Raw genomic sequence first — 55,854 nt, forward strand, 5'->3', positions numbered from 1 at the left:
ATTGCCGCCGGTCTTTCTCGAACTGGCGCGGGAGGCCGCGAGCCAGGCCGGCTTCGCCGACTTCACCGCGGATGCCTGCCTGGTCAATAGCTACCTGCCCGGCAATCGCCTGACCCTGCACCAGGACCGCAACGAACGCGACTTCAGCCAGCCGATCGTGTCGGTGTCACTGGGCTTGCCGGCGACCTTTCTGTTCGGCGGGCACGCGCGCGCCGACCGCACCCAAAAGATCGGGCTGCAGCATGGGGATGTGATGGTCTGGGGTGGCGAGGATCGGTTGCGCTTTCACGGGATTCTGCCGCTCAAGGACGGCGTGCATCCGCTGCTGGGGGCGCGGCGGATCAATTTTACGTTGCGCAAGGCGGGGTGAATTGGGGGCGGCTCATCGCTGGCAAGCCAGCGCCCACAAGGTCTGTGTGCACCGGGGACCCTGTGGGCGCTGGCTTGCCAGCGATGCGCCGCGCTAGCGGCGCTCGATTGCGAACGCGCTAAAAACTCAGCGCCCAGTCATCAGATGCGGCACGTCCACCCGCCCATGGCTGTGCAGTTCGCGCTGCTGACGCACTTTCATCACCAGATCGGCCAGCGCCCGGCAATCGGGCAGGCTATTGAGCTGGATATCGCCAACCACCATCGCCTGGCGTTTGGCATCGGCAGGGAAATACAGGGTCAGCGACATCCCGTCACCACAACGCACCTCGCAGCGGTCCGGAAGGAACGCACCCTCTATCAATTGCCGCAATTCGAGATCGCACACTCCATGCATTGGCATCATTCAACCCTCTGGTCATCAAGGCTGTCGCCCACGTTAGGCCTGCCCGGCAGCAGGTTCAAATTGCAAAAAGCCATTGGTCAGCGCTTCCCTCATTGAACCCGCGCATGGCCGTCACCAGCCAAACCCGTAGGCCCTGATTTAGGGAGCGGCGCGCTCGCTAGCGGGTTCAGGCAAAGTGATGGCCCATCGGACGAAAGGTTGTCGGATCACCCCTCCGCGCCCATCTGGCCAAAACGGCCGGCGTGAAAATCATCGAACGCCTCGGCGATTTCTGCCTGGCTGTTCATCACGAACGGCCCGTAGCCGACGATGGGCTCGTCCAGCGGTTCGCCGCTGAGCCAGAGCAATTTGCTGTCGCTGCTGGCGTCCAACTGCACCGCTGCACCGTCGCGCTCGAACAACACCAGTTGCGCCTTGCCCACGTCCTTCTGGCCATTGACCGTGACACTGCCGGCCAGGACCACCAGCGCCGCGTTGTGCCCGTCCTGGGTGGACAAACTGACGGACTTGCCCGCCTGCAATTGCAGGTCCCAGACGTCCATGGGCGTGAAGGTCCGCGCCGGCCCTTTGTGGCCGAGGTAATCACCGGCGATCACGCGCAGGCTGCCGGCCTCGGAAGGCAACGGGACCCGCGGAATGTCGGCGGCGAGCAGGGTCTGGTAGCCGGCAGGCGCGGATTTGTCCCGTGCCGGCAGGTTGACCCACAACTGCACCATTTCCATCATGCCGCCGGAGCGGGCGAACGACGGCGCGTGGAATTCCTCATGGATGATCCCGCCCGCGGCGGTCATCCACTGCACGTCGCCCGGCCCGATCAGGCCACCGGCACCGGTGGAGTCACGGTGCTCCAGTTCGCCCTGGTAGACGATGGTCACGGTTTCGAAGCCGCGGTGCGGATGCTGGCCGACGCCACGGCGCGCGTTGGTCGGGCTGAAATGATGGGGCCCCGCGTAATCCAGCAACAGGAACGGGCTGATATGCCGGGCCAAGTTGTCGTAGGTGAACAGGCTGCGCACCGGAAAACCGTCACCGACCCAATGGGCCGCCGGGCTTTGGTAAACGCCTTGAATCTTTTTCATTGAGAACCTCCTCGTTGCATGGGACCAACAATACCCATGCAACGAAAAAGGCGGTAGAGGGCTAAAAACGCCCGCACTGTTCCATTAGCGGAACAATCAGGCAGATTTCACTTGCGCGGTGGTCAGCGCTTCCAGCACCCAGGCCTCGATCTGCGCGGCGCTTTCTTGCGGATCTTCCTGCATGAAGCAATGCCCGCCCGCCACCTTGCGCGGTTCGACCTTGCGGTTCAGGCGTGCCCAGCGCGCCAATGACAAGGGCACGAAGGGATAGGTCTGCTCGCCGTAGAGCACCAGGGTCGGGACCTCGATGCTGGTCAGCGAGGCCCACATCCGTTGCGGGAAGGAGCTGAAGATTTCCACCTCGCGGCTGGGCCGGCACTTGAGCACCACGCCTTCGCCGCAGTCGCCGATGGCGTGATCGACATAGGCCTGCAGTGCCGCTTCGTTCCAGCCCTTGAAGATGCCGCGGCCTTGCAGCGAGTCATGGGCGGTCTGGCGGTCCGGCCAGAAATTGCGGCGGGTCGCGGCCTTGCGGGCCAGACCGTGACGGCGGTGCATGCCGAACAGGCTGGCCACGCCCATCACGCCGATCATCGAGCGGCTGAACACCACCGGGTCGAGCAGCACCGCGCGGCGGAACAGCTGCGGCTCGCGGGCCAGCATCAACCCGGTAAGCACGCCGCCGAAACTGTGGCCCACCGCGAACATCGGCACATCGCCGTAGACACCGCGCCCGGCGTGAAAGGCTTCCAGCGCCAGTTCGGCGCTGCGGTTCCAGCCGACGAAGGTGCCACCGTGATCGCTGTCGCCGTGGCCCTGAACATCGCTGAGCCAGAGGTCGAAGTGCACCGCGAGGCGTTCCAGCAGCGGCTGGTACGCCAGGGTGCAGAAGCCGTTGCCATGAATGAAGTGCAGCAGCGGCCTGCCGCTGGCGGGTGAACGCCAGCCGCGCAGGGTGAAGTGTTCGGCGCAATCATGCGACCAGGGGATCAGTTCCATCGGGGCTCGCAGCAGGAATCAGGAAAAGCCCGATTCTACAAACAGCAGCGGATACAGAGATAGCACCAACAGCGCTGCCATTAGCAGGTTAAACAGCCGAAGCCAACGCGGATCCTGCAAGAAGCGCCGCAATGCGCTGCCAAACATGACCCAGACACACACCGCCGGCAGGTTGACCAGACAGAACACCGCGGCGATGACCACGACGTTGAACAGGTAGCCCTGGGCCGGCGTGTAGGTGGTGATTGCGCCGACCGCCATCACCCAGGCCTTGGGGTTGACCCACTGGAACGCCGCCGCGCCCCAGAAGCCCAGCGGCTTGCGGTTTTGCGGATCGCTCGCCGACATCGGCCCGGACGTGGCGATCTTCCACGCCAGGTACAACAGGTACGCAGCTCCGGCGTAACGCAGCACGGTATACGCCATCGGGTAGAGCTTGAACACCTCACCCAGGCCGAACCCGACGCCAAGCACCATCACCATGAAACCAATGCTCACCCCCAGCGCATGGGGAATGGTCCGACGCACGCCGAAGTTCACCCCCGACGCCAACAGCATGGTGTTGTTCGGGCCGGGTGTGATCGAAGAAACGAATGCAAACAGCACGAAGGCTGAAAGCAGATTGAGGGACGTGAGCAGCATGGCGGTGTACCTGATTATCGGGGCGTCGCGCCCCTTGGCGTTGTAGGTAAAACCCTACCGGGAAACCGTGCGCCCACAGCGGTACAGTTTTGCGTTATTGCGCAGATACACTTCACTGTTCCACCCGCCACCCTCTGACGGCCGTCGGTAAAGTGGACTACGATGTCGGCACCTTTTTCATCGGAATGCCTTTCATGTCGTTGCACATCCGTCCCGCCCGGCCCGAAGACGCCGCACAAATCCTCACCTTCATCACTGAACTGGCCGAGTACGAGCGCGCCCGCCATGAAGTGATCGCCAGCGTCGAGGACATCCAGCGCAGCCTGTTCAGCCCTGACAGCACCGCCAAGGGACTGATCTGCGAGCGTGACGGCCAGGCCATCGGTTTTGCCGTGTACTTCTTCAGCTACTCCACCTGGCTGGGCCGCAACGGCATCTATCTCGAAGACCTCTATGTCACGCCGCAATCCCGCGGCACCGGCGCCGGCAAAGCGCTCCTGCGCCACCTGGCCCAGGTGGCCTGCGCCAACGACTGCGGTCGCCTGGAGTGGAGCGTGCTGGACTGGAACCAGCCGGCCATCGATTTCTACCTTTCCATCGGCGCGCAACCCCAGGACGAATGGGTGCGCTACCGCATGGAGGGCGACACCCTGCGCAACTTCGCCCAGGGCTGATACCCGCAGCACACCCACTTCGACGGATTGAACAGGGGAGACAGCAAGCATGGCGGCGAAAGCGAATACCCAGCTCTTCACCATCCTCGCCCAGGACCCGGCGGTGGCCAGCCCGGACGGCACGCCGCTGTTCGCCAAGGTCAGCGTACCGCTGGAGTCGCTGGCGGACGGGCCCACCGGCTACCGGGTCAAGGTGATCGACTTCGACGCCTCGGCCAACCGCCTGTACACCCCGCACCGCTACCAGCAGGTGCAAGGCGACAAGGCGGTCGACCCGTTCGATCCGCCGCATGCCGGCCTGCTGGCAGACCCGCGCTTTCACTGCCAGCAGGTCTACGCGGTGGTCATGCGTACCCTGTCGCGCTTCGAACTGGCGCTGGGCCGGCGCATCGCCTGGGGCTTCGACGGGCACCAGTTGCACATCGTCCCCCACGCCTTCGTCGAGGCGAATGCCTTTTACTCGCGGGATGACCGCGCGCTGATGTTCGGTTACTTCCAGGACGGCGAGGACTGGGTATTCACCGCCCTCTCCCACGACATCGTTGCCCACGAGGCGACCCACGCCATCCTTGACGGCCTGCGCGCCGGCTTCATGAACGCCTCGGGCCCGGACCAGGCGGCTTTTCATGAAGGCTTCGCCGATGTGGTGGCGCTGCTCTCGGTGTTTTCCCTGCGCGAGGTGATCGAGTTCGCCCTGACCCGCTATCGCGGCGTGGACATCCAGCAACAGGACGGCGTACGCCTGATCGACGGCGACGCCCTGGAAATCGACGCCCTGGCCGACACGCTGCTGTTCGGCCTCGGCGAGCAGTTCGGCCAGGCCATGACCGGCCTGCGCGCCAACCCGCTGCGCCGTTCGGTGCAACTGCGCCCGTCCACCGACTATCTCGACAGCCCCGACTACGCCGAGCCCCACAGCCGCGGTGAAATCTTCGCCGCAGCCATGCTGCGCAGCATGCTGGAGCTGTGGGTGGCGCGGCGCAAATCCCTCGGCACCTTCGGCAACAACCGCTACAACCTCGACGCGGTCATCGACGAAGGCGTCAAGGCCGCCGACCAGTTGCTGACCATCGCCATCCGCGCCCTCGATTACTCGCCGCCGCTGGACCTGGAATTCGGCCACTACCTGGCTGCGCTGCTCACCGTGGACGCCGAAGTGGCGCCGGACGATTCGCGCTACAGCTACCGGCAGATCATCCGCGACACCTTCGCCGCCTACGGCATCCAGGTGCCCGCCGGGCGCACCGATGCCGATGGCTGCTGGCTGACCTTCGCCGACAACGAAAAGATCCAGTACCGCAGCAGCCACTTCGACTCGATGCTGCGCGACTCCGAAGAGGTGTTCCGTTTCATCTGGGAAAACCGCGAGACGCTGCACATCGACACCGACGCTTACACCGAGGTGACCTCGGTGCGCCCCAGCCTACGCTTCGGCCCGGACGGCTTCATCCTGCGCGAGACGGTCTGCGAGTACACCAGCCGGGTCAATCTGTTCGGCGCCGAGTTCAAGGCGGTGTTCAAGGAACCGCGCCCGGCGTGGATGGCGACCACCGACGCGATGACCGTGTATGGCGCCGGCACGCTGATTTTCGATCAATACGGGCGCATCAAGTACCACATCGATCGTCCGCTGACCGATGCCCGCTGGCAGGTGCGGCGCCTGGAATGGCTGTACGGTCCCGAGAGCAACGGCGCGGCGCCCGGCTCCGCCGCCGACCTGGTGCGCATCCACCGGGCCCGGGCCATGCAGCCGCCCGCCGGGGAGGTGCAGCCATGAGCCCGGTCCGCCTGCACCTGTTCGCCTACCAGGTCGGTTTCGGCGATTGCTTCCTGCTGCGCTTCGTCTACCCGGACGACAGCCAGCGCCATGTGCTGATCGACTTCGGCACCGTGGGCATGCCCAAAGGCATGAGCAAGTCCGCGCAGATCCTCAAGATTGCCAACGACATCAAGGCGCGTTGCGGCGGCAAGCTGCAGGCGCTGGTCGCCACCCACCGCCACGCCGACCACATCAGCGGCTTTACCCCCGGCAAGGACGGCCAGGGACCGGGCGATATCATTCGCGCCCTGGAGCCGGACGTGGTCCTGCAACCCTGGACCGAGCAACCGGACCTCCCGGAAAAAGCCACCGCGCCGCTGGCCCGTGCCCATGCCCAGGCCCTGGACGGCATGAACCAGCTCGCCGAAAACCTTACCGAACGCCTGAAAACCCAACCCAAGGGCCTCAGCCCGGAACAGACCCGGCGCCTGGGCTTCCTCGGCGAGAACAACATCAAGAACAAGGCTGCGGTGAACAACCTCATCGACATGGGCAGCCGCCCCGGCGCCCGCGCCGCCTACGCCCACTACGGCACCGACGACCCGCTGGCCGGCGTGCTGCCGGGGGTTACCACCCTGGTCCTCGGCCCGCCGACGGTGGAACAGAGCGCGGAAGTCCGCCGCCAGGCCAAGGACGACCCGCAATACTGGCTGCGCCAGCCCGAACTGCTGTTCGGCCAGCGGGTCAGCCGTGGCGCCAGCACCTCGCCGTTTCCAGAGGCGCCCTACAGCCCCGGCGGCAAGCTGCCACGGCGGGCGCGCTGGATCGCCCAGCGCGTGCGCGAGAGTCGCGGCACGCAATGGATGTCGATCGTCACCGCGCTGGACAAGGCGATGAACAACACCAGCCTGATCCTGCTGTTCGAGATCGGCGAGAAGAAACTGCTGTTCCCTGGTGATGCGCAAATTGAAAACTGGCGCTATGCCCTCAGCCAGCCCGGCGTCGCCGAACGGCTGGGCTCGGTGGACCTGTACAAGGTTGGTCACCATGGCAGCCGCAACGCGACGCCGAAAAACCTGTGGGACGACTTCCACAAGAAAGGCAACGCCGACAAGCCCGGGCGCCTGACCAGCGTGCTGTCCACCCTGCCCGAGCAGTACGGCAGCAAGGACGAGGCCGGCAACACCGAAGTGCCAAGGCGCACCCTGCTCGAAGCACTGGCCAAGGACTCGCACCTGCACGACACCGAGCGTTTGGCGCCAGACCAGCTTTACGACGAAGTCATCATTGATTTGTAAGGAATGCTTATGGCGGCGTTTTTTCAGCGTTGCCAAGATCGAGCGCCGCGCGGGCGGCGCTCGATCTTGAGAGCGCTAGAAAACTTCCGGCATGCGCCTGGTGGCCATTCCTCGGTCTGTTGACAAGCGCCATCCAACCACCACATGACCGAAAAATGTGTAGATACCGATGCGCATCGCTCGATCCAAGCCTCAGACATCACTCCCCCGCCCCGCATACCGCTGCGCCAGCACCGCACACACCATCAACTGAATCTGGTGAAACAGCATCAGCGGCAAGATCAGCGCCCCCACCGCACTGCCGGCAAACAGCAACTGGGCCATGGGCACGCCAGTCGCCATGCTCTTCTTCGATCCGGCGAACAGAATGGTGATGCGGTCCTCGACATTGAACCCCAGCCAGCGCCCAAGGCTCTGGGTGCAGACCAGCACCAGCGCCAGCAACACACAGCACACCAGCGTCAGCCCGAGCAAATGCGATACCGGTACCGAATTCCACAGCCCGCTGACCACCGCACCGCTGAACGCGGTGTAGACCACCAGCAGGATCGAACCCTGGTCCACAGACTTCAGCCAACCGGCATTGCGCGCCACCCAGCTGCCAATCCAGCGCCGCGCCAGTTGCCCCGCGACAAACGGCACCAGCAGTTGCAGGACGATCGCCCATACCGCTTCGAGGCTTGAACCGCTGTCGCCTTCAACACCCATCAGCAGCATCACCAGCAACGGCGTCAGGACGATCCCCAACAAACTGGACGCCGCCGCGCTGCAAATTGCCGCCGGCACGTTGCCGCGGGCCAGGGAGGTGAAGGCGATGGCCGATTGCACCGTGGCCGGCAAGGCGCACAGGTAGAGCACGCCCAGGTACAGCGCATCGCCCACCAGCGGCAGGATCAGAGGTTTGAGCAGCAGCCCGAGCAGCGGGAACATCACGAAGGTGCAGGCGAACACCAGCAGGTGCAGGCGCCAGTGCCCTGCCCCGGCGATCACCGCCTCGCGGGACAGCTTGGCGCCATGCAGGAAGAACAACAGGCCGATGGCCAGGTGCGTCAGCCCTTCGAAGAACGTCGCGACCGCGCCGGACGCCGGCAGCCAGGTGGCAAGGGCGACTACCGCGAGCAGGGCCAGGGTGAAGTTGTCGAACAGTAACCGCAGGTGTTTCATCGTGCGTTCCCGACGTGTTGTGGTGGAGGTGGCGGAGACGATAAGGTGTCCGGCAATTTCCGACTAACGCCAGAACGCCACTAATGTCGTCGAATGGACAAAACCACCTGCAACTAAGCGACCTCACCGCCCTGCCGCGACCGCTGTACGGGCAGCGCAGCAGTTTGCCGAACATCGCCCTCGACTATCGCCACCGGCATCCGTGGGGCCAGTTGTCCCACGCGCTGCACGGCGTGCTGCAAGTGCACACCGACAACGCCCGGCTGGTGGTGCCGCCACACCGTGCGGTGTGGGTGCCGGCGCAGGTCGCGCACCGGGTCACCTGCACCGCCGACGCCTGCATCCGCAGCCTCTACCTAGACCCCGCGCTGGATCTCTGGCCCGGCGAACAGTGCCGGGTGATCGCCGTCGATCCGCTGTTGCGCGAGCTGATCCGCTCCTTTGGCGAGGTGCCGGTGGACTACGACCTGACCGGCGCCGACGGCCGTCTGGCCGAGGTGCTGGTGGATCGCCTGCGTCTGGCCGAAGAGCTCGATCTGGTCTTGCCGCAACCCCGCGACCCGCGCCTGCGCGCGCTGTGCCGCAAAGCCCAGGCCCGCCCGCATGCGAGCATCAGCCTGATGGATGCGAGCGAAAAAGCCGGGGTCAGCGAAAAGACCCTCAGCCGGCTGTTTCTCAAAGAGACCGGCATGACCTTCCGCACCTGGCGCCAGCGCATGCGCCTGGTCAGCGCGCTGCCGGCGCTGGAGCGCGGCGAGCGGGTCACTGATGTCGCGCTGGCCTGTGGCTACGACTCGCTATCGGCCTTCAGCGCAGCGTTTGGCAGGCTGTTCGGTTTGTCGCCGGGTGAACTGGGACGAGGTCATGCGTAAGCGGCAGCATGCCGCAGGTCGACGTCACCAGAGCTTGCTATGCTGCGCCCCTGCTGCAATTCCCTACCAATCTGCTCAAGGATTCGACTCGTGAAAGCTGCTTGCGTACTGCTGCTGGGCCTGCTGCCGTTCATGGCCAACGCCGCCGAAGTCGGCGACACCCTCAAGCCCTTCACCCTCAACGACCAGCATGACCAGGCCTTCAGCCTCGACGCCGGCACCCGGGTCCTGCTTGCCGCTGGCGACATGGACGGCGCCAAGCTGGTCAAGGCCGCCGTGGCGGAACAGCCCAAGGGTTACCTGGAAGCGCGCCATGCGGTGTTCGTCGCCGATATCCAGCGCATGCCGGCGCTGATCAGCAAGCTGTTCGCCGTCCCTGCAATGCGCGATTACAACTACCGCGTGGTGCTCGACCGCGACGGCCAGGTGGTGCCGCAGTACGAAGTCGGTGAAGCGCAGGTGCTGGTGCTGCAACTGGAGAACGGCACGCTGGTGTCGAAGCAGACCTTCAGCGACGCCGACGCCCTGCGCAAAGCCCTCGACGCCTTGCCAGAAGGCTGAGTGTCAGCGCTGCAGGCCGCGGTCCACATACCAGGTCAGCGGCAGCGTCAACAGCAGGGTCGCCGCCAGCACCATCAGCGCGAACGGCACCCCGCTGGCATCCCCCAGGCGTCCGAAGACAATCGGCGCCAGCGCCCCGCCACCGATGGTGCCGGTGTAGAACAGGGCAAACGCCTGTTCCCGCCGGCCCGCCGCCGCCAGTTCCGGCACCACACCATAGAGCACCGACGAGGTGCCATTGAGCACCAGCCCGAGCAGCGGCAGCATGATCATCAGCGCGTTGAGCGGCAGGAACACCGCCGCCACCACCAGCGCCGCCGTCAGCGACTCACTCAGCCACACCGTTTTCAGCAGGCCGAAGCGCGCGCCCAGGTAGCCGCAGATCAGCTTGCCGAAGGCGCCGCCGATAAACAGCAGGGTCAACGCCAGGCCGATACCGGCCGTACCCGCGCCTTTGTCGGTGAGCAGGAACGGCAGGAAGGTGAGAAAACCCATGCGCACGGCGCTGTCGAGAAAGCCGGTCGCCAGCAACGCCCGCAGGCCAGCCACCGAGCCGGTGCCGGCATGATCACCGACCTTTTTCGCGGCGGCCGCATGTTCGCTGTTGCCGCGCGGGATCAGCAAGTACATCGCCAGCGCCGCCAGCAAGCCGAGCACCCCGGCCAGGGTCACGCTCAAGCGCCAGCTCATTACCGTCAGGGACACGCCCACCAGCGCCGGAATCAGGGTTTTGCCGATATCCCCGGCGAAGTTGTAATGCGACAGCGCCTGTTTGACCGGCGCCCCCGGCTCATGGGTATCGCTGACCAGCGACGAGGCCAGCGGGTGTTGCGTGCTGGCGCCAAGGCCGCCAATCACCAGCGCGGCGAACAAGGCGATCAGGCCACCGGCCTGCCCCGCCAGCAGGTAGGCCACGCCAATCAGCACGGTGCCGCCAATCAGCAACTGCTCGCGACCAAAGCGCCGTGCCGCACGGCTGGCCAGCAACTGGAACGCCGCCATGGTGGCTGACCACGCGCCGCGCAGCAGGCCGATCTGCGCATAGCTCAGGCCGAACTGGACCTGCCAGATCGGCAGCAGCACATAGATCAGGTCAGTCAGGCCATCGTGTACGGCGTGGGCGCCGCAGGCCGCCAGCAAGGCGCGGCGGCGCGGCGAGGTTTCAGCGCGGGATGGGAGAACGACGTCGTGAGCTTCGGGCATGATTCAGGCGGTCCGTGCAACTGGACTCGCCATTAAAACAGTAACAAAACATGAATACGATGCCCTTTCTCGCGGAAAGCGCCTCAGCCGGGGATTTCCGGCTCCACCAGCGCCGCCAATTGATTCAACGACTCCTGCCAGCCCAGGTAGCAGCCTTCCAGCGGAATCACGCTGGGCAGACCCTCCTGGACAATATGCACCTCGGTCCCGCACGACACGGCCTTGAAGGTGATGGTCGCGATGATTTCGCCGGGCAGGTTGGGGTCGTCGAAACGGTCGGTGTAGCGGATGCGCTCGTTGGGCAGCAATTCCGTGTACTCACCGCCGAAGCCGTGGCGCTGGCCGCTGGAAAAATTGCTGAAGGACATCTTGTAGGTGCCACCCACCCGCGGGTCGAAGTGATCGACCTTGCAGGTGAAGCCGTGGGGCGGTAGCCATTTGGCCATCGCCTCGGCGTCGAGAAACGCCCGGTAGACGCGCTCGGCGGGCGCCTTGAACACACGGTGCAGGCGAACGGTGTTGCTGCTCATGGTCATCTCCTGTTCAGGTCACGGGGTGTAACCAGTCAAGTCGAAGACCCGCGCGGCGTCCAGCCGTCCGCCTGGTGCCGTTTTCAGCGCTCATCACCGAAGTGATCGCTCACCAGAATCGCCCGCGCCAGTTCTTCGTCACTGGCCTGGATACCGGGGTTTTCCTGGCGCACGCGTTGCAGCACCGACTCCAGGTACGCGCCGCGGATCGCGCCACCGCTGGCGACAAAGCTGGACGCCTCGTCCCGCGCCGGGATGATCCGTTTGTCGTCCTTGAAGGTGGAATACAGCGAAGCGGAGACACCGGCCGAAGTGGCGACATCACCAGCATCAACCCGGGCCAGCGCCGTGCCGAAAGGCAGGCAGAGCAACAACGAAGAAACGAGCAATGTACGCCGCATGACGGAATCCTCCGGAAATGACAGGTATTACTCAGTCTAGGATGCGCACGCCGAGGACGGAGTTCCATCGGATGAACAGAAAGGCCAGTAAGCAACAGGGTAAAACCTGACCAACAGATCAAAACAATTAACTCGCAACGTGTATACGAAGTACTTGCCAAATATTTATGTACACGGTCTGATGAAGCAAAAAATAGCAAGTTGCCATTACCGCAAACAACACTGCCATCTGCCTACCGCCTGCATGGATGTACCTCACGATGAAAATAAAGAACAAACTCATACTTGCCTTCGTACTGGTGGCATTTATTCCGGTAAGCCTTGTCGGCGCCCTGTCGGTGCTGAGTATCCGCAGTGATGCGGTCGATCAGTTCGTCGAAAGCAGCACCCGTGAAATACGCCAGATCGACGGTAATATGCGGCAGTTCTTCGACGGCACTTCGCAGAACGTCGATCAAATGTCCAAAGATCCTGTATACAACTCTGTAGAACAATTAAAACAGTACATCAGTACCGACGCCCCCAGCCAACCACTGCCGCCAGCGGCGAAACAAGTGATTGAAGCTTTTTCCCGTTATGGCGCCACTCATCCGGCCGCGGCGATTCTGTCCATCGGCCTGGAAGACGGCAGCTACGCCAAGTGGCCGGATGACCCGCAACTGGCCAACTACGACCCGCGCACCCGCCCCTGGTACAAGGCCGCGATGGCCAGCCCGCAGAAGACCGTGCGCACGGCGGCGTACTACTACGAAAAGGATGACGTGGCCCTGGTCGGCACCGCGCGGGCGCTGCTCGACGAGGCCGGCAAGGCCAAGGGCGTGTTCGTCGTCAGTGTCTCGCTGAAAAACCTCACCGAGCTGATCAAGAGCATCAAGCTGGGTGACAGCGGCTACGTAATGCTGGTCGAGGACGGCACCGTGCTGGTCGATCCGCGCGACGCCAGCCACAGCTTCAAGAAGCTCGCCGACCTCGGCGCGCCGTACGCACACCTGGCAGCCACCGGCCAGGGCGTCACCGAAGTCGAACTCAATGGCGTGCGCTACATGGCCAACACCTGGACCTCCCCGGGCCTGGGCTGGCACTTCATCGGCCTGATCGAGCACAAGGAAGTGATGGGCACCGCCACCCGCATGACCTGGCTCACGGCGATCATCGTCATCGTCCTGGCGCTGGTCTTCGCGCTCGTCGCGGCGGCGTTCTCGCGGGTGATCGTCAAGCCGATCGGCCAGGTCAGCACCGGTCTGCAGTCGATCGCCGAAGGCGAAGGCGACCTGCGCCGCGACCTGCAGGTGCAAGGCAAGGATGAAACGGCCGAGCTGGCCGGCTGGTTCAACAAGTTCCTCGCGGCGATCCGCCAGTTGATCCAGCACATCGGCGCCGCCTCGGGCAATCTGCAACGCGCCTCGCAGACCAACAGCGAAATGGCCGGCAACATGAACGACGCCGCCGGCCGCCAGCGCGAAGCGGTCGAACTGGTGTCCACCGCCTTCAACGAGATGGTCGCCACCGCCAACGAAGTCGCCCGCTCCTGCAGCAGCGCCGCCGACGCGGCGGAAAATGGCCACCGCCGGGTTGCCGAAGGCAAGCAGCAGATCGAGCAGACCACCAATAACGTCAACCGCCTGAGCAATCGCCTGACTGAATCGTCCCAGGCCATGGTCGAGCTGGAACAGGGCAGCCGCGACATCAACCAGATCCTCGGCACCATCCGCGCCATCGCCGAACAGACCAACCTGCTGGCGCTGAACGCGGCCATCGAAGCGGCCCGGGCCGGCGATCAGGGCCGCGGCTTCGCGGTGGTCGCCGATGAAGTGCGGGCACTGGCCAAGCGCACCTCCGATTCCACCGGCGAGATCGATCAGTTGCTCGGCACCCTCGGCAGCAAGACCCAGGAGGTCTCGCAGAAAATGGAAAGCTGCCTGGACCTGTCCCGCGCCAGCGTGTCGTCCATCGCCAGCGCGCAGGACAGCTTCGAAGGCATCCAGTTGTCGGTCAACGAGATCCGCGACCAGAACCTGCAGATCTCGGCAGCAGCGGAAGAGCAGCACAGCGTTGCCGAAGAGATCAACCGGCATATCCAGCAGATCTACGACGAAGCACGGCGGGTCGAGGACCTGGCCCGTTCGGCGCAGCAGGACTCCGGACGGCTGTCGGAGTTGTCGCAGGAACTGAGTGGCCTGGTGGGCCGCTTCAAGTCCTGAGGTGACACGGCGGAAGTATCGGCCTTGATACTTCCGCTCATCTCAAGCAGGGTGCGTGTTTTTCGACACGGAAGCTTCCATGCGCCTTCTTGCCCTTGTTGCGCTCTGCGCCACGCCACTGATCGCCTGGGCCGATACCGACTTCGACCGACAGGTTCGCGACGCCGCCGAAGCGCTGATGCGGGACAACGCCATTCCTGGCCTGGCCATCGCCATCACGGATAACGGCCGCCAGCACTTCTATGAATTCGGCGTGGCCGACAAGGCCAGCGGCCAGCCGGTGACCCGCGACACCCTGTTCGAGCTGGGCTCCATCAGCAAGACCTTCACCGCCACCCTCGCCGGCTACGCCCAGGCCAAGGGCACGCTGTCACTGACCGCCAGCGCTGGCGACTACCTGCCGGAACTGGCCGGCACGCCGTTCGGCAAACTGTCGCTGATCAACCTCGCCACCCACACCACCGGCGGCATGCCGCTGCAATTCCCCGATGCCGTGAGCAACGACGCGCAACTGCTGGCCTGGCTCAAGGCCTGGACGCCGCAACAGTCACCCGGCACCTGGCGCACCTACGCCAACCCGAGCATTGGCATGCTCGGCGTGATTGCCGCCAAGCAACTGCAAACCCCTTTTGTCACGGCCATGCAGGAACAGCTTCTGCCCGAACTTGGGCTCAAGCACACCTATCTCGCCGTGCCGAAAGACCAACAGGCGTTGTATGCCTGGGGTTACGACAAGGGCGGCGCCCCGGTACGGGTCAATCCCGGCGTGCTGGCCAACGAAGCCTACGGGCTGAAAAGCAGCAGCAGCGACCTGCTGCGTTTCGTCGAGATCAACCTCGGCCGGGTGAAACTCGCAGCGCCCTATGAACAGGCCGTGCAGGCAACCCATCGCGGTTACTTCCAGCGCGGCGCCATGACCCAGGACCTGATCTGGGAGCAATACGCCTATCCTCTGACCTTGCAGACCCTGCTCGACGGCAACGACAACCTCACCGCGCTGCAGGGCGCGCCGGTCAAGGCCCTCGACCCGCCGCTGGCGCCGCAGCAACGGGCCTGGGTGAACAAGACCGGCGCCACCAACGGCTTCGGCGCGTATATCGCGTTCGTGCCGGAGCAACAGCGTGGCGTGGTGATCCTGGCCAACCGCAACTACCCCAATAGCGAGCGGGTGAAGCTGGCCTGGAACCTGCTGGAGCAGTTGGACAAGTAGCTAGCGCGCGCGGACGGCCACTGGGGCGCTTCGACCGGTCTGGCGCCCCTGCAGCAACACCGCCAGCGCCGCCAGCCCGGCCGGAATCAGCAATGACGCGAACACCTGGGCGAAGCTCCAGCCCGCCGCCAGCATCTGCGCCCCGGCGAAGGCGCTGAGAATCGCCCCGAGACGACCGATGCCGCTCATCCAGCTGGCGCCGGTGGCCCGCACCTCGACCGGGTAGAACGCCGCCGCCAGCGCATTCATGCCGACGCTGGCGCCGTTCAGGCCAAAGCCCACGGCCCAGGCGATCACGCACAACCAGGCAAACGCACCGGCCACCTGGCCGATGGCGAAAATCACCGCGCCACTGAACACGAAGGCCAGCATCAGTACCCGTTGCGGGTTCCAGCGGTCCATGGCCCAGCCCACCGAAATCGCGCCCACCGGCCCGCCAATCTGGAAGCAGGCGGTCACGATCGCGGCCTCGGCCACCGAGTAACCACCGCCCTCCTTCACCAGCGTCGGCAACCAGCCGCTGAACAGATAGACCAGAAACAACGCGAGGATGTAACCGCCCCAGAGCATCAGGGTGCCGAAGCGATAGCCCGGCGACAGGATGGTGCCAACCGCCCCGCCGCCTGCCGTCACGGCTGCCGGCAAGGTGAAGACCGTGCCCGGCCCGACCCGCTCCGGTGCCAGGCGGCGGACGATGGCGCGAATGCACTCGGGGTCGGCGCCCTGGCGCACCAGAAAGGTCACCGACTCCGGCAGCCGCCAGTACAGCAGCGGCGCCACCAGCAACGGCAGCACGCCACCCAGCACCAGCACACTGCGCCAGCCCAGGTTGGGAATCATCCAGGCGCTGGCGAAGCCGCCCAGCGCCGCGCCGAGGGAAAACCCGCAGAACGCCAGGGTAATCAGCAACGAACGGCTGCGCGTCGGCGCGTATTCGCTGACCAGGGTACTGGCGTTGGGCATCGCCGCACCGAGGCCGAGCCCGGTGAGAAAACGCAGCGCCACCAGGGTTTCCAGATTCGGTGCGAAGGCCGAAGCGAGGGTCCAGCCGCCGAACAGCAACACGCTGCCCAACAGCACCAGCTTGCGCCCGTAGCGGTCCGCCAGAGGCCCGGCCACCAGCGCGCCCAAGGCCAGGCCAATCAGCGCGGCGCTGAGCACCGGGCCGAGGTCCTGCGGCCCCAGCCCCCATTCGCTTTTCAGTTGCGGCGCGATGAAGCCGATGATTGCCACATCCAGACCATCCAGGGCGATGATCAGGAAACCGAGGAAGACCACCCATTTCTGGTAGCCGCTGACCGGCTGATCATCGATCAGCCGGCGGATGTTGATGCTGTTGGAAGTGTCCACTGCCCTTGCCTCTTGTTGTTTTTGTGTGTGGTTGCAGCACGCGGAAATCCGCCGCACGCGTGTGGGCGTGCGGCGGTCGGCAACTCAACGGCGGTCGAGACTGCGCAGGTGCACGGGCTTGATGATGCGGGTCTCCTGGGCCAGCACCAGATCGCGGGTAGCGTGCAGGTAGGCGGCGAAATCCGGGTCGGCGTCGCGCGCGGCACTGCGTTTTTCGAAATCGTCGAGGCTGTCGTAGCCCCATAGATGAACCACCTGGTTCAGCGGACCGATGCTGCTGGTGTAGAACGCCAGCGGCGCGCCGAGGTGGCGCAGCAGGATCGGCATCGCCAGTTGGTCGAAGGCGTCGAGAAAGGCCGCCATGCACCGTGGCCTGATGGTGTAGATGCGGTGATCGACGATGGCCTTGTCCATCACGCCACCTCCTGCGCAGCACCGGCATCGTCAAGGCCCTGGTCGACGCCGGCCAGATGGCGGCCGGTGATGTAGCCAAAGGTCATGATCGGGCCGAGGGTGATGCCGGCGCCGGGGTAGTTGCCGCCCATGATGCTCGCGCGGTCGTTGCCCACCGCGTAGAGGCCGGCAATCGCCCGCTGGTCGGCGCCAAGCACTTCGCCAACGACGCTGGTGCGGATGCCGTCGAAGGTGCCGAGATCGCCCATGATCACTTTCACTGCGTAATACGGGCCTTCGCCAATCGGCGCCACGCACGGGTTCGGTTGGTGCGCGGGATCGGCCAGGTAGCGGTTGAAGGTGGTGGTGCCGCGCCCGAACTGGCGGTCCTCGCCCTTTACCGCACCGAGGTTGTACTGGCGGACGGTCTGCTCCAGCCCCTGGGCATCGATGCCGGTGCGCGCCGCCAGTTCGGCGAGGGTGCGGCCCTTGAACAGGTAGCCGTTGCGCAGCAGCGAGCCTTGAGGCATTGGCGCCGGTTTGGCGTAGCCGAGGCCGTATTTGCCGAGGGTGCGCCGGTCGCAGACCAGCCACATGGCAGTTTCCGTCTCTCCGGTGCAGGCGTCGATCAGCGCCGCGCCGACATCGTGATAGGAGTCCGATTCATTGGTGAAACGCCGGCCGCTGCGCAGCACGCCGATCACCCCCGGTTTGTAGCGGTCGAGCAAGTGCGGAAACGCGGTATAGCGCCCGCCGCCCATGGGCACCTTGGACACCGGCATCCACGCAGCGGGCGCCTGCAGACGGATTTCCACCCGCGCGCCGAGGCTTTCGGCCATGCGCGCGCCGTCGCCGCTATTACCCGCCGGCACCGGCGAGAAATGCTCGCCACCGCGACGCACATGGGGATAGGCCTGTTTCAGCCGTTGCAGGTCGTGGGAGAAACCACCGCAGGCCAGCACCACGCCGCGCCGGGCATTGATGCGCAATTCACGCCCGCCTTCGCTGGCCAGCGCGCCCGTGACCCGCCCGCCTTCGCTGAGCAACTGGCGAGCCGGCGTCCCGGTGAGGATCGGGATGCCCAGGTCCAGCGCCGAGCGCACCAGCCGCGCCGCCAGGGCATTGCCGCTGGTGACCTGGGTTCCACGGCGGTACAGCGCCAGCTCCTTGAGGTGGGTCAACAGGCGCCGGGTGACGTAGGCGAACGAAGTCAGGGAACGGGTGACGTTGAAGAAGTGCTTGAGGTCGGCATTGGACGAATTGAACATCATGCCGATGAAGGTGATGGTCTTGAGCGGCGGGCGCAGGCGCGCCATGTCCGCGCCCAGGCCACGGATATCGTAGGGCGCGGCGAGAATCGAGCGACCGATGTCGAGGCCGCCGCCCACTTCGGGGTGGTAGTCCGGGTACAGGGTGGGGACGAATTTGACCGCCGTTTCCCGCTCGAAGTACTCCACCATCTCCGGGCCGTAGCGCAGGAACGCCTCGACCCCGGCCTCATCGAAGCAGGCGCCGGTTTCATTGCGCAGATAGGTCAGGGCCTTTTCCCGGCTGTCACCAGCGCCCTGGGCCTTGCCGTGAATATTGCCCGGCACCCACAGCACGCCACCGGAAAACGCCGTGGTGCCGCCGAAGCAGTCGTCCTTCTCGATGACCAGCACGTCCAGCCCGTGTTTCTTCGCGGTGATCGCGGTGGCCAGGCCACCGGCACCGGCGCCAATCACCAGCACATCGCAGCATCTCTCGTTCATGACCGCGCGCCCTCGAAACCGGGACGCGGAATCAGCGCCATGGGCATGCTTTCCAGGCCGCCATCCACCGTCAGTTCGGCACCGTTGATGTAGTCGGCCCGCGGGCTGGCAAGAAACAGCGCCGCCTGGGCAATATCCACCGGCTCGCCGATACGGCGATTGGCAGTCATGGCGCTGCGCTGGCGCTCGATTTCCGGGTCGGCGTAGAACGCCGCCGACAACGGCGTGCGGATCAAGCCCGGGCACACCGCGTTGCTGCGCACCCCGCGCGGCCCCCACTCCACCGCGAGCTGGCGCGACAGCATGCTGACCCCGGCCTTGGCCGCGCTATAAGCGCCGCTGTTGGGCTGCGGGAAATGGGCGGCAATCGAAGCGATATGGACGATGCGGCCACTACCGCGCTCCAGCATCGAGCGGCCGAACGCCTGGGCGCACAGCAGATAGCCGCTGAGGTTGACCGCCAGCACCTGATTCCAGTGATCGAGGTCCAGGCCTTCGAGCGCCCCCGGACGCAGCACGCTGGCGTTGTTGACCAGCACATCGCAACGGCCGTGCAGCGCCTGTACCTTGGCCGCCGCCTCGGCCACGCTGCGCGGGTCGGCGATATCGCAGGCCAAGGCGCTGACCTCGCCGACGCTGTGTTCGCCAAGGGTGGCCGCCAGTTCGCGGCATTTATCGGCGTCGCGGTCCAGCAGGACCACATGGGCCTGCTGCTCCACCAATGCCGCCGCGAGCGCCGCGCCAATCCCGCCGGCACCGCCGGTGACCACGCAAACGGCGGCGTCCAGGCCCAGCCAATGGGAGGAAGTGTTGTTATTCATGCTGCTCTCCAGAGTGTCGCTTGTTCTGGCGAACAGACTAGGACCGCGGCCCTGCGGCAAGAATGGACAAAACCTGCAACCGTCCAGACATTTTCGACAAAATTGCCGGCCACGCCTGATGCCCGGCCAGGGCTGTGGCACAGTGGCCGGGTCGCGATCACACAATTACAAGAACATGAACAAGATCCCCAATTACGCCCTCTACGGCGAGACGGCCCAGCCGGTGTGGCATGAGTCGCTGCATGTGGAGTCGATCTCGAAACGCTCCGGCGCCCACAACTGGGAAATCACCGCCCACCGCCATGACGGCCTGTTGCAGTTGCTCTACGTGCAGAGCGGCGGCGGTGAAGTGCTGTTCGACAGCGACCGGGTGCCGGTGCAGGCGCCGTGCGTGGTGTTCGTGCCCGCCCAGGTGGTGCATGGTTTCCACTGGGCCGGCCAGGTCGAGGGCCAGGTCATCACGGCGGCGCAGCATCCGCTGGAAAGCATCGCCCAGGCGCTGGCACCTAGCCTGTCGAGCCAGATTCGCAAACCCCCATGTGATCGCCCTGCCGCACTGGCGCGAGGACGAAGACCCGCTGCTGCCGCTGTGCCGCGCCTTGAGCGAGGAGTACCACAACCGGGCCCGCGAGCATGTGGCGTGCAGCATGTCGCTGCTGCTGGCGCTGTTTGTCCAGGCCCTGCGCCACGAGCACCTGGGCGGCGATGACGCGCAACACCGCGTGCCGTCCCGTCGCAGCCAGCAGCTCACTGCATTCCGCGAACTGGTGGACATGCATTTTCGCGAGCATCGCCCGCTAAACGCCTACGCCAGCGATCTGGGCATGACGGTCGCAACCCTCGGCCGCCTGTGCCAGGAACACTTGGGCATGACCCCGATGAACGTGATCAACGCCCGCATGGTGCTGGAGGCCAAGCGCGGCCTGGGGCATTCCGATCTGAGCGTTAAAGGCATCGCGCATGAGCTGGGCTTTGTCGATGTCGGTTACTTCAGCCGGTTCTTCCGCAAGCACGCCGGGATGAGCCCGAGCGACTTTCGCGGCGGCGGCAAACCCCGGCCGGCGCTGGCGCGGTGTTCGTGAAGGACACCGCCCAGCGCGCGACGGCCGATCAGCCCAGGGCGTCCACCACAAAGTCCAGGCGGTCCTGACCAAAGAACATCTGCTCGCCGACAAAGAACGTCGGCGCACCAAACACCCCGCGGGCCACCGCTTCTTCGGTCACAGTCTTCAGCGCCGCCTTGACCTCGGCATCGCCCACCAGGGCGACGAAGCCGTCCGCTTCGAACCCCGCCTCTGTCAGCACCTCGGCCACCACGGCCGGCTCACCCAGGTTGCGCCCGGTCACCCACAACGCCGTGAACATCGCCGCCAGGTAATCTTCGAAACGCTCCGGCTGGCGCAATTGCACGCCGATCGCGCCGCGCATCAGGGTCAGGGTGTTGATCGGGAAATGCGGGCTGAAACGCAGGGTCACGCCATAACGGGCGGCATAGCGCTGGAAGTCGGCGTAGGTGTAGCGGGCCTTGGCCGGGACGGTCGCCGGCGAACTGTTGCCGGTGGCCTGGAATACGCCGCCCAGCAGCATCGGGCGCAGTACCACGTTGGCGCCGTGCTCGGCACGCAGCCGCGGCAGTTGGGTCCAGGCCAGGTAGCTGGCCGGGCTTCCGAGATCGAAGAAGAATTCGACGGTCTTGCTCATGAGATTCAGGTCCTTGTGCGCAGATGGGGTCATTCCAGGGCGAGCGACGGGGCTTACCAACGCTCCATCCACGGGCGCAGGTCCAGTTCGAAGGTCCAGGCATCCCGCGGCTGAGCGTGCAGGTGCCAGTAGTTGTCGGCGATATGCGCGGGGTCGAGGATGCCGTCCTGGTCCTTGAGCGCGTAGCGCTCGGGGAAGCTGTCGCGGATAAACGCGGTGTCGATGGCGCCATCCACCACCACATGGCCAACGTGGATGCCACGCGGGCCCAACTCCCGCGCCATGCTCTGGGCCAGGGCGCGGATGCCGTGCTTGGCCCCGGCGAAGGCGGCGAACCCGGCGGCGCCGCGCAAACCGGCGGTGGCGCCGGTAAAGAGAATGGTGCCGCGCTCACGGGTGACCATGCGCCGGGCCACCGCCTGCGCGGTGAGGAAGCCGGCGAAGCAGGCCATTTCCCAAATCTTGAAGTACTTACGCGGGGTTTCTTCGAGGATGCTGCAAGGCACGTTGGCGCCGATATTGAAGACGAAGGCGTCAATCGGGCCGATGCTGCTTTCGATCTCCTCCACCAGAGCCGCGACCTCCTCCTCCTTGCGCGCATCGGAGCCAAAACCGTGGGCCTGGCCGCCCTCGGCGCGGATTTCATCCAGCAGCGGTTGCAGCTTGTCGGCACTGCGCCGGGTAACGCAGGCGATATAGCCTTCACGGGCAAACCGCTTGGCTATGGCGCCGCCCGTGGCATCGCCAGCGCCGATCACCAGTACGACTTTCTTGTTGTTATCGGTCATGGGTGTCGCCTCATTGATGAATGATCGTTTAGTGAACGAACGCTATGCTACGATCCGCACATTCGTCAAGCGTGTAACAGAGGATTTCCCAGGTGCGCTATTCCAACGACCACAAGGAACAGACCCGGCAGCGGCTGGTGCAAAGCAGCGGCGCCCTGGCCAAGCAGGGCGGGTTCTCGTCCACCGGCGTGGCCGGCTTGATGAAGGCCATCGGCCTGACGGGCGGCGCCTTCTACAACCACTTCCCGTCCAAGGACGACCTGTTCAGCGAGATCGTCCGCGAGGAGCTGTCCCACAGTTTCATCAACCTGCAGACCCAGGCCGGCGAGTTGAACCGGGACAAGCTGCAGCGCTGCCTCGACCAGTACCTGAGCCTGGCCCACCTGCACAACCCGGAAAACGGCTGCGCGATTCCGGCCCTGGGCGCGGAAATCGCCCGGGCGGATATCAAGGTGCGGGAAGAAGCCGAGCACTGGCTGAAAACGTTGCACCAGGCGTGGGCTGTCACGCTGAAGGACGAAGCCCTGGCCTGGGTGCTGCTGAGTCAGTGTGTCGGGGCGCTGCTGGTGGCGCGGATGCTCGCCGGGGAAGACACCCGGGAGGCCGTGCTGGCGGCCAGCCGGGGATTTACGCGCAAGGCGCTGGAGCAAGTGCCGTGAGGGGAATCAGTGCAGGTCGTTGCGGCGGTACAGGCTGACACCCACCGCCAGCACCGCGAGCATGCCGGCGCAGCCGCGGTTGATCCATTGCATCACCCGCGCCGAGAAGGCACGTACCGCGTGTCGCCCGCCGAGGGCATAGACAATCATCACCAGGCAGTCGAGCGACGCGGTGACAACCGCGAGCACCAGGTACTGCTGCAACACCGGTTGGTCCGGGCGAATGAACTGCGGCAGGAATGCCGAGAAGAACAGCAAGCCCTTGGGATTGGACAGGCCGACGAACAGCGCCCGCAGAAAGCTCGAACGACCGCTCACAGCGACCGCCGTGCCGCTGGTACTCAACGCCTGCACCGGCGCACGCCAGAGCATCACCGCGAGATACAGCAGGTAGGCCGCGCCCACCCATTTGACCAGGCTGAACAAGTGTTCGGACGCCTGCAGCAAGGCGCCGAGGCCGCAGCCGACGGCGCCAATGAGGATCAGGTCGGAGAGCATCGCCCCGGCCATGCCGAAGCCGGCCACGCGCATGCCGTGGCTGGCGCCGTTGTTGAGGGCCAGCAGCATCGCCGGGCCGGGCGTGACCATCACCGCGCTGGCGGCGATGACGTACAGCAGAAGGGTCGAGGCGTCCATGACGGCTCCAGGCAGATCAAAGCGCGAAGGATGCCTGCGCCGCCCTTCCCACTCAAGCCCCCGGACAATTTGTCGGACGGCAGTAACTAAAGTTTGCGCGACCGGTCAAACTGCACATCCCCGACATTCGCCGCTGATCCCCGGCAGGAGCTACATGTCCCTCCGCGTTCCCTTCAGGCTGTGCCCCTCGCTGCTGCTGTGCCTGGCGCTCGGCGCCGCGCCTGGCGCATCCGCCGCCACACCGGCGACGGGCCAGGCCGATGACCTGTTCACCCTGCTCGACAATGTCACGCGCATGGCCTCTTCGGGGCTGGCCAACTGGCTCGCGCTGTCACGCGACAGCGCCGTGGCCAGCGGGGTCGAACCGATTCCGCTGCACATCCGCGCGCAACTGGAGCGCTGGTACGACTTCCAGGTGCTCGATGCCGCCCGCTATCAGGTCGGCAACACCCAGCAACTCGACGCGGCCAGCGCCTTCCTGCAGAACCCCGATGTCAATGCCGTGACCCTGGTCGACGTGATCGTCTTCCGCACTGCCGAGGACGCCCGCGACAACGTCGCCCTGTGGGCCCACGAACTCAAGCATGTGCAGCAATACCAGCAATGGGGCGTGGAAGGGTTCGCCGCGCGCTACACGCGCAATTTCGATGCGGTGGAAGCGCCGGCCTATGCGATCCAGGCCGAGGTCGGCAAAGCGCTCAAACTGGCGCCGGGCGCCACCCTCGCCGCGCATCCGGCGCATTGAGCCGACCCTTCAAGCGACTCAAGGGGAAACGGCGTGTCAGCACAATTCCCCCTGCCCCGTCAGCAACACACCCGGCGCCCAACGCCCTTGGCGCCGTGTACCACTGACAGACTATTCACAGTTCCTGTAGGACTTTTCATCTATCCAGCCGGAATTGTTCCACGCCTCTATACTCCTCGTACTCATCGAACCTGATTCGACGTATCGTGAGCGGCCCGTCAGAACCGGCGGTTTCCTCTCCTGAGTGACTCGGGAAAAATCCATTCCTGATGCAGGGCCTGCGATGCACAAGATTCTGATCGTCGATGATCACCCCACCATTCGTTTTGCCACTCGCCTGCTGCTTGAGCGCGAAGGCTACGAGGTCGTCGGCGAGGCCCACGACGGCGTCACCGCCGTCAGCCTGAGCCAGGAACACAGCCCCGATGTGGTGATTCTCGACCTCGGCCTGCCGCGGCTCGACGGCCTCAGCGTGCTGGAACGCCTGCGTGCCCTGGACCCGCCACCACGGATTCTGGTGTTCACCGGGCTGCCGCCCAGGCTGTTCGCCAAGCGCTGCATCGAAGCCGGCGCGTCGGCCTTCGTGCGCAAGGACGAAGACCTGCAGATTTTCAGCGGCGCGCTCAAGGCCGTGCTCAACGGTTACTCCTACCTGCCCGACGCCCTGCGCATGGCGCCCCGCTCCAACTCCGAGGCCGAGCGCCTGGAGCGCTTGTCCAATCGCGAGTTCGAGGTGATGCGGCAACTGGCCAAAGGCGCAAGCAACAACGAAATCGCCGACGCCATGATCCTCAGCGCGAAGACCATCAGCACCTACAAGACCCGCATCATGGACAAGCTCCAGGTCCGCTCGCTGGCGGAACTGCTCGACCTGGCCAACCGCCACGAAATGCTCTGAAGCGCTCATGAACGCCCATCTGTTCTGCGCCTGGGGCTTCGGCGGTTTGCTCCTGCTGCTGCCCGCGCCGCTGCAGGCCAGCGAGCCGGTGACCCAGCGCGAATTGCTCGATCGTTCGGTCAGCAGCAGCGCGGCGCCAATCCTCAGCAGCGCCGACCGGCAATGGCTGGAACGCAAGAAAGTCCTGCGCCTGGGCACCTCGGCGCCGGACTACCCGCCCTTCGACATCAACGTCAGCCAGCACGACTACGAAGGCCTCACCGCCGACTACGCCGGGCTGCTGGCGGAGCAGCTCCAGGTCGGCGTCCAGGTGCTGCATTACCCCGACCGCAGCCAGGCGATCCAGGCCCTGCACCGTGGCGAAATCGACCTGCTGGGCAGCGCCAACGGTTTCGAGGGCGCCGACAGCGAGTTGCTGTCGAGCCTGCCCTACGCCGAGGATCAGGCGGTCATCGCCACGCCACTGGGCAAACCACGCAACCCCGACGATAACCTCGCCGAGCTGCGCCTGGCGATGGTCGATCACTACCTGCCGGCCGAACGCATCCGCGAGGTCTATCCCCGCGCGAACCTGCAGCTTTATGCGTCGAGCATGGCCGCGTTGTCGGCCCTGACCCAGGGCGATGCCGACGCCTTCATCGGCGATGCCATCAGCGCCGACTACCTGATCGGCAACCACTACCGCGACAGCGTGCAGATCAGCTACTACGTCAAACCGCTGCGCTCGTCCTTCAACTTCGCCCTCGAACACGACAACAGCACCTTGCTGCGGGTGCTCAACCAGGCCCTCGACAGCCTGTCGGAAAGCGACCGGATGAATGTCGCCCGGCGCTGGAGCAGCGGCCTCAACAGCGTCCTGCTCAACCGCGGCGCGCTGGTCCTGACGCCGAACGAACTGGCGTGGATCCGCGCTAATCCCAAGGTCAGAGTGGCGATCAACAAGTACTTTGCGCCGCTGACGTTCATTGATGACAAACAGCAGTTTCGCGGCATCACCGCCGACCTGCTGGAACAGATCGGCCTGCGCACCGGCCTCGACTTCCAGGTCGTCGAAGCGGCCTCGGTGCCGGAGATGATCCAGTTGGTCGAAGACGGTCAGGCCGATCTGGTCGGCACCCTGCCCTACGGCGCCGAGCGCGCCCGTACCCTTGATTTCACCCGGCCTTACCTGACCACGCCACGGGTGCTGGTCACCGCCGCCCACGCCAATGCCCCCGACACCGCCGAAGCGCTGGCCGGCAAACGCCTGGCGCTGATCCGTGGCACGCCGTACGCGCAGACCTTGCGCCGCGAGCACCCGGCTATCGAACTGGTGGAAGTCGATGACCCGCTGGCGTTGATGGAGTACGTCGCTCAGGGCCGCGCCGATGCCGCCATCAGCTCACAGATCAACGCCGCCTATTTCATCAGCCGGCTGTTCAAGGACCGCCTGCGCATCGCCGCGCTGCTCGACGACACCCCGGCGACCGCCGCGTTCGCCACCGCCCACGGCAACACCTTGCTGCATTCGATCCTGGAAAAGACCCTGCTCAGCATTGAGCCGGATGAGATGACCCAGCTTGCCAACCGTTGGCGGACCAATGCCTTGATCAGCGACAACCCGTGGCGCAACTACCGCGGGCTGGTGCTGCAGATTCTGGTGGTCGCCGGCCTGCTGATCGCCGCCGTGGTGTTCTGGAACCGCTACCTGCGCCGCCTGATCGGCCAGCGCACCGAGGCCGAACAGGCGCTGCAACGGCAACTGAAAATCAGCGAAGGACTGCTGCTCGAACTGCGCCAGGCCAAGGAACAGGCCGACAACGCCAACCAAGCCAAGAGTGCGTTTCTCGCCACCATGAGCCATGAAATCCGCACGCCGATGAACGCGGTGATCGGCCTGCTGGAACTGGCCCTGAAAGATGCCGCCCAGGGCCGCATCGACCAACCGTCGTTGCAGGTCGCGTTCGACTCCGCCAGCGGGCTGCTGGAACTGATCGGTGACGTGCTCGACATCGCCCGCATCGAGTCCGGGCACATGGCCCTGGTACTCGAACCTACCGACCTGCCGCTGCTGATCCGCAGTGCCGCGCAAGTCTTCGACAGCAGCGCCCGGCTCAAGGGCCTGACCCTGGAACTGGACCTGCGCGGCCCGGCGCGGTCGGTGCTGGTCGATCCGCTGCGGCTGCGCCAGGTGCTGTCCAACCTGCTGAGCAACGCCATCAAATTCACCGAACACGGCGTGGTGCGGGTCGAGTTGAACATCGAGGCGGCGAGCGACGACCTGAATGCCCGCATCGAACTCAGCGTGCGGGACAGCGGCATCGGCATCAGCGCCGCCGATCAGGCGCGACTGTTCAGCCCGTTCGCCCAGGTCGGCCAGCAGCCGGCGCGCCAGGGCACCGGCCTGGGCCTGGTGATCAGCCGGACCCTGTGCGAATTGATGGGCGGCGCGCTGCGGCTTTCCAGCGAACCCGGCCAGGGCACCCGGGTGGTGATCGACCTGAGCCTGCCGTGGGCCGGCCCGCTGGAGCGCGCGCAAGTGACCAGCGAGACGCAGGCCAACAGCCCAGCGCTGAACATCCTCGTGGTGGATGACTACCCGGCCAACCTGATGCTGCTGGACAAGCAACTCGGCGTACTCGGCCACCGCGTCAGCCAGGCCAGCGACGGCAGCGCGGCGTTGCAGCTATGGCGCGACGGCCAGTTCGACGTGCTGATCACCGATTGCAATATGCCGGGCATGGACGGTCATGAGCTGGCCCAGGCGGTGCGCGCTGAAGAGGCCGCGAGCCAACGGCGCCGCTGCCTGATCCTCGGCCTGACCGCCAATGCCCAGGCCGAGGAACGCGAGCATTGCCTGGCGTCGGGAATGGATGACTGCCTGTTCAAGCCCATCGGCCTTGGCGCCTTGCGCCAGCACCTGAGCGGGCTGGACGTGACGCCCGCCATGGCAGCCAGCGAGGACGACAGCGGTTTCGACCTCGATGAACTGCGTCACCTGACCCTCAACGACCCGCAACTGATCCAGCGCCTGATCGCCGAACTGGCCCACAGCACCACCCTGGACCTTGCTGCCTTGCGCGCCCTCGGCCCGGACTCGCCGCGACCGGCGCTCAAGGCACTGGTCCACCGGATTCGCGGCGGCATGAAAATGCTCAAGGCGCGCGGGCTGGTGGCGCATTGCGATGCGCTGGAACGAGGGTGTGCGCAGAAGTTGGGGGATGGGGAATTGCAGGTGCTGAAGGGGCGGCTGGAGGAGAGTTTGGAGAGGTTGTTGCGCAGGCTTGATTGATGGGGCCGCATCGCGAGCAAGCTCGCTCCTACAGGATTGCGATTGAACCCTGTAGGAGCGAGCTTGCTCGCGATACTCGCAATAAAAGATCAAAGCGCCTTGCGCAACCCCGGCAACCGCACCAGCGACCACCCCGTCTCCGACTCCGACAAGGTCAAACGAATCTCGTCCAGTTGCATGTTGCTCAGCAACGTCGACACCAGATCCCCGACCATCCAGTTGGCCGTGTTGGACGCGATCACCCGGCCATCGGCGGACAGCAGCACCGCCTCGTGGTCCAGGCGCATCAAGCTGCGCACCAGCAGGCGTTCGACGTTGTGCAGCGACAGGTCGAGCCCGGCCACGCCAATGAAGCGCCCCTGCACCATGATCGGCATGGTGAAGGTCAACACGTACAGGTTGGTACCGTAGAGGTCCACGTAAGGCCCCTCCACCACGCTCTTGCCGGTATCGCGGGGACGGCGGTACCAGGGCATTTCGGTGTAGTCGTAGTAATTCTCGCGGCGCCGGTCGAAATTGGGCCGCAGCGGCAGGGTCTTGCCGCCGTCCGCCAGGTACCACCATTCCAGGTGCATTTCCCGGTCGGCCAGACAGTTGGGCTCGACGATCACACCGCCACCGCAACCAAAGGCACCGGTCGCGAGCAACTGGCGGTCGATGGCCGGGCGCAAGGACGCCAGGTCTTTCGCGGCGGGCTGCCGGCCCTCGGCCAGAACCCGCTCCCAGAGCGAGCGGGTGTCCTCCACCAACTCGCGGACCTGGTTGAAAATAGTCCCCAGGGTGCTGTCCAGCTGCTGGGCGCAGGCCGAAAAGGACGCGTTATCGCTAAGGGCAAACATGGCACTACCTCACGCAGGTTCGGCATTTCTTGTTATGTCATCAGGCGTTGTGTCACGCCATTTCAGTCTTCATCGGTTTCGGCCAGCAGTTCCAGGCGCAGGCTGATCAGGCGCTTGATACCGCGGCTGACATGCGCTTCGGCCAGCGCGCCGGCCAGCACCGCGTCTCCCGCGACCAGCGCCTGCAAGATGGCCTGATGCTCCTGCTCGACCACCGCCACATCGCTGCCGCCCGCCGCGTCCATCCACAACAGTTCGCCCACTTCGGATTGCAAGCGCATCTCTGCGTTGGTCAGGCGCAGCGACTGGGCGGCCGCGGCCACCTCGATGTGGAAACGGGCATCGGCGCGGTGCCGTGCCTGGCGCGAGGCCGCTTGTCGGAGCATGTCGATGTGATGGGCGATGCGCGCCTGCTGCTCGGGCGAACTGCGCCGGGCCGCCAGGCGCGCGGCGGTGCCGGAAATGGCGGTCTGCTCATCGCCCAGGTCGCGCAGGTCCGGGCCGCTCATGTCGCGCAGGCGTTGCAGCAGCAGCGCCTCGGGCAACTCGATCGGCGCGCAGACGAAACTGCCGCCGTTACGCCCGCGCCGGGTTTCGATCAACCCGCGCTGGCGCAACACCACCAGCGCCTCGCGCAGGGTGACGGTGGCCACGCCCAGTTGCAGCGCCAGTTCCGCCTCGCTGGGCAACTGCTGGCCTTCGGCGAACAGCCCCAGTTCGATGGCCTCCACCAGCCGGCGCGCCACCTCATCGGTGCGCCCTTCCTGGCGCAGCCGGATGAATGCGGTGTTACGAGCACTATTAAGGGCAGTCATTGCCTCTCCCTATCGAGCATTGCAGAGCCTGAAGCCAGCCTCGGCGAAAAAATTCAATCCCGCATCTTATAGCGAAGAAGCGGACGCTTGATAGCACCGAATTCGCCTCGACTTAGCCTTTTCAAGCCAGTTGGCAAGCATCAAACTTTAAGATATGGTTTCATATGTTTAAAGCAGGAACGCGAGCATCCACGACGTCCGCGCCTGCATCAGCGATTTCCGTCAACAAATCCAACCAAGGAATACGCCATGCAAACCCGACTCCTGATCAATGGCCAGTTGATCGATGGGCAAGGTGCTCCCTACGCCGTGTACAACCCCGCCGAGGGCAGCGTTCTGGTGAACATCCCCGAAGCCAGCAGCGCTCAGGTTGACGCCGCAGTGCAGGCCGCCGACCAGGCGTTCGACGGCTGGTCGCAGACCCCGCCGAAGGACCGCGCGCACCTGCTGCTCAAGCTGGCCGACCGCATCGAGGCCGAAGCGCAAACCCTCGCCCGCCTCGAATCGCTGAACTGCGGCAAGCCTTATCAGGCCGCCCTCAACGATGAAATCCCGGCCATCGCCGACGTCTTCCGCTTCTTCGCCGGTGCCAGCCGTTGCCTGTCGGGCTCCGCGGGTGGCGAATACCTGCCGGGCCACACCTCGATGATCCGCCGCGACCCGCTGGGCGTGGTCGCCTCCATCGCGCCGTGGAACTACCCGCTGATGATGGTCGCCTGGAAACTCGCCCCGGCCCTGGCCGCCGGCAACGCCGTGGTGCTCAAGCCGTCCGAGCAGACGCCGCTGACCGCCCTGGCCCTCGGCGAAATCATCGCCGAGCTGTTCCCCGCCGGCGTGGTCAACATCCTTTTCGGTCGCGGCCCGAGCGTCGGCGAGCCACTGGTCAATCACGCCAAGGTGCGCATGGTCTCGCTGACCGGTTCGGTCGCCACCGGGGCGCGCATCATTTCCAGCACCGCCAGCAGCGTGAAGCGCACCCATATGGAACTGGGCGGCAAGGCACCGGTGCTGATCTTCGATGACGCCGATATCGACGCCGCCGTCGAGGGCATCCGCGCGTTCGCCTTCTACAACGCCGGCCAGGACTGCACCGCTGCCTGCCGCCTTTATGTTCAGAAAGGCGTCTACGAGCGCTTTGTCAGCCAGTTGGGCGAGGCGGTATCAAGCCTGCGCATGGGCCTGCAGGACGACCCGGAGACTGAACTCGGCCCGCTGATCACCCGCGATCACCTTGAGCGCGTGGCCGGTTTCGTCGAGCGCGCCAAGGCGCAGCCGCATATCCGTGTGGTCACCGGCGGCAACCGCGTCGACGGCCCGGGCTTCTTCTTCGAGCCGACCGTTCTGGCCGATGCCCGCCAGGACGATGAAATCGTTCAGCGCGAAGTCTTCGGGCCGGTGGTCAGCATCACCCCGTTCGACGACGAAGCGCAGGCCCTGGCCTGGGCCAATGACTCCGACTACGGCCTGGCTTCTTCGGTCTGGACCCGCGACGTCGGCCGCGCCAACCGCCTGGCCGCGCGCCTGCAATACGGCTGCACCTGGGTCAACACGCACTTCATGCTGGTCAGCGAAATGCCCCACGGCGGCATGAAGCAGTCGGGCTACGGCAAGGACATGTCGATGTACGGCCTGGAAGACTACACCTGCGTCCGCCACGTGATGTTCAAGCACTGATTCGCACCGAAGGGGTGCCTTGCGCCCCATTTCGCGGCACCGATCCGGTCGCCGGCACCACCCTTCACCTTTGCAACACCTGATGAAACCGGCCCAAAACCGGCCTTTACGATAAAACATATAAAACCATAGGCAATATGGCATAGGTTCTGCTTTATCCCCGACACGAAGCAGAAACCGGTCGCCATTGTTACCAACCGGCCCAAAACCGGGGTAACGACTTACGAGGTGTGTCACCCATGCTTATCACCGGCATCAAGAGCCGTCCGGTCTACGACCGGCTGCAACCCATGACGGGCGGCCTGCGCCACCTGATCGCGGGCCAGGGCAGCGGCGGCGCGGCCATGCTGCGCCTGATCGCGGACATGTCCGCCGAACAGCGCCACAACAGCGCCCTGCTCTACTCCACCGAATCCTTCTCCGGCCACACCCACTTGCAGGACCTGCAAGACGCCGACGTGGCGGGACTGGAAGTGTTCCCCAGCAACCAGGCGCTGCTCGACGCCCTGCGCGAACGCCTCGGCGCCGCCCACATGGGCACCCGCCTGTACCTGAGCGGCTCGGAAAGCTTCATCGGCACCGCCATGCAGGCCGCCAACGAAGTCGACCTGAACCGCGACGAAGTGCTGCGTGAACACAGCGGCACCCTGGTTCGCCGGGTCTGGTGCGCGCACTGCGACACCTACACCGAAAACGTCGCGCAGCGTGTCTTCACCTGCCCCGGTTGCCAGCTCAACCTCGTGGTACGCGACCACTATTCCCGTCGTCTGGCCGCCTTCCAGGGCATCAAGGCTGACGGCGAAGTCCCAGGCGAACTGCCCGCTGCCGAGGAGCTCGACACATGAATACCCATAACGGCACCCTCGCCGTCCGCGTGGCCCGGATCGAACCGCTGACCCCGGAAATCACCCGCTTCACCCTGGTCGATCCGGACGGCAAGAGCCTGCCGGCCTTCTCCGGCGGCAGCCATGTGGTGGTGGTCCTCGAAGACGGCGACAAGACTCACCGCAACGCCTACTCGCTGATGAGTTCGCCCTACGACGCCAGCGCCTACCAGATCGCCGTGCGCCGGGTCAGCGAAGGCCGCGGCGGCTCGCGCTACCTGCACGACCAGGTGAGCGAAGGCGACCTGCTGCAAATCCTGCAACCGGCCAACCTGTTCCCGCTGGCCAAGCACGCCCGCCAGCACCTGTTCATCGCCGGCGGCGTCGGCATCACCCCGGTGTATTCGCAACTGGAAGAGCTGCAACTCAAGCAGTCCACCTTCGAGCTGCACCTGGCCGTGCGTGGCCCGGAACACCTCGCCCTCGGTCGCGAACTGCAAGCCCGCTACGGCGCCCGGGTGCATCTGTATGTGCAGGGCGAGGACGAGCGCATGGACATCCCGCGCATCCTCGCCGGCCGTCAGTTGGGCAGCCACGTCTACGTCTGCGGCCCGGACAGCATGATCGACGACACCGTCGAAAGCGCCCACGCCCTGGGCTGGACCGACAGCCACATCCACTACGAACGCTTCGTCGAGCAAGGCTCCAACGGCCTGCCGTTCAGCGTCACCCTGGCGCGCCAGGGCGTGACCATCGAAGTGCCGGCCGAACAGTCGCTGCTCGAAGCCGCCGAACAGGCCGGCTACACCGTGCCGTACCTGTGCCGCGGCGGCGCCTGCGGCTACTGCGAAACCGAAGTGCTGGAAGTCGAGGGCGAACTCGACCACCGCGATGACTGGCTCAGCGACGAAGACAAGCTGAGCAAGCGCAAATTCATGCCCTGCGTATCCCGCGCCAACTGCAGCCGCCTGGTCGTAGACCTCTGAGACAGGAAGACAACACATGACCGTATTCAAGCCGATCGAAACCTACGCCGACGTCGACGCCAGCGACTTCACCTACAGCAACAGCCGCGATGCGGTGCTGCGCCTGCCCTTCCCCTACCCGGAAGACCAGTACATGTACTCGATGAACGTCGAACCGCATGTACCGTTCGGCGAGGGCGCGCTGCGCGGCCAGTTCGACATCGACGAACACTACATCTCCGAATGCCATCACCGCGCGCAGATCCTCGAAAGCCAGCCGGGCGTGCACTACGCCGCCCTGCCGCACATGATGGAAGCGCAGTGGGACTTGCTGGAACTGCTGATGGAGTCCTATTCCCGGGACTACCCCGAGCATTTCACCCTCGAGAAGAAAGGCACCCAGTGGCACTGGATCAACCGTCCGCTGCAGCTCGACGACACCTTCGTGTTCGGCGACGCCAGCACCCTGCCGATGGACCCGATGGAATACATCACCCGTCAGGCCCAGGGCGAATTCATCCTCCTCGAAGAGCGTGACGACACCCTGGTGATGGGCGCCGGCATGGCGACCCAGCGCGCCGACTACTCGCTGCGCTTCAACCTCGGCATGAGCTTCATGGAATTCCACGGTCCGGTGCCCAAGCTGCATGAAATGGGCATCCTGCAGCGCGCGCTGAAATTCCTCCTGCGCCTGCGTCCCGGCCACCCGGTGCGCCGCACCAACTGGTCGATCACCGTCAACCCGCGCCTGGAAACCTCCGCCGAGACCCTGCCGGACTGGGCGCCGGACCGCACCATCGTCACCGCGGAAAATGCCGGCGAGCTGGTCAACCTGCGAATCGAGCTGCAACCGCTGCACCGCCTGCCGCGCAGCAACGCCGTGCTGTTCCCGGTACGCACCTACCTGGTCAGCCTCGCTCAACTGGCCGAGTTCGCCCCGCAATGGGCCAAGCGCATGCACCGCGTAATCCGCGACCTCGACCAGGAACTGGTGGACTACAAGGGCTTCACCCGTTACCGCGAGGCCATGGTGACCTGGCTGTCGCAGTACGACGACGGCACGCCAGTCGACGAAAGTCAGCAGTAAAACTCCATCAGCGCGCCGATAATGGCGCGCTTTTTTGCGTGCACTCCGGGAATACACAATGAAAACAATACGCAACGTCCTGCCTGAAAGCTGGAGCCTGGTGTTCTCCGCCGCGGGGTCCGCCTACGGGGTTGGCCTGCTGGGCCTCTGGGCCCTGCCGTTCCTGATCAGCGCCATCATCCACGACCTGCAACTCAACGAAGCCCAGGCCGGGCTGCTGATGTCGGCCGAATTCGGCTTCACCATGCTCGCCTCGCTGCTGGTCGCGCCGTTCATGGGCCGCGCGCCACGCCGCACGCTGGCGTTGGCCGGCACCCTGTTGGCGATTGCCGCCAACCTGGTCAGCGCCAACATCGAGAACCTCTACGCCCTCGCCGCCGTGCGCTGCATCGCCGGCATCGGCGCGGGCCTGGCCCTGGCCTGCGGCAACGCCGCGGTGGCCAGCGCCAAACACCCGGACCGCATCGCCGGGCACATGAACGTGCTGTCGGTGCTGCTGATGATCGTGGTCATGCTGGGCTACGCCAAGGTCATGGCGCTGTACGGCCTGCCCGGCCTGTATTACGCGATGGCGGCGACCATGGCAGTGATGCTGCTGGCGATTCCGGCGATGGCCCAACGGGCACTGCTGCCGGAAACCGTTATCGCCAGCCCGGCCGGCGGCAAAGGCAATGTGCTGCTGAGCCTGCCGGCGGTTTGCATGATGCTCGCCATGTTCGTCTTTCAGGCCCGCGACACCATGGGCTGGGCCTTCGTCGAACGGATCGGCACCATGGTCGGCTACAGCGGCGACGAACTGGGCGTGCTGTTGTCGGTGCAATCGGTGGTCGGCCTGATCGGCCCGCTGCTGGCGGCGATGATCGGCAAGCGCTTCGGCATGAGCACCCCGGTGATCCTCGCGGTGCTGCTGACCGGCGGCACCAGCCTCGCCTACGTGCTGGGCGAACACTCCAAGACCATGTACACCGCCGGCGTCATGACCATCTGCATCACCTATTTCTACGCCCTGAGCTACCTGACCGGCCTCGCGGCGGAACTGGACCGTGAAGGTCGCGTGGTGGCGGCGGCCGGCAGCTTCCTCAGCCTCGGCCTGGCCGTGGGTCCGGCGATTTCTGGCGGGTTGATTTCCCTCGGCGGCTTCACCCTTGCAGCGTGGGGCATCGCCGTGACGGTGATCCTGACCCTGGCGCTGGTCAGCGTGCCGCTGGCGCGGATTCGCCGGGAGCATGTGGTGGCGCAGTTGGCGGCGGCTGTTTGAGCTGAGGGCCCCATCGCTGGCTCGCCAGCGATGAGGCCCCGACCGGCTAATGCAATTGCAACGTCGAATTGATCTGACTGATCGCATCCACCACATGCTGCGAGCCCTGCTGGATCTCGAGGATCACTTCCCCGGCCTCATTGGCCAGTTCCACTCCCAGCCCGGTGCGGCTCAGGCTTGACTGCATGCTGGCCACGGCATTCAGCGACAGGTCGTGGTTCTGCCGCACCACCTCGACAATCTCCAGCGTCGCCTTGCTGGTGCGCGCCGCAAGGTTGCGCACTTCATCGGCCACCACCGCGAACCCGCGCCCGTGCTCACCGGCCCGGGCCGCCTCGATGGCCGCGTTGAGCGCCAGCAGGTTGGTCTGGTCGGCGACGCCGCGGATGGTCTGGACAATCTGTCCGATCAGTTCCGACTGGCGACTCACCGCATCGATGCTGCGCGCCGCTTCGTTGAGGTCGTGGGAAATTTCTTCGATCACGTGCACGGTCTGCTGCACCACCTCCGAGCCCTTGCGGGCGCAGGCGTCGTTCTGCACCGAGGTGGCGTGGGCGGCCTCGGCGGCGGATTGCTGGGTGCAGACCTGCTGAGTGATGTCGCTGGCGAACTTGACCACTTTGTACAGCCGGCCATGGGTGTCGAAGATCGGGTTGTAGGAGGCTTCGAGGTAGACCATCTGCCCCAGCTTGTTGACCCGTTCGAAGCGGTGCGAATGGTATTCGCCGCGGTTGAGCGAGGCCCAGAACGCCTTATAGGCCGGCGACTCGCTTTCGCTCTTGTGGCAAAACAGGCTGTGGTGCTGGCCGACCACCTCGTCGAGGCGGTAGCGCATGGTGGTGAGGAAATTGTCGTTGGCCTTGATCACCCGCCCGTCGGGGGTGAACTCGATGACCGCCATCGAGCGGCCGATGGCTTCGAGCAGGCAGTCAGCCTCGTGCTCGTGAACCACCCGTTCGGTGATATCGGTCGCCACCTTGATGATGCTGGTGACCTGCCCGCCCGTGCCGAACACCGGCATGTAGCTGGCTTCGAGCCAGATTTCCTGGTGCTGCCGGTTCAGTCGCACAAAGGTCCCGCTGCGCGGCTCGCCCCGCGCCAGGTCGCGCCAGAGCTGGCGGTAGTCCTCGGTCTTGGTGAAGGCTTCCTCGCAGAACATGCGGTGGTGTTGACCGCGGATGTCTTCGAGGCGGTAGCCCATGGTGTTGCAAAAGTGCTCGTTGGCGTCGAGTACTACTCCGTCGGGGCTGAACTCGATCATCGCCATGGAACGGCTGATCGCGGCCAGTTTCGCGTTGGCCTCAGCCAAGGCCCGGTTACACCGCTCGATTTCTGCAAGATCGGTTTTGCGATGGGAGTCAAACATGTCGCGCTCACTCCATGGGCGGAATTGAGCTAAGCGTAGATGCGCCAAAGCGCGCTGCAAGCAGTCTGCCAGCACCGCTTATCGGCTTTAATCAACTGCTTTCCCGCACCATCAGCTCGAAACCGAGGTCGCGGGTGAGCGCTTGCCCACTCTTTCCGTCGAGCAAGGCCAGCAGCGCTTGCGCCGCGTGATGGCCTACGGCGGCCCGTGGCGTGCGGATCGAGGTCAGTCGCGGGACCATATGGGCCGAGGCCGGCAGGTCATTGAAACCGACCATCGCCACCTGTTCCGGCACCGCGATGCCCTGGCGTTGTGCTTGATAGATCGCGCCTTGGGCAAGGTCGTCGTTACAGAAAAACAGGCCGTCGATATCGCCGTGGCGGGCCAGCAACTGGCTGAACAACTCACCGCCCAGACCGATGGACGACGGCTGCGGCACCAGCAATTCCAGGGACGGGTCGTACAACCCGGCCTCAAGGAGGGCCTGACGGAAGCCTTCGGCGCGCTGCATAACCCGTGCATCCAGTTGCGCGGCGATAAAGCCGAGGCGCCGCCGCCCGCGCTCGATCAAGTGGCGGGCCACGGCACGACCGGCGTCTTGCTGGGAGAAACCCACCGACAGCGTTCCCGGCGCGTGGCTCAGTTCCATCATGTGCACGCAAGGCACGCGGCTGGCGGCGAGCATCTGTCGGGCGGCGTCGCTACGCTCGAAACCGGTGAGCAGCAGGCCGCGGGGCTGATAGGCCAGGTAATTGCGGATGAGGTTTTCTTCCACCGTGACGTCGTAGTGGTAATTGCCGATCAGCACTTCCAGGCCGCGAGGGCGCAGGACGTCATGAATGGCGTCGAGGGTTTCAACGAACAACTGATTGGACAGCGAAGGAATCAGCACCACCACCGACTGGCTCTGCGCCGACGCCAGGGCGCGGGCGGCCGGGTTGGCGACGTAACCCAGTTCAGTGGCAGCGGCGCGGACCTTTTCCACCAGATCCGGCGCCACCGTGGCGACACCGCGCAGGGCGCGGGACACGGTGATCGGGGAAACCCCGGAAAGCCGGGCCACTTCGGCCAGCGTGGGACGTCCGGTGGTGCGGGAGGTGCTGCGGGTCATGGGGGCTCGGGGGCAAGACGCAAAGACCGGCAAGGTTAGAGATGCGGCGGCGGGCTGGCAAGGATTCAGGCGGGTAGGTTTTGGTGTGATTGAGGGTAGTAGCCACCAGGCGTATGCCGGAAGTTTTCCAGCGCTCTTGAGATCGAGCGCTACCCGCGCATCGCGAGCAAGCTCGCTCCTACACAAGTTGCAACGCACCATGGCCTGCGGAAATGGCGTTGCGGGCCTTGGCGCATGCACGACTGTAGGAGCGAGCTTGCTCGCGATGCGCGGACAGCGCTCGATCTTGAGAGCGAAGAAAAACCCTCGGCTAGCGCCTGGTCACGATGAAATCTCCCTCAACCCAAACTCAAAACGCCGCCTTGAACACCGCCTCGATCTCCGCCTGGCTCGCCGGCCGTGGGTTGGTCAGGCCGCAGGCGTCTTTCAGGGCGTTGGCCGCGAGGATCGGTACGTCTTCCACCTTCGCCCCCAACGCCGCCAATCCCGGCGGGATGTCGATATCCCGGCTCAGTTGCTCGATCGCGGCAATCGCCGCCGCCGCGCCCTGCTCCGCGTCCAGTTCGCGCACCTGCGCACCCAGCGCCGCCGCGACATCCCGCAGCCGCGCCGCGGCCACCCGGGCGTTGAAGCGCTGCACATGGGGCAGCAGCACCGCGTTGCACACGCCGTGCGGCAAGTCATAGAAGCCGCCCAACTGGTGCGCCATGGCGTGCACATAGCCCAGCGACGCATTGTTGAATGCCATGCCGGCGAGGAACTGGGCATACGCCATGTTCTCGCGCGCCTGCATGTCGGTGCCATCCGCCACGGCCTGGCGCAGGTTGGCGCTGATCAGTTCGATGGCCTTCAGCGCGCAGGCATCGGTAATCGGCGACGCCGCGGTGGACACGTAGGCCTCCACTGCATGGGTCAGCGCATCCATGCCGGTGGCGGCGGTCAGTGATTTGGGCATGCCGACCATCAGCGCCGGGTCGTTGACCGAGAGAATCGGCGTGACGTTGCGGTCGACGATGGCCATTTTCACGTGGCGCGCTTCGTCGGTGATGATGCAGAACCGGGTCATTTCGCTGGCTGTGCCGGCGGTGGTGTTGATCGCCACCAGCGGCAGTTGCGGCTTGGCCGAGCGATCGACGCCCTCGTAGTCGGCGATTTTGCCGCCGTTGGTGGCGCACAGGGCGATGCCCTTGGCGCAGTCATGGGGCGAACCGCCGCCCAGGGAAACCACGAAATCGCACTTCTCGCGTTGCAGCATCGCCAGGCCCTGCTCGACGTTGGCGATGCTCGGGTTCGGTTTGGCGCCATCGAACACCGCGGCATCGATATCGCGCAGCGCCAGTTGCTCGACGATCCGCTCGGCGACGCCGGCCTTGGCCAGGCCCGCGTCGGTGACGATCAAGGCCTTGCGAAAGCCGTAGCCGACAATCGCGGCCATGGCCTCGTCAAGGCAGCCGATACCCATGATATTCACGGCTGGAATGAAAAACGTGCTGCTCATGGTCTTGTCCCTCAGTGGCTTTATCTCGGTACTTTCAAGCATCCACCTGTCCTGACCAGCACGTGTTGATCTACGACAATTCAGCCAAGAAACAGCCGGTATGCCGGATTATCGGTCTCGTCCCAATAGCGATAACCCATGGCATCCAGCGCGCCCGGCAGGCCCTCGCGCTCCTCCGCCGGCACTTCCAGGGCGGCGAACACCCGGGCTTCGGCGGCGCCGTGGTTGCGGTAATGGAACAGGCTGATGTTCCAGCGTTTGCCCAGGCTTTCGAGGAAGCCCAGCAACGCGCCCGGCCGCTCGGGGAATTCGAAACGCAGCACGCGCTCGTCCGCGCCCGGCCCGGCATGCCCGCCTACGGTGTGGCGGATGTGCAGCTTGGCCAGTTCGTTGTCGGTCAGGTCCACCACCTCGTAGCCCTGTTCACGCAGGCTGGCCAGCAGTACGTCGCGCGGATCGTTGACTGGATGGGTCTGCACGCCGACGAACAACCGCGCTTCCTTGCCGGGGTAGTAGCGGTAATTGAACTCGGTGATCTGCCGCCGGCCCAGGGCCTGGCAGAAGGCGCGGAAGCTGCCAGGACGCTCGGGGATGGTCACCGCGATCACCGCTTCACGCTGCTCGCCCAGTTCGGCGCGCTCGGCGACGTGGCGCAGGCGATCGAAGTTGACGTTGGCGCCGGAGTCGATCGCCACCAGGGTCTGCCCGCGCACGCCACGGGCGGCCACGTATTTCTTGATCCCGGCGACCGCCAGCGCGCCGGACGGCTCGGTGATGGAGCGGGTGTCGTCGTAGATGTCCTTGATGGCCGCGCACAGTTCGTCACTGCTGACGGTGATCACTTCGTCGACGTAGTGCCGGCAGACATCGAAGCAATGCGCGCCGATCTGCGCCACCGCCACGCCATCGGCGAAGGTGCCGACCTGCGGCAGCACCACCCGCTCGCCGGCCGCCAGGGCCGCCTGCAGGCAGTTGGAGTCGTGGGGCTCGACGCCGATGACCTTGACCTCGGGCCGCAGGTATTTGACGTAGGCGGCGATGCCGGCGATCAAGCCGCCGCCACCGACCGGGACGAAAATGGCATCCAGCGGGCCCTGCTGCTGGCGGAGGATTTCCATGGCCACGGTGCCCTGGCCGGCAATCACGTCCGGGTCGTCGAAGGGCGGGACGAAGGTAGCGCCTTCGCTCTGTGCCAGTTGCAGCGCATGCGCGAGGGCACGGGGGAAGGCGTCGCCGTGCAGCACCACGTTGCCGCCGCGAGAGCGAACGCCCTCGACCTTGAGGGCCGGGGTGGTTTCCGGCATGACGATGGTGGCGACAATGCCCAACTCGCGGGCCGCCAGCGCCACGCCCTGGGCATGGTTGCCGGCGGACGCGGTGATCACGCCGCGATCACGCTGGGCCTGGGTCAGCCGGCTGAGGCGGTTGTAGGCGCCACGGATCTTGAAGGAGAAGGTCGGCTGCAGGTCTTCGCGCTTGAGCAGCACTTGATTGCCCAGTTGCGCCGAGAGGGCGCGGGCCGGTTGCAGCGGGGTTTCAATGGCCAGGTCGTACACCGGAGCGGCAAGAATCCGGCGCACATAGTCCGACAGCAGGTTCGGTGCGCCAACGGCTGTACTGGGGCATGCGGTGAGGCTGGTCATCGGTAACTCCTGGTTTTTTCAAAAAGCCCAGGAGTCGAGAGAAAGAACCCGCCTCCAGGGCGGGTTCGGTGCAAGTGCCAGCTAACCCGCCAATCTGATAATGGCGGTAATAATGCTGCGGGTCGGCACAAGCGGGAGGTTCGTCATACCAGCGAAACTAGCGAAGTGCCTTTACCAAGTCAACGACTGATTCAAAAAGCTTCCGGCAGCCACCTGCCGGGGGCGAGAAAGGCATCGATACCGTGCCAAGTTAACTGAGCCGGGTCAGTGCGGTGATCTTGCCATGGCGTGTTGCATGATCGACCGGTTCGTCCGCTGCATAACATCCTCGTGAGCCCACAATGGCAGGGGAAGCACAATAAAACCGTGATGGTCGGAGAAGTCATCGAGCACTGTCAGGTGCAAGATGGCAATACCGCTCGCCGTGGAAGCCGCCGAAAAAATACCGTCCTCCGTGACGTTGCAGGTAGCGGGCATGAGCATTCGCTCAAGCACATAGTCGCCCACCTCGTTCAGATTGACCGGAACGCCTTTACGCAGGACCTGAAGCTGGACGCGATTGGTTTCAGGCTGGCTCTGCGCGCTGATGAACATCGGCACCGAGGGGGTAACGTTCAGTACCAGTATCGTGATGTCCTGTTCGTCTTCCGGGGCATGGGAATACGTGCTTTTGACGCGCACCCTCTCCAGATAAATGGCCTGCTTTTGCGTGCCTGGAGCGGCCGCCTGGTAGGTACAGCTCAGTCGATTGGTTGCTGTACCGAGCGTTCCGCCCATGCCAGGGGAAACAATCCGCCAGGACAGCGTCGACGCGTGCGAGGAGGGAATCGCCGCCGTCATGCTGACACTCTTCCCGGCGCTGCAGACCTCAAACGTCGGTGAAACCGCCAAGGGGTGTTTCAAAATGGAAACCAGTGCGCAAGAGCGCAAATCCCGCCCTGCGACTTTCCAACTGGCCGATACCGTGACGTTCTCGCAATCACTCTTCATCGACGCGGGCTCAGGCGGAACGTAATTGCCAACGGTGCTGATAGAGCCGACGTTGCTGTTGGCCGGATCCGTTCCACGCGCACTCCAGCTCAGTACCCAGTTACTCACCGGAGGTACTGTGGAGAAGCCGAAATAGGCCCCCGCCCAGATAACCGGAAATGCCGGAGTGACGTCATACACACTGCTCGACAGTTGAAGGTCGCCGTACCACCCTTGATGCGCCGCCGGTTGCCCACTAAAGCTGATGTCGTTCACTAACACCTGATAGTGGTCACCAAAACCGATGCTACTCCTGACTTCGGGGAGTTCTCCTCCACCGGTATCCCCGGGAAACTCCTTCGCGGAGTCCCAGAACGTCAGGGTCGATATCGTGTAGCGCTTGGACGCGGTGTGCTCTGGTATCGGGTACAGGAAGTCCGGGCCAGGAAATGAACCGTCGGCGTTCTTTTCGAAACGCACGAACATCAGCAGTGCGCCGCCTCCCAGCGTGGAAGATGAGCTATCCCGCGTTCCGGGGACGGGCATGACGCGCATGACAACCTTTTTCGGCACGGGAAAATCATCGGCGAGCTGGCCCAGATCGTACGTCCGTTGTGCTTCAGGCAGGCTCTGAAAGACATGCTTGAAGCGCTGGCCAATTACCTGCTGAGACTGCGTGTCGAGCACGAAGTTGGCCGAGAACTCGGTGCCCTTGCTGATATCCAGGACAATTCTTCGACCGTCACCCACCTGCCCGGTCAGTTCCGTCAGCGGCACGCCCAAGGTCAGTTGAGGCCCGCCAACGGGCAGCAGGTTTCGGACCGTGCCGATGTAAGGCACGGCGCCCGTTATCGTTACCTCCGTGATGATCGTTCCGCTGATGCAGTCCATGCTCAGGCGCAGCGAGTCACCTTCAAATGAAGCCACCGGCGCCCTGAGCCTGATGCCCTGCATGTGTTCGGTGGAGTGCGTGAGGTCGATGCTTTGAGAAATTGCCGGTATGAAGTCGCTTTGGCTGAACCGATGGATGTACTGCTGTTGAAGCAGTTCGTTGATCATGTCCCGATCATAGGCAACGATCATCTCCCAGCCCAGGCCTCTGGGCCCGCTTGCAAGCCAGGACTTCAGTTGCGCCAGCGAAGGTTTGGCCATGTTGAAGCCCCTCTCAGAAGGACTTCAGTAAGCCTCTTGGGCCATGAGCGACACAACTGGCATTTTTATCAGGTCAACCCGCCAAACCGCTTGTAAAACCCCTCACCCGCCTCGGGCAACGGCCCGTCTGCCGTCTCCATCGCCGCCTCCAGCCACTGCTCGGCGGCGGCGTGGATCAACCGGTAGATATTGCGGCACAACTGCCGCGCCGCGCGGCCTTCCCAATCACCCGGCAGCAGTTCGTCCGGCAGTTGCGGATCGCGCAGCAGCAGCTTGCGGTACTCATGGATCAGCAGCACCCGCGCCAGGAAACAGGCTTTCGGGTCGAGGGTGTCCTGTTCCTTGAGGCTCTGCCACAGCGGCCGGAACAACTGGATGAACTCGCTGTAGTGCGCCGCCAGTTCGTCGATCTTCCAGCTTTCGCGTACCTGCATGCGCAGCGCCTTGGAGGCCAGCACGTCCTGGGCGGTGGTTTCGAAGAGGATGGTGTCTTCCTGCGCGCCGAGGTCCGCGAGGGTGGCGCTGACATCCGCACGCTCGCAGCGCGGGCAACCCAGCACGCCGGGGGAAATGGCGCCGAAGCCTTGCCATTCCAGTTCCTCGCGGACTTCCTTGCGCTTGTCCTGCGGCAACTGGGTCAGCACCGCCAGGCACCAGGAGCCGTCCCACGCCGGTGGATTGGCGGCATAGACACGCTTGAAGGCTTTCTCGAAACGCCGCCGCCCGGTGCCGGTGAGGCTGTAGTAGCTGCGCCGGCCGACTTTCTCGGCGGTCAGCCAGTTTTCCTTGGTCAGGCGAAAGATCGAGGTGCGAATCAGCCGTTCGTTGATGCCCATGGGTTCGAGCAACTGGATCAGGCTGCCCAGCCAGACCGTCCCGCCACGGGGTTCGATGGCATCGCCATAGAGGGTGATGATCAGGGAACTGGCGCGAACCGGGGTCTGCTGCTGGAAGCGGTCGATCAGGTGGTCGAGTGGCGTGAGGGACGACATAAGCGTTCCGGTCAGAAAAGGAAGGAATATACCCGCGCGCCCGCAGCATGACCATGCTCGGCGCGCGCCGGCGGTTCAGGCGCCGCCCGGTAATTTCGGGCGCACGGCGTCGTCACGGTAACGGCCGCGGCCGGCCTCGATTTCACTCAGCGGCTCGCACTCGCGCAGGCTTTCAAGGCAGCGTCTGGTCAGTTGCTGATAGGCGCGGGTGCCGGTCTGTTTCCAGGCCACTTCGTCGTCGCTCAGGCGCCGGGTCACTTTTGCCGGCGAGCCCAGCACCAGCGATTGCTCCTCGCAGTGGAACCCGGCCTTGACCAGCGCGCCCGCCGAGACGATGCAGCGCGGAGCGATGCGGGCGTTGTCGAGCACCACCGCGTTCATCCCGATCAACGCATCCTCGCCCACCCGGCAGCCGTGCAACACCGCGCCGTGGCCGACATGGCCGTTGCGCTCGATCACCGTATCGCTGGCCGGAAAGCCGTGCATGACGCAGGTGTCCTGCAGGTTGGCGCCCTCCTCCAGGACGATCCGTCCGAAGTCACCGCGCAGCGCGGCCAGCGGGCCGACGTAGCAGTTCGGCCCGATGATCACATCACCGATCAATACCGCCGACGGGTGCACATAGGCGGTGGGGTGAATCACCGGGGTCAGGCCGTCAATGCTGTAACAAGTCATGCCATTTCTCCTCGAAAACGATACGCAACAGGCGGACTCACGAAAACCCTTAACACGAGGTTTTACTTAGGAATAACGGACTTCCCTGAGTATTACAATCGATCATTGGACACATTTTTCATTGTCGATATTGTTTTTCTGTATCGCATTATGCCTATACTTTGGCGAAACGGCCATCGAGCCCGTCCAACAATAAAACGCCGACCCACGGGTCCGGCGAGCCTTGCGAGGAAGTCGTCATGCCGCACACCCTTGTGGTGCAGGCGCATCAGGCCACCCGCCTGATCACCCTGCATCGTCCACATGCACTGAATGCCCTGACCACCGAACTGCTGGGCGAGCTGGCGGACGAACTGCAACGCTGCGCCGATGACCCCGAGGTCCGCGCCGTGGTCATCACCGGCAGCCGCAAGGCCTTCGCCGCCGGCGCCGACCTCAACGAGATGGCCGAGCGCGACCTCGTCGGCATGCTCGACGACCCGCGCCAGGCCTACTGGCAAAAAATCACCCGCTTCCCCAAACCGCTGATCGCCGCGGTCAACGGCTACGCGCTAGGCGGTGGCTGCGAACTGGCGATGCACGCCGACATCCTTATCGCCGGCGACGACGCCCAGTTCGGTCAGCCGGAAATCAACCTCGGCATCATGCCCGGCGCCGGTGGCACCCAGCGTCTGCTGCGGGCGGTGGGCAAGTCGCTGGCGATGCAGATGGTCCTCGCCGGCGAATCCATCAGCGCCCGTCGCGCCCTCGATGCCGGGCTGGTCAGCGAAATCACTCTGCCGGAACTGACCGTCGAACGCGCCCTGCAGATCGCCCAACGCATCGCTACCAAAGCGCCGCTGGCGGTGCGCCTGGCCAAGGAAGCCCTGCTCAAGGCCCAGGACCTCGACCTGGCCAGCGGCCTGCGCTTCGAACGCCACGCCTTCACCCTGCTGGCCGGCACCGCCGACCGCAACGAAGGCATCCGCGCCTTCCAGGAAAAACGCCCGGCCGATTTCAAAGGCCGTTAAGAGGACCCGCCATGAGCTACCAGCACATCCTGTTTTCCATTGAAGCCGGGGTCGCCACCCTGAGCCTCAACCGCCCCGAGCAACTGAACAGCTTCAATACGCTTATGCACCAGGAAGTGCGTGACGCCCTGAAGACCGTGCAGAACAACAGCGACGTCCGCGTCCTGCTGCTGACCGCCGAAGGCCGCGGCTTCTGTGCCGGGCAAGACCTCAGCGACCGCAACGTCGCCCCCGGCGCGGAAATGCCCGATCTCGGCCTGTCCATCGAACGCTTCTACAACCCACTGATCCGCACCCTGCGCGAACTGCCGATCCCGGTGATCTGCGCGGTCAACGGCGTCGCCGCGGGCGCCGGGGCCAACATCCCGCTGGCTTGCGACCTGGTCCTGGCCGCGCGCTCGGCGAGCTTTATTCAAGCGTTCTGCAAGATCGGCCTGATTCCCGACTCCGCCGGCACCTGGGCGTTGCCACGGCTGGTCGGCATGGCCCGGGCCAAGGCGCTGACCCTGCTGGGCGAGCGCCTGAGCGCCGAGCAGGCGCTGGAATGGGGGCTGATCTACCGCGTGGTCGATGACGCCGAATTGCGCGACCAGGCCATCGCCCTCGCCCGCCAGCTCGCCACCCAGCCGACCTACGGCCTCGGCCTGATCAAGCGCAGCCTGCACGCCAGCCTGGACAACAGCTTTGAACAGCAACTGACCCTCGAACGCGACCTGCAGCGCCTGGCCGGACGCAGCGAGGACTACCGCGAAGGCGTCGCCGCCTTCATGGAAAAACGCACGCCGCAGTTCAAGGGGTACTGAGTCGATGAGCGCACTCAACAGCAACGTGCCCGTCGCGGTGATCGGCGCCGGCGCCATGGGCGCCGGTATCGCCCAGGTGGCCGCCAGCGCCGGGCACCGGGTCTGGCTCTACGACAACCGCCCCGGCGCCGCCGCCCAAGCCATCGACGGCATCGCCCGGCAACTGGCCAAGCGGGTCGATAACGGCAAACTGGCGGCCAGCGCCCGCGACGCCTGCCTTGCCGCGCTGGTGCCGGCGGACAGCCTGGAACGCCTGGCCGATGCCGGCCTGGTGATCGAAGCCATCGTCGAAAACCTGGAGGTCAAGCAGGCGTTGCTGCACCAACTGGAATCGCTCTGCGCCCCTGACTGCATCCTCGCCAGCAACACCTCGTCGATCTCCATCACCCGTCTCGGCGCCGGCATGCGCCGGCCCGAGCGCCTGGTCGGCATGCACTTCTTCAACCCGGCGCCGGTCATGGCCCTGGTGGAAGTGATCAAGGGCCTCGCCACCGATCCGAACGTTGCCGCGCGCGTGCTCGCCACCGCCTTGGCCTGGGGCAAGCAACCGGTGCTGGCGCGCTCCACGCCCGGCTTCATCGTCAACCGCGTGGCCCGGCCGTTCTATGCCGAAAGCCTGCGCCTGCTGCAGGAAGGCGCCGCCGACTGCGCCAGCCTCGACGCCCTGCTGCGCGAGGCCGGTGGCTTTGCCATGGGCGCCTTCGAACTGACCGACCTGATTGGCCACGACGTCAATTACGCGGTGACCTGCTCGGTGTTCGACGCCTACTACCAGGACATGCGTTTCCAGCCCTCGCAGATCCAGAAAGAACTGGTGGACGCCGGTCACTTCGGGCGCAAGAGCGGTCGCGGCTTCTATGACTACCGCGAAGGTGCCGTGCGCCCGTCCGCCGCCAGCCTCATCAGCCCGGCGAAGACGCCGGCCGTGATCGTCGAAGGCGACGCCGGACTGCTGCAGCCGTTGCTGGAGCGCCTGAGCGAACACGGCGTGAGCATCAGCCGCCGCGCCGGACGCGGGCTGCTACGGGTCGGCGGCGCCACCCTGGCCCTGAGCGACGGCCGCCTCGCCAGCCAGCGCGCCGCCGATGACGGTCTGACCGAACTGGTGTTGCTGGACCTGGCCCTGGATTACCGGCGCTGCACCCGGGTGGGCATCAGTTGGACCAACGGCACCTCGACCCACGCCGTGGACCAGGTCGCCGCGCTGCTGAACGCCGCCGGCATCGCCGTCACCCCGCTGCGCGACAGCCCGGCGCTGTGCGTGCTGCGCACCGTCGCGATGCTCGCCAACGAGGCCGCCGACGCCCTACTGCAAGGCGTGGCCTCGGCGGCGGACATCGACCTGGCGATGCGCGCCGGGGTCAATTACCCCCGCGGCCCACTGGCCTGGGCCGACCAGCTCGGCGCCGACACCCTGGTGAGCGTGCTCGACCACTTGCAAGCCGCCTATGGCGAAGAACGCTATCGCCCCTCCCTGCAACTGCGTCGGCAACGGGCCGAAGGAGCACGCTTTCATGAATGACCGTCTGGATCTGGCCAGCCGCTGCGCCCAGGCCCTGTTCGACCGCGACGCCGCCAGCCAGGGCCTGGGCATGCGCCTGCTGGCCAGCGGCCCGGGCACCGCGCGGGTCGGCATGAGCGTGCGCGCCGACATGCTGCAGGGTCACGGCACTTGTCACGGCGGCTTCCTCTTCACCCTCGCCGACTCGGCGTTCGCCTTCGCCTGCAACAGCCACAACGACGCCACGGTGGCCCAGGGTTGCAGCATCGAGTACATCGCCCCGGCGTTTCTCGACGACACCCTGACCGCCGACTGCACTGAACTGAGCCGCGGCAAACGCACCGGCACTTATGACGTCCGCATCGAGAACCAGCACGGCAAATTGATCGCGCTGTTTCGCGGCAAGTCCTACCAGGTACGCGGCAGCGTACTCGAACCGGAGACCCTGACATGAATGACGCCCTGATCATCGACGCCGTGCGCACCCCCATCGGGCGCTATGCCGGCGCCCTGAGCGGCGTGCGCGCCGACGACCTCGGCGCGGTGCCGCTGCGCGCCCTGATGCAACGCCATCCGCAGGTGGACTGGAGCCAGGTGGACGATGTGTTCTACGGCTGCGCCAACCAGGCCGGCGAAGACAACCGCAACGTCGCGCGCATGTCGTCGCTGCTGGCCGGCCTGCCGATCAGCGTACCCGGCGTCACGCTCAATCGCCTCTGCGCGTCCGGCCTGGAAGCGGTCGGCGCCGCCGCGCGGGCGATCCGCTGCAATGAAGCCGGGCTGGTGCTGGCCGGCGGCGTCGAATCGATGTCCCGCGCGCCGCTGGTGATGGGCAAGGCTGAACAAGCGTTCTCGCGCCAGGCGGAACTGTTCGACACCACCATCGGCTGGCGCTTCGTCAACCCGCTGATGCAGCAGCAGTACGGCATCGACAGCATGCCGGAGACCGCCGAAAACGTCGCCGCGCAGTTCAACATCAGCCGCGCCGACCAGGACGCCTTCGCCCTGCGCAGCCAGCAGCGCGCCGCAGCCGCCCAGGCCAGCGGCCGCCTCGGGCTGGAAATCGTGCCGGTGCCGGTCCCGCAGCGCAAAGGCCCGGCGAAACTGGTGGAACAGGACGAGCACCCGCGCGCCGACACCACCCTGGAACAACTGCAACGCCTCGGCACGCCGTTCCGCGAAGGCGGCAGCATCACCGCCGGCAATGCGTCGGGCGTGAATGACGGGGCCTGCGCCGTGCTCCTCGCCAGCCGCGAAGTGGCCCGCCGCTACAGCCTGAAGGCCCGGGGCCGGGTGGTGGCGATGGCCAGCGCCGGGGTCGAACCGCGAATCATGGGCATCGGCCCGGTGCCGGCGACCCACAAGGTACTGGAACTGGCCGGCCTGGCGCTGGCCGACATGGACGTGATCGAACTCAACGAGGCCTTCGCCGCCCAGGGCCTGGCGGTCCTGCGGGAACTGGGCGTGGCCGACGACGATCCGCGGGTCAACCCCAACGGCGGCGCCATTGCCCTGGGTCACCCGCTGGGCATGAGCGGCGCACGGCTGGTCACCACCGCCCTCACCGAACTGGAACAACGCCACGGCCGCTACGCCCTGTGCACCTTGTGCATCGGGGTCGGCCAAGGCCTGGCGATGATTATCGAACGCCTCGACGACTGAACACTGAACGCTCCATGGCGCCGGGTTATGCTTGGCGCCATGCACTCGGGCCGACGTGCCGGCCGCAGACAACAACAACATTAGAGTGAACCCATGAACATGCAGCTTTCCCCCGCCCCCGTGCTTGACCCGATGGAAACCGCCAGCGTCGACGAACTGCGCGCCCACCAGTTGCAGCGCCTGCGCTGGAGCCTGGAGCACGCTTACCAGAACGTGCCGATGTACCGGCAGCGCTTCGACGAACTGGGCGTTCACCCTTCCGACCTGAACAGCCTCGATGACCTCGCGCGCTTCCCGTTCACGGTGAAGAACGACCTGCGCGACAACTACCCGTTCGGCATGTTCGCCGTGCCGCAGCACGACATCGTCCGCCTGCACGCGTCCAGCGGCACCACCGGCAAGCCGACGGTGGTCGGCTATACCCAGAAGGACATCGACAATTGGGCCGATCTGGTGGCCCGCTCGATCCGCGCCGCGGGCGGGCGCAAGGGCGACAAGGTGCATGTCTCCTACGGTTACGGCCTGTTCACCGGCGGCCTCGGCGCCCACTACGGCGCTGAACGCCTGGGCTGCACGGTGATCCCGATGTCCGGCGGGCAGACCGAGAAACAGGTGCAACTGATCCGCGACTTCCAGCCCGACATCATCATGGTCACGCCGTCGTACATGCTCAACCTGGCCGACGAGATCGAACGCCAGGGCATCGACCCGCACAAGCTGGCATTGCGCCTGGGCATCTTCGGCGCCGAGCCGTGGACGCCGGAACTGCGCGCCTCGATCGAGGCGCGCCTGGGCATCACCGCCCTGGATATCTACGGTCTTTCGGAAATCATGGGGCCGGGTGTCGCCATGGAATGCGCCGAAAGTCGTGACGGGCCGACCGTCTGGGAAGACCATTTCTACCCCGAGATCATCGACCCGGTGACCGGCGAAGTGCTGCCGGACGGCGAGTTGGGCGAGCTGGTGTTCACCACCCTGAGCAAGGAAGCGCTGCCGATGGTGCGCTACCGCACCCGCGACCTGACCCGCCTGCTGCCGGGCACCGCGCGGCCGATGCGACGCATCGACAAAATCACCGGCCGCAGCGACGACATGCTGATCATCCGCGGGGTCAACGTGTTCCCGACCCAGGTCGAGGAACAGGTGCTCAAGGTCAAACAGCTTTCGGAGTGCTACGAGATCCACCTGTATCGCAATGGCAACCTGGACAGCATCGACATCCATGTCGAACTGCGCGGCGAGCACCAGCACCTGGGCGAGGCGCAGCAGAAAGAGGTGTGTTCGGAACTGAGCCGGCATATCAAGACCCATATCGGCATCAGCTCGCGGATCGTGTTGCAGCCGGCGTACTCGATCAAACGCTCGGAAGGCAAGGCGTGCCATGTGTATGACAAGCGCAAGCAGGCGGGTTGAAGGCTGAGTCCGTCTTCCGGGCCTCATCGCCGGCAAGCCGGCTCCCACGGGGATCGGCATGCGCCGGACCTTGTGGGCGCTGGCTTGCCAGCGAGGAGGCCCTCACCTCAGCTTCTGCCCACCAGACTGACGATCACGGCAAACAACTCCTCCCGCGCCTGCCCGTGCTCAATCTCTCCGGCCACCGCCGCCCCGGATAAAGCATCCGCCGCGCCCAGCATTCCCCATAACCCCGCGGTAGAAAGCGCCCCGGCAAAAGGCGCGAGCACCGCCCGGCATTTGCCGAGAAACTCAAGCTGACACTCGCGCTTCAACCGCGCCAGTTCCGGCGAGCCTTCCAGCGCCGCCAACACCCCGGGAATCTCCCGCCCTTCGGCCAGCACGCAGTCGACATAACTGTCGGCGATCGCCCGCGCCTTACCCGCCAGGCTGGCTTCACCCGCCGCCATGGCCGCGTCGATCAACAGATTCTGCCGCGTTTCGAAATCCCGGTAGAGCGCGGTCAACAAACCTTCCCGCGTACCGAAATGGTCGTACACCGTCGGTTTGGTGATGCCCGCCGCCTCGGCCAGCCGGCCCAGGCTCAGGGCATCGGTGCCCTCCGCGGCGATCAGTTGCCGGGAAACGTCCAGCAACTGCTCCAGGCGCTGCTCGCGGGTCAGGCGCTTGCGGGTGTCGCTCATGCATCAACTCCTGTGACTGAACAGCTCACGGCCAATACGCCGCGCGGTGTCGAAATGCCCCTCGGGGAAATGCTCATCCATCTGGGTCAAAAGCGTCGAGGATGCCACCCGCGCGCCGCAATAGCCAAAGATCCCGTGTTCGATCTGGGTGTGCATCGCCACCGCGTAGCCGTGCTTGTCGTAAGTGCGCGGGCCGGCGCCGGCGATGGCGACCAAGTGCACCGGCAGGCGCTGCAACAGCCCCTGCTCGGCCTGATCGTAGGCCCAGCCGCTGGTGAACACCCGGTCGATCCAGCCTTTGAGCAGCGCCGGGAACGACCACCAATACACCGGGTACACCAACACCAGCGCATCGGCGCGGTCGATCCGCGCCTGCTCGGCGAGGACGTCCGCGGGCACCGCCGCCTGGTTGCGGAACAGGGCGAGGTCCTCGGGGTTGTAGCGCGGGTCGAAGCCTTCTGCGCTGAGGTCGGCGAGTTCAAAGACGTGGTGTTCGGCGACGCCGTGCGCCAGTTCGGCGGCGACGCGATGGGTCAGGGAACCGGTGTCGGGATGCGCAACGACGATCAAGGCGTGCATGGGTTTCTCCGGGTTGTTGAGATGAAATATCGACATACCAAAGGTAGATTACTTTTAGTACATAAATCAACCCGGACTCCGTTCGTCATCAACGCCTCGATCCGATACAAAAAGCAATTACGACACCATTTTTTCTGTTTGATATTTTGTTTTGTATCACTTATAACTGTCTCACGCCCCGAAGCCCCCACGACAAAAAGGCGGGAGACCCCTCATGTACGCACAATTGGTCGAAACCGGCGTCAAGCGCCTGAAGACCCTCGAAGAGATGTCCGAGCAGGAACGCGCCTTCCAGGAACGGATCGACGCCGAGATCAAGATCGAAGCCAAGAACTGGATGCCGGATGCCTATCGCCAGACGCTGATCCGGCAGATTTCCCAACACGCCCACTCCGAAATCGTCGGCATGCTGCCGGAAGGCAACTGGGTCACCCGCGCCCCCAGCCTCAAGCGCAAGCTGCAACTGATGGCGAAGATTCAGGACGAAGCCGGCCACGGTTTGTACCTGTACAGCGCGATGGAAACCCTGGGCGCTGATCGCGATACAGAAATTGACAAGCTGCATAGCGGAAAAGCCAAGTATTCGAGCATTTTCAACTACCCGACCCTGAGCTGGGCCGATATCGGCGCGGTGGGCTGGCTGGTGGATGGCGCCGCCATCGTCAATCAGGTGGTGCTCCAGCGCACCAGCTATGGCCCCTACTCGCGGGCGATGATCCGCATCTGCAAGGAAGAGAGTTTCCACCAGCGCCAGGGCTATGAACTGCTGCTGACCATGATGCGCGAGGGCACCCAGGCGCAGAAGGACATGGTCCAGGACGCGATCAACCGCCTCTGGTGGCCGTCGCTGATGATGTTCGGCCCCAGCGACGAGCACTCGCCCAACAGCGCCCAGTCCATGGCCTGGAAAATCAAGCGCCAGAGCAACGACGAACTGCGCCAGCGCTTCGTCGACCAGACCGTGCCGCAACTGGAGCTGCTCGGCTGCACCGCCCCGGACCCGGACCTGAAGTGGAACGCCGAGCGCGGCCACTACGATTTCGGCGAGATCCAGTGGGACGAATTCTACGAAGTGCTTAAGGGCAACGGCCCGTGCAACCAGGAGCGCGTCGCCACCCGCCGCCAGGCCATCGAAGACGGTGCCTGGGTCCGCGCGGCCGCGGTCGCCCACGCCCGCAAAAAACACAACAAGAACGCCGCCTGACCGCCGCCTGACAGGAGAACCCCGCCATGTCCGAATGGACCCTTTTCGAAGTCTTCGTGCGCAGCAAGCACGGCCTCAACCACAAGCATGTCGGCAGCGTGCACGCCGCCGACGCGGTAATGGCCATCGAGAACGCCCGCGAGCTGTACACCCGGCGCAATGAAGGCGTGAGCCTGTGGGTGGTGCCGTCGGCGCTGATCACTGCCTCGTCGCCGGACGAGAAAGACCCGCTGTTCGCCCCGTCCGAAGACAAGATCTACCGCCACGCCAGCTTCTACGAGCTGCCGGCCGAAGTGGGGCACATGTAATGAACCAGGACCTGATTCAGTACCTGCTGCGCCTGGGCGACAGCGCCATGGTCCAGGCCCAGCGCCTGTGCCAGTGGTGCGGCCGCGCCCCGGCGCTGGAAGAAGAACTGGCGCTGATGAACTTCGGCCTCGACCTGGTCGGCCAGGCGCGCAACTGGCTGGAATACGCCGCCGAGCTGGCCGATGACGGCCGCGACGCCGATCACCTGGTGTTCCGCCGCGACGAACGCGCCTACCGTAACCTGCTGCTGGTGGAACAGCCCAACGGCGACTACGCGGTGACCATCCTCAAGCAGTTCTTCTACGACGCCTGGCATTACGCGGTGCTCCAAGGTCTGTGCCGCTCCAGCGACGAGCGTGTGCAGGGCGTCGCCGCCAAGGCGCTGAAAGAAGTCACCTATCACCTGCGCCGCTCCGGCGAGTGGGTCGAGCGGCTGGGCGACGGCACTGAGGAAAGCCGCCAGCGCATGCTCACCGCCCTGCCCCAGGTCTGGCGCTTCACCGTCGAGCTGGTGGAGGCCGATGCCGTCGAGCAGCGCCTGTTCCAGGCCGGCGTGATCGGCAATCCCGAGCAGGTCGCGCTGGACTGGCAGCGACAGGTCGAAGCCACCTTCGAGCGCGCCAGCCTGCCGGTGCCGCAGCCGGCCAGCCACTTCTACCTCAGCGGTCGCCAGGGCGTGCACAGCGAGCACCTCGGCTTGCTGCTGGCGGAAATGCAATTCCTGCCGCGAGCCTATCCCGATGCGACCTGGTGAGCTGATCGCCAGCGACCGCGGCGCCCGCGCGCCCCGGGCCGACGACCTGCGCCAGGCCTGGACGGTGCTGGAACAGGTCATGGACCCGGAAGTGCCGGTGGTCAGCGTGGTCGAACTGGGCATCGTCCGCGACCTCGACTGGGCCGAAGGTCACCTGCGCGTGACCGTGACCCCGACCTACTCCGGCTGCCCGGCCACCGAGGTGATCGAGCAAGACATCCGCGAAGCGCTGGAGCAGGCCGGTTTCGCCGCGCCGCGGCTGAGCCGGCAACTGAGCCCGGCCTGGACCACCGACTGGATCAGCGCCAGCGGCCGCGAACGCCTGCGCGCCTACGGCATTGCCGCGCCGGTCGGCAGCAGCAGCAGCAAGCGCAGCCTGCTCGGCGAGCCCGACGTGATCGCCTGCCCGCAGTGCGGCAGCGTGCACACCGAACTGCTCAGCCAGTTCGGTTCCACCGCCTGCAAGGCGCTGTACCGCTGCTGCGACTGCCGCGAGCCCTTCGACTACTTCAAGTGCATCTAGGCGCGGCCAAGCGCGCCTGATGGAGAATTCCATGAGCCAGTTCCATAGCCTGACCGTCAAGCAAGTCCGCAGCGAAACCCGCGACGCCGTGTCGATCCTGTTCGACGTGCCGCACGACCTTCGCGAAACCTTCCGCTTCACTCAGGGCCAGTACCTGGTGCTGC

General features: G+C 65.2%; 54 protein-coding genes and 3 pseudogenes (2 of these 57 running past the window's edge). 30 read left to right on the forward strand and 27 right to left on the reverse strand.

Features of this window, described 5'->3' with window-relative positions; all coding sequences use genetic code 11:
* Positions 1-370, forward strand: the 3' portion of a protein-coding gene (gene alkB, locus CKW37_RS07285) for a DNA oxidative demethylase AlkB (RefSeq protein ID WP_095155014.1). 284 nt of this gene lie to the left of the window's left edge; only the last 370 of its 654 coding nucleotides appear in the window; its start codon lies off the left edge, out of view; the stop codon is at positions 368-370.
* Positions 371-496: 126 nt separating this feature from the next.
* Here alkB and CKW37_RS07290 read toward each other — a convergent pair whose 3' ends face one another.
* From CKW37_RS07290 to CKW37_RS07305, 4 genes are all read right to left on the reverse strand, one after another.
* Positions 497-775 carry a DUF1652 domain-containing protein gene (locus CKW37_RS07290; RefSeq protein ID WP_143501923.1) on the reverse strand — a complete coding sequence of 93 codons (279 nt, stop codon included), beginning with the start codon at positions 773-775 and terminating at the stop codon, positions 497-499.
* Between the two features lie 206 nt (positions 776-981).
* Positions 982-1,854 (reverse strand): pirin family protein, encoded by an 873-nt coding sequence (locus tag CKW37_RS07295; RefSeq protein ID WP_095155015.1) that lies wholly within the window; start codon positions 1,852-1,854, stop codon positions 982-984.
* A 96-nt stretch (positions 1,855-1,950) separates the two neighbouring features.
* The gene (locus tag CKW37_RS07300) at positions 1,951-2,853 is read right to left on the reverse strand and encodes an alpha/beta fold hydrolase (protein WP_095155016.1); all 903 of its coding nucleotides are present in this window, start codon (positions 2,851-2,853) and stop codon (positions 1,951-1,953) included.
* 18 nt (positions 2,854-2,871) lie between these two features.
* A complete protein-coding gene (locus CKW37_RS07305) occupies positions 2,872-3,495 on the reverse strand; it encodes a LysE family translocator (RefSeq protein WP_177431608.1) in 624 nt (207 codons plus the stop codon).
* Between the two features lie 194 nt (positions 3,496-3,689).
* Between CKW37_RS07305 and CKW37_RS07310 the strand changes: the two genes are divergently transcribed.
* From CKW37_RS07310 to CKW37_RS07320, 3 genes are read left to right on the forward strand one after another with little or no spacing between them, the layout of a single operon-like run.
* A complete protein-coding gene (locus tag CKW37_RS07310; protein WP_095155347.1) occupies positions 3,690-4,169 on the forward strand; it encodes a GNAT family N-acetyltransferase in 480 nt (159 codons plus the stop codon).
* Positions 4,170-4,218: 49 nt separating this feature from the next.
* Entirely contained in the window at positions 4,219-5,946 is a 1,728-nt protein-coding gene (locus tag CKW37_RS07315; protein WP_095155017.1) for a hypothetical protein, read from the forward strand.
* Positions 5,943-7,226, forward strand: a complete 1,284-nt coding sequence (locus CKW37_RS07320) for a hypothetical protein (RefSeq protein ID WP_095155018.1) — start codon at positions 5,943-5,945, stop codon at positions 7,224-7,226. Before CKW37_RS07315 ends, CKW37_RS07320 begins: the two co-directional genes overlap by 4 nt.
* A gap of 192 nt (positions 7,227-7,418) precedes the next feature.
* On the opposite strand, the gene CKW37_RS07325 is transcribed toward CKW37_RS07320, so the two are convergent.
* Complete coding sequence (locus tag CKW37_RS07325; protein WP_095155019.1) at positions 7,419-8,390, reverse strand: bile acid:sodium symporter family protein; 972 nt, start codon at positions 8,388-8,390, stop codon at positions 7,419-7,421.
* An 83-nt stretch (positions 8,391-8,473) separates the two neighbouring features.
* Here CKW37_RS07325 and CKW37_RS07330 point away from each other — a divergent pair, with 83 nt between their 5' ends.
* Together CKW37_RS07330 and CKW37_RS07335 are read left to right on the forward strand one after the other, a co-directional pair.
* On the forward strand, positions 8,474-9,262 hold the full coding sequence (locus CKW37_RS07330) for a helix-turn-helix transcriptional regulator (protein WP_095155020.1): 789 nt from the start codon (positions 8,474-8,476) through the stop codon (positions 9,260-9,262).
* 90 nt (positions 9,263-9,352) lie between these two features.
* Entirely contained in the window at positions 9,353-9,823 is a 471-nt protein-coding gene (locus tag CKW37_RS07335; RefSeq protein WP_095155021.1) for an FAD/FMN-containing dehydrogenase, read from the forward strand.
* A 3-nt stretch (positions 9,824-9,826) separates the two neighbouring features.
* On the opposite strand, the gene CKW37_RS07340 is transcribed toward CKW37_RS07335, so the two are convergent.
* The 3 genes from CKW37_RS07340 to CKW37_RS07350 form a co-directional block, all read right to left on the reverse strand.
* Positions 9,827-11,026, reverse strand: a complete 1,200-nt coding sequence (locus tag CKW37_RS07340) for an MFS transporter (protein ID WP_095155022.1) — start codon at positions 11,024-11,026, stop codon at positions 9,827-9,829.
* A gap of 83 nt (positions 11,027-11,109) precedes the next feature.
* A complete protein-coding gene (locus CKW37_RS07345) occupies positions 11,110-11,556 on the reverse strand; it encodes an SRPBCC family protein (protein WP_095155023.1) in 447 nt (148 codons plus the stop codon).
* An 83-nt stretch (positions 11,557-11,639) separates the two neighbouring features.
* Complete coding sequence (locus CKW37_RS07350; protein ID WP_095155024.1) at positions 11,640-11,957, reverse strand: DUF2388 domain-containing protein; 318 nt, start codon at positions 11,955-11,957, stop codon at positions 11,640-11,642.
* A 458-nt stretch (positions 11,958-12,415) separates the two neighbouring features.
* Here CKW37_RS07350 and CKW37_RS33540 point away from each other — a divergent pair.
* From CKW37_RS33540 to ampC, 3 genes and pseudogenes are all read left to right on the forward strand, one after another.
* A pseudogene (locus tag CKW37_RS33540) lies at positions 12,416-13,303 on the forward strand (cache domain-containing protein); the annotation flags it as partial.
* Positions 13,304-13,390: 87 nt separating this feature from the next.
* Positions 13,391-14,158: a methyl-accepting chemotaxis protein gene (locus tag CKW37_RS33545; protein ID WP_371864278.1), complete on the forward strand. Its 768-nt coding sequence runs from the start codon at positions 13,391-13,393 to the stop codon at positions 14,156-14,158.
* A gap of 79 nt (positions 14,159-14,237) precedes the next feature.
* A complete protein-coding gene (ampC, locus tag CKW37_RS07360) occupies positions 14,238-15,368 on the forward strand; it encodes a class C beta-lactamase (RefSeq protein WP_095155026.1) in 1,131 nt (376 codons plus the stop codon).
* On the opposite strand, the gene CKW37_RS07365 is transcribed toward ampC, so the two are convergent.
* From CKW37_RS07365 to CKW37_RS07380, 4 genes are all read right to left on the reverse strand, one after another.
* Positions 15,369-16,718 (reverse strand): aromatic acid/H+ symport family MFS transporter, encoded by a 1,350-nt coding sequence (locus CKW37_RS07365; protein ID WP_095155027.1) that lies wholly within the window; start codon positions 16,716-16,718, stop codon positions 15,369-15,371.
* Between the two features lie 84 nt (positions 16,719-16,802).
* Complete coding sequence (locus CKW37_RS07370; RefSeq protein ID WP_095155028.1) at positions 16,803-17,132, reverse strand: NIPSNAP family protein; 330 nt, start codon at positions 17,130-17,132, stop codon at positions 16,803-16,805.
* Positions 17,132-18,862: an FAD-dependent oxidoreductase gene (locus tag CKW37_RS07375; RefSeq protein ID WP_095155029.1), complete on the reverse strand. Its 1,731-nt coding sequence runs from the start codon at positions 18,860-18,862 to the stop codon at positions 17,132-17,134. The genes CKW37_RS07370 and CKW37_RS07375 overlap by 1 nt, the downstream gene beginning before the upstream one ends.
* Complete coding sequence (locus CKW37_RS07380; protein WP_095155030.1) at positions 18,859-19,683, reverse strand: SDR family NAD(P)-dependent oxidoreductase; 825 nt, start codon at positions 19,681-19,683, stop codon at positions 18,859-18,861. Before CKW37_RS07380 ends, CKW37_RS07375 begins: the two co-directional genes overlap by 4 nt.
* A gap of 175 nt (positions 19,684-19,858) precedes the next feature.
* On the opposite strand from CKW37_RS07380, the pseudogene CKW37_RS07385 reads away from it, so the two are divergent.
* Positions 19,859-20,765 (forward strand): annotated as a pseudogene (locus tag CKW37_RS07385) (helix-turn-helix domain-containing protein).
* Positions 20,766-20,793: 28 nt separating this feature from the next.
* On the opposite strand, the gene CKW37_RS07390 reads toward CKW37_RS07385, so the two are convergent.
* Positions 20,794-21,384, reverse strand: coding sequence for a 2-hydroxychromene-2-carboxylate isomerase (locus CKW37_RS07390; RefSeq protein WP_095155031.1), 591 nt, complete (start codon positions 21,382-21,384; stop codon positions 20,794-20,796).
* Between the two features lie 53 nt (positions 21,385-21,437).
* Complete coding sequence (locus CKW37_RS07395) at positions 21,438-22,172, reverse strand: SDR family oxidoreductase (protein ID WP_095155032.1); 735 nt, start codon at positions 22,170-22,172, stop codon at positions 21,438-21,440.
* Between the two features lie 92 nt (positions 22,173-22,264).
* On the opposite strand from CKW37_RS07395, the gene CKW37_RS07400 reads away from it, so the two are divergent.
* Positions 22,265-22,831 (forward strand): TetR/AcrR family transcriptional regulator, encoded by a 567-nt coding sequence (locus tag CKW37_RS07400; protein ID WP_095155033.1) that lies wholly within the window; start codon positions 22,265-22,267, stop codon positions 22,829-22,831.
* 6 nt (positions 22,832-22,837) lie between these two features.
* On the opposite strand, the gene CKW37_RS07405 is transcribed toward CKW37_RS07400, so the two are convergent.
* On the reverse strand, positions 22,838-23,467 hold the full coding sequence (locus CKW37_RS07405) for a LysE family translocator (protein ID WP_095155034.1): 630 nt from the start codon (positions 23,465-23,467) through the stop codon (positions 22,838-22,840).
* Positions 23,468-23,621: 154 nt separating this feature from the next.
* On the opposite strand from CKW37_RS07405, the gene CKW37_RS07410 reads away from it, so the two are divergent.
* From CKW37_RS07410 to CKW37_RS07420, 3 genes are all read left to right on the forward strand, one after another.
* Entirely contained in the window at positions 23,622-24,212 is a 591-nt protein-coding gene (locus CKW37_RS07410; protein WP_095155035.1) for a DUF4157 domain-containing protein, read from the forward strand.
* Between the two features lie 283 nt (positions 24,213-24,495).
* Positions 24,496-25,110: a response regulator transcription factor gene (locus tag CKW37_RS07415; RefSeq protein WP_095155036.1), complete on the forward strand. Its 615-nt coding sequence runs from the start codon at positions 24,496-24,498 to the stop codon at positions 25,108-25,110.
* A gap of 7 nt (positions 25,111-25,117) precedes the next feature.
* Positions 25,118-28,381, forward strand: a complete 3,264-nt coding sequence (locus CKW37_RS07420; protein ID WP_095155037.1) for a transporter substrate-binding domain-containing protein — start codon at positions 25,118-25,120, stop codon at positions 28,379-28,381.
* Between the two features lie 89 nt (positions 28,382-28,470).
* Here CKW37_RS07420 and CKW37_RS07425 read toward each other — a convergent pair whose 3' ends face one another.
* The gene (locus tag CKW37_RS07425; protein ID WP_095155038.1) at positions 28,471-29,220 is read right to left on the reverse strand and encodes a cache domain-containing protein; all 750 of its coding nucleotides are present in this window, start codon (positions 29,218-29,220) and stop codon (positions 28,471-28,473) included.
* A 62-nt stretch (positions 29,221-29,282) separates the two neighbouring features.
* On the reverse strand, positions 29,283-30,035 hold the full coding sequence (locus CKW37_RS07430) for a FadR/GntR family transcriptional regulator (protein WP_095155039.1): 753 nt from the start codon (positions 30,033-30,035) through the stop codon (positions 29,283-29,285).
* A gap of 249 nt (positions 30,036-30,284) precedes the next feature.
* Here CKW37_RS07430 and CKW37_RS07435 point away from each other — a divergent pair, with 249 nt between their 5' ends.
* The 5 genes from CKW37_RS07435 to CKW37_RS07455 all read left to right on the forward strand — a co-directional run bounded on the left by CKW37_RS07435 (position 30,285) and on the right by CKW37_RS07455 (position 35,843).
* Positions 30,285-31,709 (forward strand): gamma-aminobutyraldehyde dehydrogenase, encoded by a 1,425-nt coding sequence (locus CKW37_RS07435; protein WP_095155040.1) that lies wholly within the window; start codon positions 30,285-30,287, stop codon positions 31,707-31,709.
* Positions 31,710-31,948: 239 nt separating this feature from the next.
* Entirely contained in the window at positions 31,949-32,554 is a 606-nt protein-coding gene (locus tag CKW37_RS07440; RefSeq protein WP_095155041.1) for a dimethylamine monooxygenase subunit DmmA family protein, read from the forward strand.
* Entirely contained in the window at positions 32,551-33,519 is a 969-nt protein-coding gene (locus CKW37_RS07445; RefSeq protein WP_095155042.1) for a PDR/VanB family oxidoreductase, read from the forward strand. Before CKW37_RS07440 ends, CKW37_RS07445 begins: the two co-directional genes overlap by 4 nt.
* 16 nt (positions 33,520-33,535) lie before the next feature.
* Positions 33,536-34,585 carry a DUF3445 domain-containing protein gene (locus CKW37_RS07450; protein WP_095155043.1) on the forward strand — a complete coding sequence of 350 codons (1,050 nt, stop codon included), beginning with the start codon at positions 33,536-33,538 and terminating at the stop codon, positions 34,583-34,585.
* Positions 34,586-34,643: 58 nt separating this feature from the next.
* Positions 34,644-35,843, forward strand: coding sequence for an MFS transporter (locus CKW37_RS07455; RefSeq protein WP_095155044.1), 1,200 nt, complete (start codon positions 34,644-34,646; stop codon positions 35,841-35,843).
* Between the two features lie 46 nt (positions 35,844-35,889).
* Here CKW37_RS07455 and CKW37_RS33550 read toward each other — a convergent pair whose 3' ends face one another.
* The 8 genes and pseudogenes from CKW37_RS33550 to paaY form a co-directional block, all read right to left on the reverse strand.
* On the reverse strand, positions 35,890-36,384 hold the full coding sequence (locus CKW37_RS33550; protein WP_256587715.1) for a methyl-accepting chemotaxis protein: 495 nt from the start codon (positions 36,382-36,384) through the stop codon (positions 35,890-35,892).
* Positions 36,385-36,426: 42 nt separating this feature from the next.
* Positions 36,427-37,209, reverse strand: a pseudogene (locus tag CKW37_RS33555) (PAS domain-containing protein); the annotation flags it as partial.
* A 91-nt stretch (positions 37,210-37,300) separates the two neighbouring features.
* Positions 37,301-38,320 carry a LacI family DNA-binding transcriptional regulator gene (locus tag CKW37_RS07465; protein WP_095155046.1) on the reverse strand — a complete coding sequence of 340 codons (1,020 nt, stop codon included), beginning with the start codon at positions 38,318-38,320 and terminating at the stop codon, positions 37,301-37,303.
* Between the two features lie 349 nt (positions 38,321-38,669).
* Positions 38,670-39,818, reverse strand: coding sequence for an L-threonine dehydrogenase (gene yiaY / locus CKW37_RS07470; RefSeq protein ID WP_095155047.1), 1,149 nt, complete (start codon positions 39,816-39,818; stop codon positions 38,670-38,672).
* 80 nt (positions 39,819-39,898) lie between these two features.
* A complete protein-coding gene (gene ilvA / locus CKW37_RS07475) occupies positions 39,899-41,461 on the reverse strand; it encodes a threonine ammonia-lyase, biosynthetic (protein ID WP_095155048.1) in 1,563 nt (520 codons plus the stop codon).
* 264 nt (positions 41,462-41,725) lie between these two features.
* On the reverse strand, positions 41,726-43,582 hold the full coding sequence (locus CKW37_RS07480) for a hypothetical protein (protein ID WP_095155049.1): 1,857 nt from the start codon (positions 43,580-43,582) through the stop codon (positions 41,726-41,728).
* A gap of 68 nt (positions 43,583-43,650) precedes the next feature.
* Positions 43,651-44,574, reverse strand: a complete 924-nt coding sequence (gene paaX, locus CKW37_RS07485) for a phenylacetic acid degradation operon negative regulatory protein PaaX (protein WP_095155050.1) — start codon at positions 44,572-44,574, stop codon at positions 43,651-43,653.
* Between the two features lie 75 nt (positions 44,575-44,649).
* A complete protein-coding gene (gene paaY / locus CKW37_RS07490; protein ID WP_095155051.1) occupies positions 44,650-45,249 on the reverse strand; it encodes a phenylacetic acid degradation protein PaaY in 600 nt (199 codons plus the stop codon).
* 239 nt (positions 45,250-45,488) lie between these two features.
* Here paaY and paaF point away from each other — a divergent pair, with 239 nt between their 5' ends.
* The 6 genes from paaF to paaK all read left to right on the forward strand — a co-directional run bounded on the left by paaF (position 45,489) and on the right by paaK (position 51,638).
* Positions 45,489-46,259, forward strand: coding sequence for a 2,3-dehydroadipyl-CoA hydratase PaaF (paaF, locus tag CKW37_RS07495; RefSeq protein WP_095155052.1), 771 nt, complete (start codon positions 45,489-45,491; stop codon positions 46,257-46,259).
* Between the two features lie 11 nt (positions 46,260-46,270).
* On the forward strand, positions 46,271-47,062 hold the full coding sequence (gene paaG / locus CKW37_RS07500; protein ID WP_095155053.1) for a 2-(1,2-epoxy-1,2-dihydrophenyl)acetyl-CoA isomerase PaaG: 792 nt from the start codon (positions 46,271-46,273) through the stop codon (positions 47,060-47,062).
* A 4-nt stretch (positions 47,063-47,066) separates the two neighbouring features.
* Positions 47,067-48,584 (forward strand): 3-hydroxyacyl-CoA dehydrogenase PaaH, encoded by a 1,518-nt coding sequence (gene paaH / locus CKW37_RS07505; RefSeq protein WP_095155054.1) that lies wholly within the window; start codon positions 47,067-47,069, stop codon positions 48,582-48,584.
* A complete protein-coding gene (gene paaI / locus CKW37_RS07510) occupies positions 48,577-49,017 on the forward strand; it encodes a hydroxyphenylacetyl-CoA thioesterase PaaI (RefSeq protein ID WP_095155055.1) in 441 nt (146 codons plus the stop codon). Before paaH ends, paaI begins: the two co-directional genes overlap by 8 nt.
* Complete coding sequence (pcaF, locus tag CKW37_RS07515) at positions 49,014-50,225, forward strand: 3-oxoadipyl-CoA thiolase (RefSeq protein ID WP_095155056.1); 1,212 nt, start codon at positions 49,014-49,016, stop codon at positions 50,223-50,225. The genes paaI and pcaF overlap by 4 nt, the downstream gene beginning before the upstream one ends.
* A 93-nt stretch (positions 50,226-50,318) precedes the next feature.
* A complete protein-coding gene (paaK, locus tag CKW37_RS07520) occupies positions 50,319-51,638 on the forward strand; it encodes a phenylacetate--CoA ligase PaaK (RefSeq protein WP_095155057.1) in 1,320 nt (439 codons plus the stop codon).
* 107 nt (positions 51,639-51,745) lie between these two features.
* Here paaK and CKW37_RS07525 read toward each other — a convergent pair whose 3' ends face one another.
* Entirely contained in the window at positions 51,746-52,321 is a 576-nt protein-coding gene (locus CKW37_RS07525) for a TetR/AcrR family transcriptional regulator (RefSeq protein ID WP_095155058.1), read from the reverse strand.
* A gap of 3 nt (positions 52,322-52,324) precedes the next feature.
* Positions 52,325-52,900 carry an NAD(P)H-dependent oxidoreductase gene (locus CKW37_RS07530; protein WP_095155059.1) on the reverse strand — a complete coding sequence of 192 codons (576 nt, stop codon included), beginning with the start codon at positions 52,898-52,900 and terminating at the stop codon, positions 52,325-52,327.
* Between the two features lie 214 nt (positions 52,901-53,114).
* Here CKW37_RS07530 and paaA point away from each other — a divergent pair, with 214 nt between their 5' ends.
* The 5 genes in view from paaA to paaE are tightly spaced (at most 31 nt apart) and all read left to right on the forward strand, a layout consistent with a single transcriptional unit that may run on beyond the window.
* Positions 53,115-54,104 carry a 1,2-phenylacetyl-CoA epoxidase subunit PaaA gene (gene paaA, locus CKW37_RS07535; RefSeq protein ID WP_095155060.1) on the forward strand — a complete coding sequence of 330 codons (990 nt, stop codon included), beginning with the start codon at positions 53,115-53,117 and terminating at the stop codon, positions 54,102-54,104.
* A 26-nt stretch (positions 54,105-54,130) separates the two neighbouring features.
* Positions 54,131-54,412, forward strand: a complete 282-nt coding sequence (paaB, locus tag CKW37_RS07540; protein ID WP_095155061.1) for a 1,2-phenylacetyl-CoA epoxidase subunit PaaB — start codon at positions 54,131-54,133, stop codon at positions 54,410-54,412.
* Positions 54,412-55,167, forward strand: a complete 756-nt coding sequence (gene paaC, locus CKW37_RS07545) for a 1,2-phenylacetyl-CoA epoxidase subunit PaaC (protein ID WP_095155062.1) — start codon at positions 54,412-54,414, stop codon at positions 55,165-55,167. Before paaB ends, paaC begins: the two co-directional genes overlap by 1 nt.
* Entirely contained in the window at positions 55,154-55,690 is a 537-nt protein-coding gene (gene paaD / locus CKW37_RS07550) for a 1,2-phenylacetyl-CoA epoxidase subunit PaaD (RefSeq protein WP_095155063.1), read from the forward strand. The genes paaC and paaD overlap by 14 nt, the downstream gene beginning before the upstream one ends.
* Positions 55,691-55,721: 31 nt before the next feature.
* A protein-coding gene (paaE, locus tag CKW37_RS07555; RefSeq protein ID WP_095155064.1) for a 1,2-phenylacetyl-CoA epoxidase subunit PaaE crosses the window boundary here: on the forward strand, positions 55,722-55,854 show its 5' portion. Its footprint extends 944 nt past the window's final position; 133 of the gene's 1,077 nt are visible here — the first part of the coding sequence; it begins with the start codon at positions 55,722-55,724; its stop codon lies off the right edge, out of view.

This window comes from Pseudomonas sp. Irchel 3E13 (assembly GCF_900187455.1).
GTDB lineage: Bacteria > Pseudomonadota > Gammaproteobacteria > Pseudomonadales > Pseudomonadaceae > Aquipseudomonas.

Bases quoted from the DNA above. Each gene is read 5' to 3' on its own strand.
- CKW37_RS07325 (WP_095155019.1), bottom strand. From the start codon at position 8,390: ATGAAACACCTGCGGTTACTGTTCGACAACTTCACCCTGGCCCTGCTC.
- CKW37_RS07315 (WP_095155017.1), top strand. From the start codon at position 4,219: ATGGCGGCGAAAGCGAATACCCAGCTCTTCACCATCCTCGCCCAGGAC.
- CKW37_RS07455 (WP_095155044.1), top strand. From the start codon at position 34,644: ATGAAAACAATACGCAACGTCCTGCCTGAAAGCTGGAGCCTGGTGTTC.
- paaC (WP_095155062.1), top strand. From the start codon at position 54,412: ATGAACCAGGACCTGATTCAGTACCTGCTGCGCCTGGGCGACAGCGCC.
- CKW37_RS07480 (WP_095155049.1), bottom strand. From the start codon at position 43,582: ATGGCCAAACCTTCGCTGGCGCAACTGAAGTCCTGGCTTGCAAGCGGG.
- CKW37_RS07450 (WP_095155043.1), top strand. From the start codon at position 33,536: ATGACCGTATTCAAGCCGATCGAAACCTACGCCGACGTCGACGCCAGC.
- CKW37_RS07290 (WP_143501923.1), bottom strand. From the start codon at position 775: ATGATGCCAATGCATGGAGTGTGCGATCTCGAATTGCGGCAATTGATA.
- CKW37_RS07300 (WP_095155016.1), bottom strand. From the start codon at position 2,853: ATGGAACTGATCCCCTGGTCGCATGATTGCGCCGAACACTTCACCCTG.
- CKW37_RS07390 (WP_095155031.1), bottom strand. From the start codon at position 21,384: ATGAGCAAGACCGTCGAATTCTTCTTCGATCTCGGAAGCCCGGCCAGC.
- CKW37_RS07295 (WP_095155015.1), bottom strand. From the start codon at position 1,854: ATGAAAAAGATTCAAGGCGTTTACCAAAGCCCGGCGGCCCATTGGGTC.
- pcaF (WP_095155056.1), top strand. From the start codon at position 49,014: ATGAATGACGCCCTGATCATCGACGCCGTGCGCACCCCCATCGGGCGC.
- CKW37_RS07375 (WP_095155029.1), bottom strand. From the start codon at position 18,862: ATGAACGAGAGATGCTGCGATGTGCTGGTGATTGGCGCCGGTGCCGGT.
- CKW37_RS07330 (WP_095155020.1), top strand. From the start codon at position 8,474: ATGTCGTCGAATGGACAAAACCACCTGCAACTAAGCGACCTCACCGCC.
- CKW37_RS07380 (WP_095155030.1), bottom strand. From the start codon at position 19,683: ATGAATAACAACACTTCCTCCCATTGGCTGGGCCTGGACGCCGCCGTT.
- paaD (WP_095155063.1), top strand. From the start codon at position 55,154: ATGCGACCTGGTGAGCTGATCGCCAGCGACCGCGGCGCCCGCGCGCCC.
- CKW37_RS07410 (WP_095155035.1), top strand. From the start codon at position 23,622: ATGTCCCTCCGCGTTCCCTTCAGGCTGTGCCCCTCGCTGCTGCTGTGC.
- paaK (WP_095155057.1), top strand. From the start codon at position 50,319: ATGAACATGCAGCTTTCCCCCGCCCCCGTGCTTGACCCGATGGAAACC.
- CKW37_RS07310 (WP_095155347.1), top strand. From the start codon at position 3,690: ATGTCGTTGCACATCCGTCCCGCCCGGCCCGAAGACGCCGCACAAATC.
- CKW37_RS07340 (WP_095155022.1), bottom strand. From the start codon at position 11,026: ATGCCCGAAGCTCACGACGTCGTTCTCCCATCCCGCGCTGAAACCTCG.
- CKW37_RS07415 (WP_095155036.1), top strand. From the start codon at position 24,496: ATGCACAAGATTCTGATCGTCGATGATCACCCCACCATTCGTTTTGCC.
- paaG (WP_095155053.1), top strand. From the start codon at position 46,271: ATGAGCTACCAGCACATCCTGTTTTCCATTGAAGCCGGGGTCGCCACC.
- paaH (WP_095155054.1), top strand. From the start codon at position 47,067: ATGAGCGCACTCAACAGCAACGTGCCCGTCGCGGTGATCGGCGCCGGC.
- CKW37_RS07440 (WP_095155041.1), top strand. From the start codon at position 31,949: ATGCTTATCACCGGCATCAAGAGCCGTCCGGTCTACGACCGGCTGCAA.
- ilvA (WP_095155048.1), bottom strand. From the start codon at position 41,461: ATGACCAGCCTCACCGCATGCCCCAGTACAGCCGTTGGCGCACCGAAC.
- CKW37_RS07530 (WP_095155059.1), bottom strand. From the start codon at position 52,900: ATGCACGCCTTGATCGTCGTTGCGCATCCCGACACCGGTTCCCTGACC.
- CKW37_RS07420 (WP_095155037.1), top strand. From the start codon at position 25,118: ATGAACGCCCATCTGTTCTGCGCCTGGGGCTTCGGCGGTTTGCTCCTG.
- paaB (WP_095155061.1), top strand. From the start codon at position 54,131: ATGTCCGAATGGACCCTTTTCGAAGTCTTCGTGCGCAGCAAGCACGGC.
- CKW37_RS07350 (WP_095155024.1), bottom strand. From the start codon at position 11,957: ATGCGGCGTACATTGCTCGTTTCTTCGTTGTTGCTCTGCCTGCCTTTC.
- paaY (WP_095155051.1), bottom strand. From the start codon at position 45,249: ATGACTTGTTACAGCATTGACGGCCTGACCCCGGTGATTCACCCCACC.
- CKW37_RS07425 (WP_095155038.1), bottom strand. From the start codon at position 29,220: ATGTTTGCCCTTAGCGATAACGCGTCCTTTTCGGCCTGCGCCCAGCAG.
- CKW37_RS07370 (WP_095155028.1), bottom strand. From the start codon at position 17,132: ATGGACAAGGCCATCGTCGATCACCGCATCTACACCATCAGGCCACGG.
- CKW37_RS07305 (WP_177431608.1), bottom strand. From the start codon at position 3,495: ATGCTGCTCACGTCCCTCAATCTGCTTTCAGCCTTCGTGCTGTTTGCA.
- CKW37_RS07345 (WP_095155023.1), bottom strand. From the start codon at position 11,556: ATGAGCAGCAACACCGTTCGCCTGCACCGTGTGTTCAAGGCGCCCGCC.
- CKW37_RS07405 (WP_095155034.1), bottom strand. From the start codon at position 23,467: ATGGACGCCTCGACCCTTCTGCTGTACGTCATCGCCGCCAGCGCGGTG.
- CKW37_RS07465 (WP_095155046.1), bottom strand. From the start codon at position 38,320: ATGACCCGCAGCACCTCCCGCACCACCGGACGTCCCACGCTGGCCGAA.
- ampC (WP_095155026.1), top strand. From the start codon at position 14,238: ATGCGCCTTCTTGCCCTTGTTGCGCTCTGCGCCACGCCACTGATCGCC.
- CKW37_RS07395 (WP_095155032.1), bottom strand. From the start codon at position 22,172: ATGACCGATAACAACAAGAAAGTCGTACTGGTGATCGGCGCTGGCGAT.
- CKW37_RS07320 (WP_095155018.1), top strand. From the start codon at position 5,943: ATGAGCCCGGTCCGCCTGCACCTGTTCGCCTACCAGGTCGGTTTCGGC.
- paaA (WP_095155060.1), top strand. From the start codon at position 53,115: ATGTACGCACAATTGGTCGAAACCGGCGTCAAGCGCCTGAAGACCCTC.
- CKW37_RS07525 (WP_095155058.1), bottom strand. From the start codon at position 52,321: ATGAGCGACACCCGCAAGCGCCTGACCCGCGAGCAGCGCCTGGAGCAG.
- yiaY (WP_095155047.1), bottom strand. From the start codon at position 39,818: ATGAGCAGCACGTTTTTCATTCCAGCCGTGAATATCATGGGTATCGGC.
- CKW37_RS07435 (WP_095155040.1), top strand. From the start codon at position 30,285: ATGCAAACCCGACTCCTGATCAATGGCCAGTTGATCGATGGGCAAGGT.
- paaX (WP_095155050.1), bottom strand. From the start codon at position 44,574: ATGTCGTCCCTCACGCCACTCGACCACCTGATCGACCGCTTCCAGCAG.
- CKW37_RS07445 (WP_095155042.1), top strand. From the start codon at position 32,551: ATGAATACCCATAACGGCACCCTCGCCGTCCGCGTGGCCCGGATCGAA.
- CKW37_RS07430 (WP_095155039.1), bottom strand. From the start codon at position 30,035: ATGACTGCCCTTAATAGTGCTCGTAACACCGCATTCATCCGGCTGCGC.
- CKW37_RS33545 (WP_371864278.1), top strand. From the start codon at position 13,391: ATGAACGACGCCGCCGGCCGCCAGCGCGAAGCGGTCGAACTGGTGTCC.
- paaI (WP_095155055.1), top strand. From the start codon at position 48,577: ATGAATGACCGTCTGGATCTGGCCAGCCGCTGCGCCCAGGCCCTGTTC.
- paaF (WP_095155052.1), top strand. From the start codon at position 45,489: ATGCCGCACACCCTTGTGGTGCAGGCGCATCAGGCCACCCGCCTGATC.